At 73.4% G+C, this 55,811-nt stretch carries 48 protein-coding genes and 1 pseudogene (1 of these 49 running past the window's edge); 14 read left to right on the top strand and 35 right to left on the bottom strand.

The genetic code is table 11. The features are described 5' to 3' along the window. Nucleotides 1-372, bottom strand: partial view of an LLM class F420-dependent oxidoreductase gene (locus ACIF8S_RS14800; RefSeq protein ID WP_399999519.1) — the beginning only. Its footprint begins 600 nt before the window's first position; only the first 372 of its 972 coding nucleotides appear in the window; its start codon is at nt 370-372; the stop codon falls past the left edge of the window. A gap of 72 nt (nt 373-444) precedes the next feature. Between ACIF8S_RS14800 and ACIF8S_RS14795 the strand changes: the two genes are divergently transcribed. Beyond that, nucleotides 445-1,893, top strand: a complete 1,449-nt coding sequence (locus tag ACIF8S_RS14795) for a serine hydrolase domain-containing protein (protein WP_399999517.1) — start codon at nt 445-447, stop codon at nt 1,891-1,893. Here the strand turns inward: ACIF8S_RS14795 and ACIF8S_RS14790 are convergent. The 7 genes from ACIF8S_RS14790 to ACIF8S_RS14760 form a co-directional block, all read right to left on the bottom strand. Then, entirely contained in the window at nt 1,885-3,483 is a 1,599-nt protein-coding gene (locus ACIF8S_RS14790; protein WP_399999515.1) for a serine/threonine protein kinase, read from the bottom strand. The genes ACIF8S_RS14795 and ACIF8S_RS14790 overlap by 9 nt on opposite strands. Nucleotides 3,484-3,606: 123 nt before the next feature. Continuing rightward, complete coding sequence (locus tag ACIF8S_RS14785) at nt 3,607-4,566, bottom strand: threonine/serine dehydratase (RefSeq protein ID WP_399999513.1); 960 nt, start codon at nt 4,564-4,566, stop codon at nt 3,607-3,609. A gap of 81 nt (nt 4,567-4,647) precedes the next feature. Then, complete coding sequence (locus tag ACIF8S_RS14780) at nt 4,648-5,325, bottom strand: AIM24 family protein (protein WP_399999811.1); 678 nt, start codon at nt 5,323-5,325, stop codon at nt 4,648-4,650. An 85-nt stretch (nt 5,326-5,410) separates the two neighbouring features. Beyond that, nucleotides 5,411-6,787 carry a CAP domain-containing protein gene (locus tag ACIF8S_RS14775; RefSeq protein ID WP_399999511.1) on the bottom strand — a complete coding sequence of 459 codons (1,377 nt, stop codon included), beginning with the start codon at nt 6,785-6,787 and terminating at the stop codon, nt 5,411-5,413. A gap of 120 nt (nt 6,788-6,907) precedes the next feature. Then, complete coding sequence (locus ACIF8S_RS14770) at nt 6,908-7,261, bottom strand: UBP-type zinc finger domain-containing protein (protein WP_024885943.1); 354 nt, start codon at nt 7,259-7,261, stop codon at nt 6,908-6,910. Next, nucleotides 7,258-8,712, bottom strand: coding sequence for an ATP-binding protein (locus ACIF8S_RS14765; protein WP_399999810.1), 1,455 nt, complete (start codon nt 8,710-8,712; stop codon nt 7,258-7,260). The genes ACIF8S_RS14770 and ACIF8S_RS14765 overlap by 4 nt, the downstream gene beginning before the upstream one ends. 11 nt (nt 8,713-8,723) lie before the next feature. Then, nucleotides 8,724-10,400: an FAD-dependent oxidoreductase gene (locus ACIF8S_RS14760; protein ID WP_399999510.1), complete on the bottom strand. Its 1,677-nt coding sequence runs from the start codon at nt 10,398-10,400 to the stop codon at nt 8,724-8,726. Between the two features lie 219 nt (nt 10,401-10,619). Between ACIF8S_RS14760 and ACIF8S_RS14755 the strand changes: the two genes are divergently transcribed. Beyond that, nucleotides 10,620-11,492: a universal stress protein gene (locus ACIF8S_RS14755; protein ID WP_399999508.1), complete on the top strand. Its 873-nt coding sequence runs from the start codon at nt 10,620-10,622 to the stop codon at nt 11,490-11,492. A 19-nt stretch (nt 11,493-11,511) separates the two neighbouring features. Here the strand turns inward: ACIF8S_RS14755 and ACIF8S_RS14750 are convergent, their stop codons facing one another. The 3 genes from ACIF8S_RS14750 to ACIF8S_RS14740 all read right to left on the bottom strand — a co-directional run bounded on the left by ACIF8S_RS14750 (nt 11,512) and on the right by ACIF8S_RS14740 (nt 14,261). Beyond that, complete coding sequence (locus tag ACIF8S_RS14750; protein ID WP_399999507.1) at nt 11,512-12,744, bottom strand: DUF4032 domain-containing protein; 1,233 nt, start codon at nt 12,742-12,744, stop codon at nt 11,512-11,514. 41 nt (nt 12,745-12,785) lie between these two features. Then, a complete protein-coding gene (locus ACIF8S_RS14745) occupies nt 12,786-13,538 on the bottom strand; it encodes an MBL fold metallo-hydrolase (RefSeq protein WP_399999505.1) in 753 nt (250 codons plus the stop codon). 84 nt (nt 13,539-13,622) lie between these two features. Beyond that, nucleotides 13,623-14,261, bottom strand: a complete 639-nt coding sequence (locus ACIF8S_RS14740) for an alpha-ketoglutarate-dependent dioxygenase AlkB (protein WP_399999504.1) — start codon at nt 14,259-14,261, stop codon at nt 13,623-13,625. A gap of 152 nt (nt 14,262-14,413) precedes the next feature. On the opposite strand from ACIF8S_RS14740, the gene ACIF8S_RS14735 reads away from it, so the two are divergent. After that, nucleotides 14,414-15,019: a TetR/AcrR family transcriptional regulator gene (locus ACIF8S_RS14735; protein ID WP_399999503.1), complete on the top strand. Its 606-nt coding sequence runs from the start codon at nt 14,414-14,416 to the stop codon at nt 15,017-15,019. Between the two features lie 75 nt (nt 15,020-15,094). Continuing rightward, entirely contained in the window at nt 15,095-16,768 is a 1,674-nt protein-coding gene (locus ACIF8S_RS14730; protein WP_399999502.1) for an FAD-binding dehydrogenase, read from the top strand. A gap of 38 nt (nt 16,769-16,806) precedes the next feature. Here ACIF8S_RS14730 and ACIF8S_RS14725 read toward each other — a convergent pair whose 3' ends face one another. Beyond that, nucleotides 16,807-17,157: a DUF488 domain-containing protein gene (locus tag ACIF8S_RS14725; protein ID WP_399999501.1), complete on the bottom strand. Its 351-nt coding sequence runs from the start codon at nt 17,155-17,157 to the stop codon at nt 16,807-16,809. A gap of 136 nt (nt 17,158-17,293) precedes the next feature. Here ACIF8S_RS14725 and ACIF8S_RS14720 point away from each other — a divergent pair, with 136 nt between their 5' ends. Then, a complete protein-coding gene (locus ACIF8S_RS14720; protein WP_349796840.1) occupies nt 17,294-17,743 on the top strand; it encodes a DUF6098 family protein in 450 nt (149 codons plus the stop codon). Between the two features lie 78 nt (nt 17,744-17,821). Here ACIF8S_RS14720 and ACIF8S_RS14715 read toward each other — a convergent pair whose 3' ends face one another. Together ACIF8S_RS14715 and ACIF8S_RS14710 are read right to left on the bottom strand one after the other, a co-directional pair. Beyond that, nucleotides 17,822-18,079, bottom strand: a complete 258-nt coding sequence (locus ACIF8S_RS14715; protein ID WP_024885931.1) for a WhiB family transcriptional regulator — start codon at nt 18,077-18,079, stop codon at nt 17,822-17,824. A gap of 107 nt (nt 18,080-18,186) precedes the next feature. Continuing rightward, nucleotides 18,187-19,407: a saccharopine dehydrogenase family protein gene (locus ACIF8S_RS14710; protein ID WP_399999500.1), complete on the bottom strand. Its 1,221-nt coding sequence runs from the start codon at nt 19,405-19,407 to the stop codon at nt 18,187-18,189. A gap of 138 nt (nt 19,408-19,545) precedes the next feature. Between ACIF8S_RS14710 and ACIF8S_RS14705 the strand changes: the two genes are divergently transcribed. Next, nucleotides 19,546-20,283: a TetR/AcrR family transcriptional regulator gene (locus tag ACIF8S_RS14705; RefSeq protein ID WP_399999499.1), complete on the top strand. Its 738-nt coding sequence runs from the start codon at nt 19,546-19,548 to the stop codon at nt 20,281-20,283. On the opposite strand, the gene ACIF8S_RS14700 is transcribed toward ACIF8S_RS14705, so the two are convergent. Then, complete coding sequence (locus ACIF8S_RS14700; RefSeq protein WP_399999809.1) at nt 20,249-21,145, bottom strand: LysR family transcriptional regulator ArgP; 897 nt, start codon at nt 21,143-21,145, stop codon at nt 20,249-20,251. The genes ACIF8S_RS14705 and ACIF8S_RS14700 overlap by 35 nt on opposite strands. Before the next feature lie 70 nt (nt 21,146-21,215). Between ACIF8S_RS14700 and ACIF8S_RS14695 the strand changes: the two genes are divergently transcribed. Together ACIF8S_RS14695 and ACIF8S_RS14690 are read left to right on the top strand one after the other, a co-directional pair. Continuing rightward, nucleotides 21,216-21,836: a LysE/ArgO family amino acid transporter gene (locus tag ACIF8S_RS14695; RefSeq protein ID WP_399999498.1), complete on the top strand. Its 621-nt coding sequence runs from the start codon at nt 21,216-21,218 to the stop codon at nt 21,834-21,836. Nucleotides 21,837-21,906: 70 nt separating this feature from the next. Continuing rightward, complete coding sequence (locus ACIF8S_RS14690; RefSeq protein WP_399999497.1) at nt 21,907-23,205, top strand: MFS transporter; 1,299 nt, start codon at nt 21,907-21,909, stop codon at nt 23,203-23,205. Nucleotides 23,206-23,384: 179 nt separating this feature from the next. Here ACIF8S_RS14690 and ACIF8S_RS14685 read toward each other — a convergent pair whose 3' ends face one another. The 3 genes from ACIF8S_RS14685 to ACIF8S_RS14675 all read right to left on the bottom strand — a co-directional run bounded on the left by ACIF8S_RS14685 (nt 23,385) and on the right by ACIF8S_RS14675 (nt 25,949). After that, nucleotides 23,385-23,837 (bottom strand): cyclic nucleotide-binding domain-containing protein, encoded by a 453-nt coding sequence (locus ACIF8S_RS14685; RefSeq protein ID WP_399999495.1) that lies wholly within the window; start codon nt 23,835-23,837, stop codon nt 23,385-23,387. A gap of 314 nt (nt 23,838-24,151) precedes the next feature. Next, a complete protein-coding gene (locus ACIF8S_RS14680; RefSeq protein ID WP_399999493.1) occupies nt 24,152-25,642 on the bottom strand; it encodes an aminotransferase class I/II-fold pyridoxal phosphate-dependent enzyme in 1,491 nt (496 codons plus the stop codon). Between the two features lie 73 nt (nt 25,643-25,715). Further along, nucleotides 25,716-25,949, bottom strand: a complete 234-nt coding sequence (locus tag ACIF8S_RS14675) for a hypothetical protein (RefSeq protein ID WP_399999492.1) — start codon at nt 25,947-25,949, stop codon at nt 25,716-25,718. Nucleotides 25,950-26,095: 146 nt separating this feature from the next. On the opposite strand from ACIF8S_RS14675, the gene ACIF8S_RS14670 reads away from it, so the two are divergent. The 4 genes from ACIF8S_RS14670 to ACIF8S_RS14655 all read left to right on the top strand — a co-directional run bounded on the left by ACIF8S_RS14670 (nt 26,096) and on the right by ACIF8S_RS14655 (nt 28,353). Next, nucleotides 26,096-26,539: an ATP-binding protein gene (locus ACIF8S_RS14670; RefSeq protein WP_399999491.1), complete on the top strand. Its 444-nt coding sequence runs from the start codon at nt 26,096-26,098 to the stop codon at nt 26,537-26,539. A 208-nt stretch (nt 26,540-26,747) separates the two neighbouring features. After that, on the top strand, nt 26,748-27,602 hold the full coding sequence (locus tag ACIF8S_RS14665) for a SigB/SigF/SigG family RNA polymerase sigma factor (protein WP_349796821.1): 855 nt from the start codon (nt 26,748-26,750) through the stop codon (nt 27,600-27,602). Between the two features lie 51 nt (nt 27,603-27,653). Beyond that, nucleotides 27,654-27,896: a DUF5133 domain-containing protein gene (locus tag ACIF8S_RS14660; RefSeq protein ID WP_399999489.1), complete on the top strand. Its 243-nt coding sequence runs from the start codon at nt 27,654-27,656 to the stop codon at nt 27,894-27,896. A gap of 28 nt (nt 27,897-27,924) precedes the next feature. Continuing rightward, complete coding sequence (locus ACIF8S_RS14655; protein ID WP_399999488.1) at nt 27,925-28,353, top strand: hypothetical protein; 429 nt, start codon at nt 27,925-27,927, stop codon at nt 28,351-28,353. 622 nt (nt 28,354-28,975) lie between these two features. Here ACIF8S_RS14655 and ACIF8S_RS14650 read toward each other — a convergent pair. From ACIF8S_RS14650 to ACIF8S_RS14605, 10 genes are all read right to left on the bottom strand, one after another. Next, entirely contained in the window at nt 28,976-31,210 is a 2,235-nt protein-coding gene (locus ACIF8S_RS14650; RefSeq protein ID WP_399999487.1) for an FUSC family protein, read from the bottom strand. A gap of 61 nt (nt 31,211-31,271) precedes the next feature. Continuing rightward, nucleotides 31,272-32,645, bottom strand: coding sequence for an NAD(P)/FAD-dependent oxidoreductase (locus tag ACIF8S_RS14645; protein ID WP_399999808.1), 1,374 nt, complete (start codon nt 32,643-32,645; stop codon nt 31,272-31,274). Between the two features lie 260 nt (nt 32,646-32,905). Next, nucleotides 32,906-34,624: a PP2C family protein-serine/threonine phosphatase gene (locus ACIF8S_RS14640; protein ID WP_399999485.1), complete on the bottom strand. Its 1,719-nt coding sequence runs from the start codon at nt 34,622-34,624 to the stop codon at nt 32,906-32,908. After that, nucleotides 34,621-35,688 (bottom strand): SpoIIE family protein phosphatase, encoded by a 1,068-nt coding sequence (locus ACIF8S_RS14635; RefSeq protein ID WP_399999484.1) that lies wholly within the window; start codon nt 35,686-35,688, stop codon nt 34,621-34,623. The genes ACIF8S_RS14640 and ACIF8S_RS14635 overlap by 4 nt, the downstream gene beginning before the upstream one ends. After that, nucleotides 35,688-36,131, bottom strand: a complete 444-nt coding sequence (locus ACIF8S_RS14630) for an anti-sigma regulatory factor (protein ID WP_399999482.1) — start codon at nt 36,129-36,131, stop codon at nt 35,688-35,690. Before ACIF8S_RS14630 ends, ACIF8S_RS14635 begins: the two co-directional genes overlap by 1 nt. After that, nucleotides 36,131-36,544: an STAS domain-containing protein gene (locus ACIF8S_RS14625; RefSeq protein ID WP_399999481.1), complete on the bottom strand. Its 414-nt coding sequence runs from the start codon at nt 36,542-36,544 to the stop codon at nt 36,131-36,133. The genes ACIF8S_RS14630 and ACIF8S_RS14625 overlap by 1 nt, the downstream gene beginning before the upstream one ends. After that, complete coding sequence (locus ACIF8S_RS14620; RefSeq protein WP_399999479.1) at nt 36,541-37,440, bottom strand: STAS domain-containing protein; 900 nt, start codon at nt 37,438-37,440, stop codon at nt 36,541-36,543. Before ACIF8S_RS14620 ends, ACIF8S_RS14625 begins: the two co-directional genes overlap by 4 nt. 69 nt (nt 37,441-37,509) lie before the next feature. Next, a complete protein-coding gene (locus ACIF8S_RS14615) occupies nt 37,510-37,899 on the bottom strand; it encodes an STAS domain-containing protein (RefSeq protein WP_399999477.1) in 390 nt (129 codons plus the stop codon). Between the two features lie 102 nt (nt 37,900-38,001). Continuing rightward, on the bottom strand, nt 38,002-40,365 hold the full coding sequence (locus ACIF8S_RS14610; protein ID WP_399999807.1) for a SpoIIE family protein phosphatase: 2,364 nt from the start codon (nt 40,363-40,365) through the stop codon (nt 38,002-38,004). A gap of 88 nt (nt 40,366-40,453) precedes the next feature. Then, nucleotides 40,454-44,458, bottom strand: a complete 4,005-nt coding sequence (locus ACIF8S_RS14605) for a HAMP domain-containing protein (protein WP_399999475.1) — start codon at nt 44,456-44,458, stop codon at nt 40,454-40,456. A gap of 359 nt (nt 44,459-44,817) precedes the next feature. On the opposite strand from ACIF8S_RS14605, the gene ACIF8S_RS14600 reads away from it, so the two are divergent. Then, on the top strand, nt 44,818-45,189 hold the full coding sequence (locus ACIF8S_RS14600) for a PRC-barrel domain-containing protein (protein WP_349796803.1): 372 nt from the start codon (nt 44,818-44,820) through the stop codon (nt 45,187-45,189). Between the two features lie 22 nt (nt 45,190-45,211). Here the strand turns inward: ACIF8S_RS14600 and ACIF8S_RS14595 are convergent, their stop codons facing one another. Together ACIF8S_RS14595 and ACIF8S_RS14590 are read right to left on the bottom strand one after the other, a co-directional pair. Then, entirely contained in the window at nt 45,212-45,646 is a 435-nt protein-coding gene (locus tag ACIF8S_RS14595; RefSeq protein ID WP_024885907.1) for an ATP-binding protein, read from the bottom strand. Nucleotides 45,647-45,790: 144 nt separating this feature from the next. Then, nucleotides 45,791-47,692, bottom strand: coding sequence for an AMP-dependent synthetase/ligase (locus ACIF8S_RS14590; RefSeq protein WP_399999474.1), 1,902 nt, complete (start codon nt 47,690-47,692; stop codon nt 45,791-45,793). Nucleotides 47,693-47,821: 129 nt separating this feature from the next. Here ACIF8S_RS14590 and ACIF8S_RS14585 point away from each other — a divergent pair, with 129 nt between their 5' ends. Then, the gene (locus ACIF8S_RS14585; protein ID WP_349796799.1) at nt 47,822-48,055 is read left to right on the top strand and encodes a DUF6480 family protein; all 234 of its coding nucleotides are present in this window, start codon (nt 47,822-47,824) and stop codon (nt 48,053-48,055) included. A 135-nt stretch (nt 48,056-48,190) separates the two neighbouring features. On the opposite strand, the gene ACIF8S_RS14580 is transcribed toward ACIF8S_RS14585, so the two are convergent. The 5 genes and pseudogenes from ACIF8S_RS14580 to ACIF8S_RS14560 all read right to left on the bottom strand — a co-directional run. Beyond that, nucleotides 48,191-49,279: a glutamate--cysteine ligase gene (locus ACIF8S_RS14580; RefSeq protein ID WP_399999472.1), complete on the bottom strand. Its 1,089-nt coding sequence runs from the start codon at nt 49,277-49,279 to the stop codon at nt 48,191-48,193. 160 nt (nt 49,280-49,439) lie between these two features. Beyond that, complete coding sequence (glgB, locus tag ACIF8S_RS14575) at nt 49,440-51,665, bottom strand: 1,4-alpha-glucan branching enzyme (protein ID WP_399999470.1); 2,226 nt, start codon at nt 51,663-51,665, stop codon at nt 49,440-49,442. A gap of 3 nt (nt 51,666-51,668) precedes the next feature. Then, a complete protein-coding gene (locus ACIF8S_RS14570) occupies nt 51,669-53,027 on the bottom strand; it encodes a hypothetical protein (protein ID WP_024885902.1) in 1,359 nt (452 codons plus the stop codon). Between the two features lie 28 nt (nt 53,028-53,055). Further along, on the bottom strand, nt 53,056-54,774 hold the full coding sequence (gene treS, locus ACIF8S_RS14565) for a maltose alpha-D-glucosyltransferase (protein WP_399999468.1): 1,719 nt from the start codon (nt 54,772-54,774) through the stop codon (nt 53,056-53,058). After that, nucleotides 54,771-55,811: pseudogene (locus ACIF8S_RS14560) on the bottom strand (alpha-1,4-glucan--maltose-1-phosphate maltosyltransferase); the annotation flags it as partial. The pseudogene ACIF8S_RS14560 and the gene treS, both read right to left, overlap by 4 nt.

The raw sequence follows: 55,811 nt of genomic DNA, 5'->3' as shown, positions 1-55,811 counted from the left end.
GCGCACGTCCACCGGCGGCCAGCCGCCGCCCACCACATGCTCGTTGAGGTTCTCTCCGGAGCCCAGTCCCAGCCGGAACCGGCCCCCGGACAGCAGTTGCATCGTCGCCGCCTTCTGCGCCACGACCGCCGGGTGGTAGCGCTTCGTCGGACACGTCACGTACGTCATCAGCGGGATCCGCGAGGTGGCCTGCGCCGCCGCGCCCAGGACGCTCCACGCGTACGGCGAGTGCCCCTGCTCGGCCAGCCACGGGAAGTAGTGGTCCGAGGTCACCGAGAAGTCGAAGCCGGCCTCCTCGGCGCGCACCACGTGCTCCACGAGTTCACGCGGCCCGGCCTGCTCGGTCATCATCGTGTATCCGATTCGCACCATGGTGTCCGGGTCCCCCACCGCGACCGGCGAAAACGGTGGATCACCCGGCGGTGACCCGGGCAGGATGCCCCCATGACCCACCGAGCCCTCCCCACCGCCGCCCCCGCGACCCAGGGCGTCGACGCCTCCGGTGTCCACGCCTTCCTCGACGCCGTCGAGGCCGACCCGGACATCGAGCCGCACGGACTGATGATCCTGCGGCACGGGAAGGTCGTGGCCTCCGGCTGGTGGGCGCCCTACACCGCCGAGCGGCCGCACCTGCTGTACTCGCTCAGCAAGAGCTTCACCTCGACCGCCGCCGGGCTCGCCGAGGCGGAAGGGCTGATCGACTTCGACGCCCCGGTGCTGTCGTACTTCCCGGAGTTCGAGGCGGACATCACCGACCCGCGCAGCCGGGCCATGCTGGTGCGCCACGTGGCCTCCATGGCCAGCGGGCACGACCACGAGACCGTCGACGAGGCGTTCGGCACCGACCCGGCCGAACCGGTGCGCGGCTTCCTGCTCCAGCCGCCGCAGCGCGACCCCGGCACCCTCTTCACCTACAACCAGCCCTGCACCTACACCCTCGGCGCGATCGTGCAGCGGGTCACCGGGCAGACGATGGCGGACTACCTGCGGCCCCGGCTGTTCGACCCGCTCGGCATCGGCGAGGCGCTGTGGTCGCGGGACCGCACCGGACGCGACATCGGCTTCGCCGGACTGCACACCACCACCGACGCGATAGCCCGCCTCGGCCTGCTCTACCTGAACGACGGCGTCTGGGAGGGCGAGCGGCTGCTGCCCGAGGGATGGGTCGCCCGCGCGACGCGCCCGCACATCGACACCGCCGGTGCCATGGGCGGGGACGACCGCCCGGACTGGGACCAGGGCTACGGCTACCAGTTCTGGCGGGGCCGCCACGGCTTCCGCGGCGACGGCGCCTACGGCCAGTACTGCCTGGTGCTGCCCGAGCACGACGTGGTGATCGCCGCGACGACGGCCACCGAGCGGATGCAGCGCTACCTGGAACTGGTGTGGGAACACCTGCTGCCCGCCTTCGGCCCGGCCCCGCTCACCGGGCGGGAGGCCGCCGACGCCGCGCTGCGCGAGCGCCTGGACGGGCTCGCCCTGCCGCCGGCGCCGGGCGCCCCCGCGCCGGCCGCGCCGGCCGAGGGCTGGTCCGGCGCCGAGTTCACCCCGGACGGCGGGCTCTGCGCCGAGCAGCCGAAGCTGACCGCCGCCGGGCTCACGGCCGGCGCCGACGGCGGCTGGACGCTGACCCTCACCGAGGACGGCCACCGGTTCGAGGCGCGCCTGGCCGGTCCTGGCTGGACCGTCACCGAGGGGCCCCAGCCGGCCGCCGTGAGCGGCGGCTGGACCGACCCGGACACCCTCACCGTGGACGTCTCCTTCCTGGAGACGCCGCACCGGCTGCGCGTCACCTGCTCCCTCGCCGACCGCACGTTCCGGGCGCACTGGCTCACCCGCCCTCTGGTGCCCTGGCCGCTGCGCGCGCTGCGCGCACCGCGCGGCTCACGCTGAGCCGGTCCGGAAGGTCCGCAGGACCGTCCGCAGCGCCTCCCGGCTGTCGGGCCGGGTCCAGTCGGCGGCCGGGGTGGTCCAGCGCAGCGAGAAACCCCGGCCGTCGCCCAGCAGGAGCCCCCGGCCGAAGGTGCGCACCCGGGTACCGCCTTCCGCCGCCAGCCACTCCATGTCGGCGGCCTCGCGCCCTAGGTACGTCGTCGGCCGGATGCCGCCGATCCGCCGGTAGGAGCCGGTCCCGACGAGCCCCGGCTCCACGGTGTCCCGCCAGACGGCGACCGGGTCCGGACCCACCCGCTCGCTGTAGGTGACGGCCAGGGTGCGCGGGTCGTCGTCGGCGCCGAAGGTGACGCGGTAGGACAACCGGGTGGCGCGCGAGGTGTGCTGCCGCTCCCAGCCCGCGGGCAGCGCCAGGGAGAAGCCCTCAGGCGCCCGGTAGGTCCGGTAGCCGGCGGGGAGGGCGCCCGTGCCCGACGGGGACGGCGCGGCGGTGCGGGACGGGCCCGGGGAGACGGCACCGGAGGGCGCGGGTGAGAGGGCGCCGGTCGGGGCCGGTGCGGGGGAGGCGGCACCGGTGGCCGCGGTCGCCGGGGACGTCGGGGTGCCGGCGGCGCGGTCGTCGCCGGGCAGCCCTCGCGCCATGGCGACCGCGGCGGCCGTCACCGCCACCACGGCCAGGGCGGTACCGGTGAGCACGGCACCGCGCCCCCGTCCCCGTCCCGTACGGCGCCACGCGGCCCCGAACGCCGTCCGCGCGCACGGCGCGCGCACACCGCCGGGGCCGTCGCGCAGCACCCGGGTGAGCGCCTCCCGGACCACCTGCCGGTTCGGCCGCTCCCGGGCCTCCTTGCGGAGCAGTCCTGTGACGACCGGGGTGAGCGGCCCACAGCGCATCGGCGGGCGTAGCGGCAGCCGGTCCACCCCCTTCAGCGTGGCCGCGACCCTGCCCCGGTCCCGGAACGGGGGGCGGCCCTCCAGCATCGTGTAGAGGATGGCGCCCAGCGCCCACAGGTCCGCGGCGGGACCGAGCCGCTCGTCGCGGGCCTGCTCCGGCGCCGCGTACGACGGTGCCGTGAGCCGGGGGGCCGACGTCGTGCCGGCCAGGCCGTAGCCGCCGACCACCACCGGACCGGACTCGGGCAGGAACAGCTGGCCGGGGCTGAGCTCGCCGTGCGTGACGGCCTGCGCGTGCGCGGCGTCCAGCACGTCCAGCAGGTCCAGCGCGACGCCCGCCGCCCGCACCGGGGCGAACGTGCCCTGCTGGAGCAGCACCTCGTCGAGCGGCGTGCCGTCGACCCAGGCGGTGACGGTCCACAGCCCGCCGCCGTCGGCGACCGCGTCGACGACCTCGGCGATCCGGCCCGGGCACAGCCGGGCCACGTTCTCGTTGGCCCGCAGGATCCGCGCGGGCGCCCGTCGGGCGCCCTCCGCGGCGTCCGCCGGCAGGTCGGTCCGGGTGGCCAGGCACGGCCGGCCGGTCTCCAGGTCGTCGGCGTACCAGCTGACGCGGTTGGTCTCGCGATGCGTGATCTCGACCAGCCGGTAGCGGCCGGCGACCGGCCGATCGGTGGAGGCGTGCGCCCAGCCCATGGTGATCCCTCGTCGAACCGCTGACTCCCGTCCCCACTGATACGCGGGGAGGGGGCCGGTGCGTTCAACGCCGGGACCGGTGCCGGTGCCGGCGCCGAACGCGGGCCGGCAGCGGCGCCGGGCTCAGCGCAGCGAGAAGCGGTCCGTCCAGGCCGTCATGTCGGCCGTGGTGGCGTTGCCGCCGCACACCACGAGCCCCAGTCGGGCCCCCTCGCCGGCCCGCTCCAGGACCTGCCGCGCGGCGGGCAGCAGACAGCCCGCGGCCGGCTCCGCCCACACCTTGGCGTGGTCCGCGAGGTCCAGCGAGCCCCGCACGGCGTCCCGGTCCGGCACCACCAGCACGTCCGTGACCAGCTCCGCGACATGGTCGTACGTCAGCCGCGACACGGACGGCGCGCTGAGGGTGGAGACGATCGACGTCAGCGCGACCGGCACCGGGCCGCCCGCCCTGAGCGCCTCGGACATCGCCTGCGCCCCCTCGGTCTCCACGCCCCACACCCGCACCCCGGGCCGCCGGGCCCGCAGCGCCGCCGCGACCCCCGCGATCAGACCTCCGCCGCCGATGCTGACCAGCACGTCGGTCAGCTCACCGGCGTCCTCGGCGAACTCCAGCCCCACGGTGCCCTGACCGGCGACCACCTCCGGGTCGTCGAAGGGGTGGACCAGGGTCAGGCCGTCGCGCCGCAGCTCGGCGGTGAGGGCGAAGGCACCGTCCATGTCGTCCGTCACCCGCACCGAGGCGCCCGCGGCCTGCGCGATCTCCACCGCCCGCACGGGCGCCGAACGCGGCATCACCACGGTCGCCTTCACGTCGAGGGCGGCGGCCGTCACGGCCAGCGCGATGCCGTGGTTGCCGCCGCTCACCGCGACCACACCGGCGGCCCGCTCCGCCTCGCTCAGCGCCAGCAGCTTGGCCGCCGCACCGCGCACCTTGAACGACCCGGTCCGCTGGAGCAGCTCCAGCTTCGCCGTCACCGGCGCACCGAGCAGCGCCGAGAGCCCGGGGCTCGGCACGGTCGGGGTCCGCACCACGTGCCCGGCGATCCGCTCGGCCGCGGCCTCGATGTCGGCGATCTCGATCACGACTGTCACCTCTCCGGCGCGGGGGGCGTGATCCGCGCCGTGCCCCAGCCTCACCCCGGCGGGCGGCCGAGGTCAACGAGGTCAGCGCTGCTGGGCTTTGTGCGGCGGCGCCTCGCTGGGGCGGACCACGACGTGACCCTGGCCCTGCAGCACCAGCTGGACGGCCTCGCCCGAGCCGCCGCGCAGCATCGAGCCCAGCGACTGCGAGCGGTGCAGCGAGGTGGACAGGCCCGCGGTCCAGCCGACGATCGCGTCCGTGTCCACGTACACCGGGCTCTGCGGCGTCACCGGGATCACCAGCGGGCTGCCCTCGCAGACCAGCCCCAGCCGGCCGTGCCCGGTGAAGACGCTGTTGAACAGGCCGCCGCCGGTGATGCCCGCCCCCTTCACGGTGGAGATGCGGTAGGAGAGCGTGGCGTCGAAGCACAGGACGTTGCGGCCGTTGACGGTGAACTCGTCACCGGGGTCGACCTCGACGACGAAGCAGTTCTGCGCCTCGTGCGCGAACCAGGCCTCGCCCTGCCCGCGCACCGCCATCAGCGGCAGCCCCTCGCCGGTCACCGCGCGCTTGAGCATCCCGCCCACGCCCTGGCCCTTGCGCTCGAACTGCAGGTCGCCGCGGAAGGCGACCATCGCGCCCTGGCGGGCGATCATCTCGCCGTCGACGGTGTAGCGCAGGCACTTGGCGTTCTCCACCGTCATGCCCGGGGCCGTGGCCGGCCGCACCATGTGCTCACTGGAAAAGAGGTCACCCTTCATGAGGGCCATCCTCGCCCGGCTCCCCGCGCCCCGGCCAGAACCGGGACGCGGCGCGTACGACACGGCGCCGGATCCGCCCGCGCGCTCAGCCCCCGAAGAGCTGCGTCCAGTACGTGCCCGCCCGGCCGCCGCCCGCGAAGCCGACGCCGAGGTGCGTGAACTCCGGTTTGAGGATGTTCGCCCGGTGCCCCGGGCTGTTCATCCAGCCGCGCACCACCTCGGCGGCCGACCGCTGCCCGCACGCGATGTTCTCGCCGACGGTGCGGCAGCGGGACCCCGCCGCCGCGGCCCGGTCCCAGGGCCTGCCGCCGTCCGGAGCGGTGTGCGCGTAGAAGTCCCGGGCCACCATGTCGGCGCTGTGCGCCTGCGCGGCCGTGGTGAGCAGCGGGTCACGGGACAGCGGCGGCAGCCCGGCCCGCGTCCGCTCCCGGTTGGTGAGCTCGACGACCTCCGCCGCCGTGCGGTCCAGACCCTCCGGGGTGAGCGGACGGGCCCACAGCGCCGTCCAGTAGGTGTCCCCGGCCCCCTCGCAGGAGGCCACCGCGGCATGGGTGAAGGCCGGGTCGCACACCGTGCGGCGGGCCGCCTCGTGGCGCAGGCAGTGGCCGACGAACCGGTCGACGGACAGCGGCCCGGAGACCAGGTGCTCCCCGACGGTGAGGTACGGGTACCCGGCGGAGACCACGCGCTGGTGCACGGAGACGCCGTCCGGTCCCTCGACCGCGAGGCGCCCGCCGCGCGCCATCGCGCGGGCGTGCTCCCGGGCCGCCGCGGCCAGCCGCCCGTCGTGCGCCACCGGCGGCGAACCCGCGGACCGCCGCGCCGAGTTGACCAGGGCGAGGAAGTCGTCCCCCGCGGACGGCGGGGCGGCGGGACGGGGCGGAGCGACCGGACGCGTCCGCGGGACGGCGGGAGCCGTACCGGGACTGACCGGCGCCCTGCCGGTGACGACCGGGGCGGTACGGGTGGAGACGGCGCCCTCGTCGTCCTCCACGTCCACGCCGAAGTCCCGGGCCAGACCGGCCAGTCCGTCGGCGTACCCCTGCCCGAGGGCGCGCAGCTTCCACCCGTCGCCGCGCCGGTAGATCTCCGCGAGCAGCAGCACCGTCTCCCGCTCGGGACGGGGCGGGCGGAAGCGGGCCAGGGAGCGCCCGCCGGGACCACTGACCTCCAGCACGGGCGCCGACAGGGCGCTCAGCGGGGTGCCGGGCTCCTCGGGGCTCACGGCCACCGTGACCCGGGTGGCGCCGGGACGCAGCGCCGACGGGTCGACGACGAGCGTGTCGCCGCCGAGCCGGGCGCCCGGCGCGGACGGCTGGTTGTAGAAGACGAAGTCCCCGTCGCCGCGGACCTTCCGGCCGTCGTCCGTGATCAGCGCGGACACGTCGAACGGCCCGGGCACCCGGACGGTCACCGCGCCGCCCGGGAGCTGGATGTTGCCGCCGGGGACCAACTCGCTCATCGCACCGCCCTGGTTGTCGTCGTCCGCGGACCGGTGTGGGGGTGTCCGGACAACGACGGGCGGCGCCCGCGGGTTCCCCGCGGGCTTCCCACGGGCAACGGGCGGAGCGGGCCCGGCGGTTCAGCGGTGCAGGGCCCGCGTCCAGTCGGCGGGGACCCGGTCCGCGGGGCCGGGGGCCGGCTGGTCGGCCGGGTGGCTGTCGGGCGGCGCGAGCGCCGGGCCCGACTCGTACAGCTCGTTGGTGGCGTAGTTCCAGAACCAGGTCTCGCCCGGTTCGTAACTGCTCACCACCGGATGCCCGGTGGCCTGGAAGTGCGCGGTGGCGTGCTGCCCCGGCGAGCTGTCGCAGCAGCCGACGTGGCCGCACTCCGCGCAGCGCCGCAGGTGGAACCACCAGCCGCCCGCGGTCTCGCAGTCGGCGCAGCCCGCGCCCGACGGCGGGACGCTGGGATCGATGGCGTGGTCGGTGGTCATACGGACTCCTCCTGGGTCACGTCGGAGGCGGGGGCGGTGAGCGGGAGGAGCACCTGGAAGCGGGTGTCGCCCGGCTCGGAGTCGAACCGGATGCTGCCGTGGTGCTTGTTGACCACGATCCGCCAGGAGATGTCCAGGCCCAGCCCGGTGCCCTCGCCCACGGGCTTGGTGGTGAAGAACGGGTCGAAGACCCGGTCGCGGATCTCCGGCGGGATGCCGGGGCCGGTGTCGCCGAACTCCACCAGCAGCCGGTCGTTCGACCGCGCGGTGCGCACGGTCAGCGTCCCCGTGCCGCCGCCCCCGTCCGCGTGGTTCATCGCCGCGACCGCGTTGTCGATGAGGTTGGTCCACACCTGGTTCAGCTCCGCCGGGTAGGCCGGGACCCGGGGCAGGGTCCGGTCGTAGTCCTTCACCACGCGGATGCCCTTCCCCGTCTTCCCCGACAGCATCAGCAGCGTGCTGTCCAGGAGTTCATGCACGTCGGCGACCTGGAAGGGGGCGCGGTCGAGCTGCGAGTACTGCTTGGCGGCGTCCACGAGGTGCGAGACGCGGCCCGCGGAGTCCTGGATCTCGTCCATCAGCAGCTCGGTCTCGACGGTGTAGCTCAGCCAGCCCACCGCACTGGGCAGCAGCTCCTCGTCCACGGCCGCGGCCACCTGCTCCAGCCAGTCCACGTCCAGTCCGGCCTGCACGAACGTCGGGGCGATCCGCCAGCCGTCGGTGATGCCGTGGTCGTCCAGCCAGTCGGAGAGCGTGTCCTCGCGGTCGGCCGCCTCCAGCGGGCTGAGCACCGGTGCCTTGGCGACCCGCTCGGCGGTGCGCTCCTGGATCTCGATCAGGCCCGCCAGCGTCTGCCGGTCGAAGGTGCCCTCGGAGATGATCCGCAGCTTGCGGCGCATCTTGGCCACCCGTTCGCGCAGCGAGGCCGTGGCCCGCACGGCCGCCGCGGCCGGGTTGTTGAGCTCGTGGGTCAGCCCCGCCGACAGCGATCCGAGGGCCAGCAGCCGCTCCCGCTGACCGACGGCCTGCTGGGTGCTCTTCACCCCGAAGAACAGCCCCTCCAGCAGGTGCACCGCCATCGGGAACCACTCCTGCATGATCTCCGCGAACGTGTCCGCGGGCAGCACGAAGAACCGCGTCGGCTCCGTCACGCGCAGGGAGTTGTTGTAGACCTGCGGCACCCGGTCCCCGAGGTAGGCCTGCATGGCCCCCGCGTACACCCCGCGCTGGGAGGTGCGGGTGACCTCCACCTCGTCGCCGCCGACCCGCCGGGACAGCACGACGCTGCCCTCCACCAGCACGTAGAAGCAGGTGGCGGGGTCGCCCTCGGTGTAGACCGCGCCGGGTTCGTACCGCTCCACCCGGCCCGCGTCGCACAGCCGCCCCAGCTGCTCGGGGGTCAGCTTCTCGAACAGGAACAGGGAGCCGATCTCGTCCGGCAGACACGGCATCGACCGCGCGGTCACGACTGCTCCAGGTACCGGTGGACGAGCATCACGGCCATGGCTCCCTCTCCTACGGCGGAGGCGACGCGCTTGGCGGACTCCGCGCGCGCGTCGCCCGCGACGAACACGCCCGGGACGTTGGTCTCCAGGTGGTACGGCGGCCGGTCCAGCTCCCAGCCGGCCGGCGGGCGTCCGTCGGCGGTGAGGTCGGGCCCGGCCAGGATGAACCCCCGCTCGTCGCGCAGCACGGTGCCGTCCAGCCAGTCGGTCAGCGGGGCGGCGCCGATGAACACGAACAGCCACTGCGCGTCGACGGCCTCGGTGTGCCCGCTCGCGGTGTCCCGCAGCGTCAGCCGCTCCAGGTGCCCGTCGCCGTGCGCCTCCTCGACGACCGTGCCGCACCGCACCGAGATGTTCGGCGCCCGGCCGATCTGCTGGATCAGGTAGTACGACATCGACGCCGACAGGTCCGGCCCGCGCACCAGCAGCGTCACCGACTTGGCGAACCGGGACAGGTACATGGCCGCCTGCCCGGCCGAGTTGGCGCCGCCCACGATGTACACGTCGTGGCCCTGGCAGGCGGACGCCTCGGTCAGCGCGGAACCGTAGTACACGCCGCAGCCGCCCAGCTCCTCGCAGCCCGGCGCCGCCAGCTGCCGGTACGACACCCCGGTCGCCAGGATCACGCTGTGCGCGGCCACAGCGGAGCCGTCGGAGAACCGTACGACCCGGGCGCCGCCGCCCACCTCCAGGCCCGTCACCTCCCGCGCGGTGAGGATCTCCGCGCCGAACCGGGTGGCCTGCCGGCGCGCCCGGTCGGTGAGCTGGGCCCCCGACACCCCGTCGGGGAAACCGAGGTAGTTCTCGATACGGGAGCTCTGCCCGGCCTGCCCGCCGGTCGCCGACCGCTCCACCAGCACCGTCCGCAGCCCCTCCGACGCCCCGTACACGGCCGCGCCGAGGCCCGCCGGACCGCCGCCGATCACCACCAGGTCGTAGAAGTCGGCCGTCGGGGTCGTCGCGAGGCCGACGTGGGCGGCGAGGTCCGCGGGGTCCGGCTCCACCAGCGGCGCCCCGTCCGGGGTGATCACCACCGGCAGCCGCATCCCGTCCTCGTCCGCGGCGGCCAGCAGCCGCCGGCCCTCCGGCTCGTCGGAGGAGTACCAGCGGTAGGGCACCTGGTTGCGGGCCAGGAACTCGCGCACGTCGGAGGAGCGAGCCGACCAGCGGTGGCCGATGACCTTGGTGCTGGGCACCGGCCGGTGGTCGCTGGACCGCCAGGCCTCCAGCAGGTCGTCCACGACCGGGTAGAGCTTCTCCTCCGGCGGGTCCCACGGCTTCAGCAGGTAGTGGTCCAGGTCGACGACGTTGATCGCGTCGATCGCCGCGCCGGTGTCCGCGTACGCGGTCAGCAGCACCCGGCGCGCCCCTGGATGCACGTCCATGGCGCGCTCCAGGAACTCGATGCCGTTCATCCGCGGCATCCGGTAGTCGGCGAGGATCACGGCGACCAGGTCGCCGCGCAGCTTCAGTTCGCGCAGCGCCTCCAGCGCGGACTCCCCGGACTCGGCGCGCACGATCCGGTACGACTCCCCGTAGCGCCGCCTGAGGTCCCGGGCCACGGCACGGGAGACGCCCGGGTCGTCGTCCACGGTCATGATGACGCTCCGGGCGGCATCGGCGGGCTGTGCCATGCGTCCCCCACATCGTGGTCGGATCCCCGGGACGGCGGACCGAGAGCCCCTCGCGGCCACCGCACCGGCCCGTGCCCATCGTATGTTCGGACGCCGCGATGCGCGCGGGCGTACGCGAACCCGCCCCGGACAGGGCCGCCGACCGGTGACCGCGGTGCGGGGGAGGGGAGAGCCGTAGGGAAGACTGGACCGCGAGAACACGACACCGGGAGGAACGGCATGACGCGCCCGATCACGGCAGGGATCGACGGCACCGAGGAGAGTCTCGCCGCGCTGGCCTGGGCGGCCAGGGAGGCGACCCGCCGGCGACTGCCGCTCAGGGTGGTCCACGCCTGGCGGTTCCAGGCGCACGACACGGTCGACACCGGCGACAGGGCCGCCCAGGAGCGGTGGGTGCGCGAGGCGACCGAAGAGGCGGTCCGGGCGGTCCGTGAACGGCACGGCGACCTGCCCGTGACCACCGACGTCCTCGAGGGCGAGGCGGTCGAGACCCTCACCGCCGCAGCCGCGGACGCCGAGATGCTGGTGCTCGGTTCCCGCGGGCACGGGCGGATCATGGGGTTCCTGGTGGGTTCGGTCGGCCAGCAGGTGATCGTCGACGCGGCGCGCCCGGTGGTGTTCGTCCGGGCCGGCGACAAGGCGTCCGACGAGGTGGCCGGGCACGAGATCGTGGTCGGGCAGGAGGGCGACCCGGAGGACGGCGCCGCCGCGCTCGGCTTCGCCTTCGAGACCGCGGCCCGGCGCGGCGCCACCGTGCGCGCGGTCCGGGCCTGGACCCTGCCGCCGGTGTTCGCCTACAGCCCCGGCTCGCTGCAGCTCGCCGACGAGGCCGGCGGTCTCGAGCCGTTCGAGCGGAAGAATCTGGCGGCCGCGCTCGCGCCGTGGCGGGAGCGCTACCCGGACGTGCACGTCGTGGAGCACGTGGAGATGGGCAGCGCCGGCCAGGTCCTGCTGTCGGTGTCGGGCACGGCTCAGCTGATGGTCGTCGGCCGCCGGGCGCGCCGCTCCGCCGTGGGCGCCCGGATCGGCTCCGTGGCGGGAGGCGTGCTGCATCACGCGGACTGCCCGGTCGCGGTCGTGCCGCCCGCCTGATCCCCGCCGTGCGCCCCGGTCAGTCGTCCGTCGGGCGCAGGGTGTCGCGGGCCTTCGGCAGGATGGTGCGGATGTAGTCCTCGACGGCGGTGCCGAGACCGATGTCGTGCTGGGCCCGCTCGGACAGGTACCAGCGGTGCTCCAGCAGCTCGTGGTAGATCTCCGCGGCGTCCATCGAGCCGCGCAGCTCCGGCGGCACGGACCGGACGGTGGGCCGGAACACCTCGCGCACCCAGCGGTGCGCGAGGACCTCCGGACGGGCGCCGAGGGGGTCGCCCGGGGCGTAGTCGTCCTGGGTGGCCATCCAGCTCTCCAGGTCGTTGAGCAGCCGGCGGGCCTGGTTCTCCTCGGTGTCCAGTCCGGTCAGCCGCAGCAGCTGACGCTGGTGGTGCCCGGCGTCGACGACCTTGGGCACGAAGGTCACCGAGTCGCCGTTGGAGGCGTGCTCGATCTGCATCTCCGCCACGTCGAACCCGAGGTCGTTCAGCCGGCGGATACGGCGCTCGATGTAGTGGTGCTTGCCGGCCGGGTAGACCGAGGTGCGCGTCAGCTCCTGCCACAGGCCCTGGTAGCGGGCGCAGATCTCGGTGCCGAACTCGATCGGGTCGACGGAAGGGTGCAGCGCGCCGGAGGCCTCCAGGTCCAGCAGCTCGCCGCTGATGTTGACCCGCGCCAGGTCCAGGTCGTACTCCCGTTGCCCCACGGTGAGTTCGGGGTGCAGGTCACCGGTCTCCGCGTCCACCAGGTAGGCGGCGTAGGCGCCCGCGTCGCGCCGGAACAGCGTGTTGGACAGGGAGCAGTCGCCCCAGGCGAACCCGGCCAGGTGCAGCCGCACCAGCAGCACGGCGAGCGCGTCCATCAGCCGGTGCATGGTGGCCGGGCGCAGCGTCGTCTCGAACATCGACCGGTACGGCATCGAGCCGCCGAGGTGCCGGGTGATGAGCACGCACTCCAGCGGCTCGCCGTCCGGGTCGGTGCGGCCGGTGACCACGGCCAGCGGGTCCACCGCCGGGATGCCGATCCGGTCCAGGTCGCGCAGCAGTTCGTACTCGCGCAGCGCCGGACGCTGGGCCAGTTCCTTCACCGCGACCACCTCGTCGCCGGCGCGCGCGTACCGCACGACGTGCCGGGAGATGCCGCGCGGCAGCGGCACCAGGTACTCCTCCGGCCACTCCTCCAGCGGCAGGTGCCACGGCAGTTCCAACAGGAGCGCGGGGTGCTCCGGGTTGGTGGCGTTGATCTGCAGTGCCATGGCGGCGGTGTCCTCGTCTCGCGGGTGATCGTCACCTCAGCCTATTGCGCGCGTTCCCGGGCGAGGAGGGCGGCGTCCCGCACCGGCCCCCGGTGCGGCGGGCCGTGCCCGGGCAGCAGCAGATCTCCGTCCAGACCGGCCAGGACCTCCAGCGACCGTACGGCGGCGGTGCGCTCGCGGTGGAACATGTCCGGCAGCATCTGCGGCCCTTCGGTGCGCGAGGTGGGATGGCCGCTGACCAGGGCGTCTCCGGACACCACCGCCCCGGCGTGCGGGAGGTGGAACGCGCAGTGCCCGGTGGTGTGGCCAGGGGTGTGCACGGGCACGGGCCGGCCCGGCAGGTCGAGCGGTCCCGTGCCGGGTCCCGGGAACGGCGTGGGCGCGGTGACCGCCACGTGTGCCGTGCCGCCGGCGCGCAGGGCGTGCGCTGCCCACGGCAGCACGCCGGGACGCCAGCCGTTGCTCAGCACCCGTGCCACGCTCACCTGGTGCAGGAAGTCCCGCCGGGCGTGCGGGACTTCGTCCTGGTGGGTGTGGACGGGCGTGCCGTAGCCGGCGGCGAGGAACTCGGCGGACCCCAGGTGGTCGTTGTGCGCGTGGGTGATCAGCACCGCCGTCACCGCCTCGGGCGAGGAGCCCACCTCGGCGAGTGAGCCGAGCAGCCCCTCGCGGTCGCCCGGGTAGCCGGTGTCGATCAGGGTGACGGCGTCGCCCTCGGTGAGGATCACCCAGTTCGTGCTCGTGCCGTGCACCAGGAAGGTGCCGTCCGCGACCTGCCGCACCGTCGCCTTCATGACCGCCTCGCGTGTTTCGCCGCATACCGGTTGGACGAGCACAGGAAAGCAGATCGACGGGCGGGCGCGGGGCCGAGCGTGGGGTCAGTTCACCCCGCGCGGGCGGAACTGGACGCTGATGCGCGGACCCGCCGCCTTCGTGCTCTTCGGCACGCAGTGTTCCCAGGTGCGCTGGCAGGATCCGCCCATCACGACGAGGTCACCGTGCCCGAGCGGACGGCGCACCGTCCCGCCACCGCCGACGGGCCGCAGCAGCAGGTCGCGGGGCGCGCCCACGGACAGGATGGCGACCATGGTGTCCTCGCGGGCACCCCGGCCGATCCGGTCGCCGTGCCAGGCGACGCTGTCCCGGCCGTCGCGGTAGTAGCAGAGGCCGGCCGTGGCGAACGGCTCGCCCAGCTCCTCGGCGTAGTGGGCGCTCAGCGCGTCGCGGGCCTCGGCGAGGACCGGGTGGGGGAGCGAGGTGCCGGCGCCGTAGTACGCGAGGAGCCGTGGCACGGAGACGACCTGGTCGTACATCTGGCGCCGTTCCGCCCGCCAGGGGGCCTCGGCGGCCAGGTGGTCGAAGAGCGCGTCGGATCCGTGCAGCCAGCCCGGGAGCAGGTCGATCCAGGCGCCGCTGCCGAGTTCGGTGCGGCGCACTCCGTCGAGCGGGCCCAGCCGCAGCTCGTCGTCCTGGTCGAACAGGGAGCCCTGGAGCGCCGGTAGGTGGTGCGTGCTCATGGGACCAGCGTACTCCTTAATCGAAAATACGTTCTATGTCGGCCCGGGGTCCCCGTCCCGGCGCGGATCGGCCCCGTGATTCCGGGCTCCGAGGGCTGTTCGATACATCGGTGTATCGGATACGTTCCCGTATCGGACGGGGAGGGGATCACATGGCGGAGCGCGAGACGGGGCGCGTCACCGGACGCCGGCTGCGCACCCGCGCCAGGCTGCTGGACGCCGCCTTCACGGTTCTCGCCGCCAAGGGCTTCGGACACGTCTCCATCGAGGAGATCTGCGAGGCCGCCGGCTACACCCGGGGGGCCTTCTACTCCAACTTCGCCGGCCTCGACGAGCTGTTCTTCGCCCTCTACGCGGAGCGCGCCGACCTGATCGCCGAGCAGGTCGCCGGCGCCCTCGCCCTGGACGGGCCGGACCTCGACGTGGCCGCGGCCGTCGACCGGGTCTCCGAGGTCCTGCTGCTGGACCGCGACTGGCTGCTGGTCAAGACCGACTTCCTGGTGCACGCCGCCCGCGACCCCCGCGTGGCGGACACCCTGCTGGACCACCGGGCGCGCCTGCGGCGGGCCGTCGCCGACCGGCTGGAGCGGGCCCGCGGCCACACCGCGCTGCCCGCCGTGCTCGGCGACAGCGAGGGCGCCGCGCACGCCGTGGTCGCCGCGTACGACGGCGTCACCACCCAACTGCTGCTGGACCGGGACGTCGAGCGCGCCCGGGCCTGGCTGAGACAACTGCTCACCGCACTGCTCACCGGATGAAGTCTCCGGACGACAGCCTCCGGACGACCACCTCCGGACGACAGCCCCCGGACGGACAAGGAAGGGACGGTCGCCATGGACGCCGACGTCATCGTCGTCGGAGCGGGGCTCGCGGGCCTCGTCGCGGCCCACGAACTGACCAGCAAGGGCCGCAGGGTCGCCCTGGTCGACCAGGAGAACGCCGCGAACCTCGGCGGCCAGGCCTACTGGTCGTTCGGCGGGCTGTTCCTGGTCGGGTCACCGGAGCAGCGCCGCCTCGGCGTCAAGGACTCCTTCGAGCTGGCGTGGAACGACTGGCAGGGCAGCGCCGCCTTCGACCGGCTCGACGACGAGGACTCCTGGGCCCGGCGCTGGGCGCGCGCCTACGTCGAGTGGGCGGCCGGGGAGAAGCGGTCCTGGCTGGACGGCCACGGCATCACCTTCCTGCCCACCGTCGGCTGGGCCGAGCGCGGTGACCTGCGCGCCGGCGGCCACGGCAACTCCGTGCCCCGCTTCCACATCGCCTGGGGCACCGGCACCGGCGTCGTCGCCCCGTTCACGCGGTACGCCCGCGAGGCCGCGCGTGACGGACTGCTCACCTTCCACCACCGCCACCGGGTCGACGAGCTGGTCGTCGAGGACGGCGCCGCACGCGGGGTGCGCGGCACGGTGCTGGCCGAGGACGACGCGCCGCGCGGGGTCGCCTCCAGCCGCGAGGTGATCGGCGCGTTCGAACTCACCGCCCAGGCCGTGATCGTCACCAGTGGCGGCATCGGCGCCGACCACGACATCGTCCGGAAGTACTGGCCGGAGCGGCTGGGCACCCCGCCGCGCGAGATGGTCACCGGCGTCCCCGCCTACGTCGACGGGCGGATGCTCGACATCAGCGCCCGCGCGGGCGTGCGCCTGGTCAACCGGGACCGCATGTGGCACTACACCGAGGGCATCCGGAACTGGGACCCGGTCTGGCCGGGGCACGGCATCCGCATCCTGCCCGGACCGTCCTCGATGTGGTTCGACGCGCTCGGCCGCCGGCTGCCCGAGCCGTGCCTGCCCGGCTACGACACCCTGGGCACGCTCAAGCACCTGCGCACCACCGAGGACATCGCCCGGCACGACCACTCCTGGTTCGTCCTCACCCAGAAGATCGTCGAGAAGGAGTTCGCCCTCTCCGGCTCCGAGCAGAACCCCGACATCACCGCCAAGGACCGGGCCCGTTTCCTGCGTGAACGCGTTTTCGGCAAGGGCGCCCCCGGACCGGTGGACGCCTTCCTGCGCAACGGCGCGGACTTCGTCACCGCGGCGACCGTCGAGGAACTGGTCGCGAAGATGAACGGCCTCACCGACGAACCGCTGCTCGACGCGGCCCTGCTGCGGCGCCAGATCGAGGCCCGCGACCTGCAGATCGCCCACTCCTACAGCAAGGACGCCCAGGTCCAGGGCATCCGCAACGCCCGCCGCTACATCGGCGACCGTCTCGGCCGGGTCGCCACGCCGCACCGCATCCTCGACCCGGCGGCCGGCCCGCTGATCGGGGTGAAGCTGCACATCCTCACCCGCAAGACCCTCGGCGGCATCCAGACCGACCTGGACTCCCGCGCGCTGGGCGCCGACGGCAGTCCGGTCGACGGGCTCTACGCGGCCGGCGAGGTGGCGGGCTTCGGCGGTGGCGGCGTCCACGGCTACAACGCCCTGGAGGGCACCTTCCTCGGCGGCTGCCTCTTCTCGGGCCGCGCGGCGGGACGAGCGGCGGCCGCGCAGACGGCGTAGCGGTGGCGGAGGAAGCGGGCCGGCCGGGGACCGGCCCGTCAGTCCGGGAGCAGCCGCGCCAGCACCTCGGCGTGGCTGAGCTCCGGCTGCTTCGACGCGGTCAGCAGGGTCACCGGGCCCTTCCCGGCCAGCTCTCGCACCCGCCGCACCGCCTCGGCCGCCTCCGGGCCGGCCAGCTCCGCCTCGTAACGCTCGCGGAACTCCTCGAAGGAGCCCTCACCCGCGTGGTACCAGCGGCGCAGCTCCGTGGAGGGGGTCAGCGCCTTCGGCCACTCGTCCACCCGCGCCGCGTCCTTCGCCAGACCGCGCGGCCACAACCGGTCGACCAGGACCCGTACCCCGTCGCCGGGCTCGGGCGGTTCGTACACACGCCGCACGCGCACACTCATCACGGCCCCTTCCGCCGAAGTCGCCGCGAGCCTACTGCGGCGCACGGGGCGGGGCGCGACGAGTGGGGCGCCGGATTCCCCCCTCGCCGACCGGGTACTACGTCCGCCGGGGTTCGTGACGGTCAGGAGGTGACGGATGGAGGCAACGGACGACATGCCCGTCGTCGGCACCCTCGCCGAGCTCACCGCGCTGGTGGAGCGCGAACGCGGTCTGTACGTCCGCTGGTCCCGGGGGCCGGCGATCGACCTGCACGCCGTGTCCAGCATCGACGACCTGACGGGCGTGGCCATGCCCGGCCTGTCCGCCAACCCGCTCGACGTGGAGGAGTGGTGGCGGGACCGGCCGGCGGCCCTGTGGGTGGCACGGCGGCTGTACGACTACGAGCACCTGCCCCGGGAGAAGGGCGCCGGCATCCGGCCCTGGGTGCTCAGGGGGCGCGAGGCGGGCCGCGGTCCGGACAACGAGCCGCTGGTCACCGATGTGACACCGCTGTGCCGGATCGCGGACGACGTCATCGAGGAGGCACACGCGGAAGTGGCCCGCCAGGAGAATCCCTGGGGGCCACTGCGCCGCGTCAACCGCTGACCGCCGGGCGGGGAGCCCGGGACCGGCGCCGACGGACAACACTCTCGCCGTCACACCCTCACCGCCGGATCCCGCGCCTCACGCCCCGCGCGACGAACGGCGCGCCGCGATACGCCGCTTGAGCGCACGGCGTTCCGTCTCGCTAGTGCCGCCCCACACCCCGATGGACTGCCCGGTCTCCAGGGCCCACTCCAGGCACTGCTCCTGCACGGGGCAGCGCCGGCAGACCGCCTTGGCCTGCTCGGTCTGCATCAGGGCGGGACCGGAGGTGCCGATCGGGAAGAACAGCTCGGGGTCCTCGGTCCGGCAGGCCGCGCTGTGCCGCCAGTTGTCCATCGAAAGTCACCTGCGTCCGGAGTCGGTGCGCACCCTTTCGGATGCCTTGCTTCCTTTCGGGTGACCTGTCAAGTGGCGGTCAAACAGCGCGATCCACGGGGAAACGGTCACTGCTCGCGCTGCCCCCACGGAGATCCGTAGGCGGTGAGCAGGTCGAGGAAGGGACGCGCGGGGAACGCCTCGGGGCCCAGTACGCCCGAGCCGGACCAGGCGCCGGTCGCCAGCAGTTCGAGGGCGATCACCGGGTTGACGGCCGTCTGCCACACCACGGCCTGGCAGCCGTACTCGCTCATCGACCACTGGTTGTCCACCACGTGGTACAGGTACACCTCGCGCGGCGCGCCGTCCTTGGTGCCCCGCACCCAGGTGCCCGCGCAGGTCTTGCCGTGCATCCGGTCGCCGAGCGTCGCCGGGTCCGGCAGGCAGGCCGCGACGACGTCCCGGGGCGAGACCCGCACGGGGCCGTCGGGGCCCGGCACGGTCACCGGCTCGGTGCGGTCCAGGCCCAGCAGGTGCAGCGTGCGGAGCGTGTCCGTGAACTCGCGGCCCAGACCGTACTTGAAGGTGACGCGGCGCGCGTCCACCCAGCGGGGCACCAGCAGCACCTCCTCGTGCTCCACGTTCACGCACTCGACCGGGCCGATGCCCTCGGGGAAGTCGAACACCTCGGGCTCGCTGAAGGGTTCGGTGGTGAACCAGCCGCGGTCCTTCTCGTAGACCACGGGCGGGTTGAGGCACTCCTCGATCGTCGTCCAGATGCTGAAGGACGGCGCGAAGTCGTAGCCGTCCACCGTGAGGTTCGCGCCGTCGCGGACACCGATCTCGTCGATCTCGTCGAAGAGTTCGTCGGCCGCGTGCCGGGCGAACACGTCCGACATCCCGGGCTCCACGCCCATGCCGACCAGCGCCAACTGCCCGGCCCCGGCCCACTCGTCGGCCTGCGCGAACTGCTCGTCGCCCAGCTTGACCCCGCACTCCTCGTAGGGCCGCTCGCCGTGCGGGCGGGACAGGGACATCGCCATGTCGACATAGGTGGCGCCGCCCGTCCGGGCCGCGCGGAACAGCGGCATCACGAACCGGGGGTCCGTCGCGTTCAGCAGCACGTCGCAGTCGTGCCGCTCCAGGAGCGCCGTCACCTGCGCCTCGTCGCCGGCGTCGACCCGCTCGGCGTGGAACCGGCCGCCGTCCGCGCCGAGCGCCGCGACCGCCGCCTCGGCCCGCGCCGGGTCGTAGTCGGCCACCACCATCAGGTCGAAGAACGGCCGCCGGGCCGCGATCCGGGTGACGGCGGTACCCACGCCGCCCGCTCCCACCAGCAGTACACGCATGACGGAGCACTCCCTTCCTTCCTCATGGATCCGCACGGATCCGGAACGTTCTGCGGGGCCCCTGACGTGATGAAACGCCGCACGGCGACGTAAGGTCAATGGCGTTGGCATAAGGCTGGAAGTGCGGCGGGAGCGGCGATGGCCAAGCGTGTGGTCCCCGAGGAGCGGCGGCGGCGCCGCAGGCCCACCAAGGGCGGTGTCGTGCTGTCGGAGCGGCTGATCGTCGAGGCGGCGCTGCGTCTGCTGCGCGAGCACGGCAGCGCGGGCCTGACCGCCCGCCGGCTCGGACTCGCCCTGGACTGCGACCCGAGCACGCTCTACCGCTACTTCCGCGGCATGGACGACCTGACCCTCGCCATCGGCGACGCGCTGATCGGCCAGGCGCTCGACGGCTGGCACCCCACCGGGCGGTGGCGCCACGACCTGCGCGGCCTCGGGCTGCGCATCCACGCCGCGTACGTCTCCCACCCGCAGGCGGCGGTCCTCACCGCGAGCCGGGTCTCCGGCCGGGCCAACGAACTCGCCGCCGACGAGGCGGTCCTGGACGTCCTGCGCACCGCCGGCTTCCCGCCGGACGACACCGTCCGCGTCTACCAGGCCTTCATCGACACCACGCTGGCGTTCGCCGCCCTCGACGCCGCGTCCCTCGCCCTGCCCGACGCCGTGCGGCGGGCCGACGAGGACATGTGGCGCTCGACCTACGCCCGGCTGCCTGCCGCCACCCACCCGCGCATCGCCGAGACGGCCCCGCTGCTCGCCGCCCGCATGGTCACCAGCGCCTACCCCACGGCGCTGGACATGCTGCTGGCGAGCGCGGAGCGGGACCTGGCGGGGCTCGGGGTCAGGGGTGCAGAGCCCGGGCGGCCGTCCGCGTGACCGCGTCGGCGACCGCCGCGAGGGCGGGGGAGTCCAGCTTCCACTGCTGCCAGTACAGGGCCGCGTCGGCCTCCCGGCCCGGGGCGAACACCGTGACCCGCCCGGCCCGCAGCAGCGGCACCGCCTGCGCCTCGGGCACCATGCCCCAGCCGAGACCCGCGGCCACCGCCTCGGCGAACCCCTCCGAGGTCGGCACGTAATGGCGCAGGGCGCTCGCCCCCGTGCGACCGCCGGTGAGCCGGCGTACGAAACCGTCCTGGAAGTCGTCCCGCCGGTCGAACACCACCACCGGCGCCGCCGGCACCGACTCCGCGAGCGGTTCCGTCAGCAGCTCCGCCGCGAACTCCGGGTGCGCCACCGGCAGGTAGTGCATGCGCCCCAGGTACCGCACCGAGCAGCCCGGCACCGGGTCGGGGGAGGACGTCACCGCGGCCATCACCGACCCCTCGCGCAGCAGCGCGGCCGTGTGGGACTCGTCCTCCCGGCGCAGTTCGAAGCAGAGCCGGGACCGCGTCGGCAGCCGGACCAGGGCGTCCAGGAACCAGGTGGCCAGGGAGTCCGCGTTGACCGCGACCGACACCCGGGTCGGCTCCCCGGCGCCGCTCAGCCCCAGCTCCGCGTACGCGTCCCGCTCCAGCCGGGCCACCTGGCGGGCCAGCCGCACCAGCACCTCGCCGGACTCGGTGGGCCGCACCGGCCGGGTCCGCAGCAGCAGCACCCTCCCGGTGCGCTGCTCCAGCGCCTTCACCCGCTGGCTGACCGCCGACGGCGTCACGTGCAGTGCGGCGGCCGCCGCGTCGAACGTCCCCTCGTCCACCACCGCGAGCAGCGTCCGAACCTGGTCCAGCGGAAGGTCTTCCATCACGGCAGCTAAGGGTACGTAAGAATCATCAGCTGTACTGCACCCCGGCGTCCGGCTTAGTTTCGACGCCATGACCAGCGCATTCACCGCCGCCGCCGCCGGTTTCGGCACCGGACTCTCCCTGATCGTCGCCATCGGCGCGCAGAACGCCTTCGTCCTGCGCCAGGGGATCCGCCGGGACGCCGTGCTCGCCGTCGTCGGCATCTGCGCCCTGTCCGACGCCCTCCTCATCGCCCTGGGTGTCGGCGGCGTGGGCGCCGTGGTGGTGGCCTGGCCCGCGGCGCTGACGGTGGTGGGCTGGATCGGCGGCGTCTTCCTCCTCGGCTACGGCGCCCTGGCCGCCCGCAGGGTGTTCCGCCCGGCCGGTGCCGGCCTGGAGGCGGGGGGCGGTGACGCGGCCGGCTCGCGTCGCCGGGCCGTCCTCACCTGCCTCGCCCTGACCTGGCTCAACCCGCACGTCTACCTGGACACCGTGTTCCTGGTCGGCTCGGTCGCCGCCGACCACGGCCCGCTGCGCTGGACCTTCGGCCTCGGGGCCGCGCTGGCCAGCCTCTGCTGGTTCGCCGCGCTGGGCTTCGGCGGCCGGCTGCTCGCCCGCCTCCTGGCCCGTCCGGCCGCCTGGCGGGTGCTCGACGGCCTGGTGGCCGCCACCATGGTCGTCCTCGGTGTGACGCTCCTCCTCGGAGCCTGAGGACGCTCGCGCACCGAGGGGTGCGATAGTGAGTCCCGGCCAATGGATGTATGCACCAACCAGGACGGTCGTGGACACCAGCGAGAGCAGTACCGAATCCCGGGCGGACGACACGGAGACGGGGGCGAGCGGGCCGCGCGGATGGCGCCGCTTCGCCATGGACACCCGCCCGCTGCGCCGCCCCGCCTACCGCCGGCTGTGGGTCTCCACCGTGGTGACCGCCGTCGGCAGCCAGCTCACCGCCGTCGCGGTGCCCAAGCAGATCTACGACATCACCGGCTCCTCCGCCTGGGTCGGCACCGCGAGCCTCGCCGGACTGCTGCCGCTGATCGTGTTCGCGCTGTGGGGCGGTGCGATCGCCGACAGCATGGACCGCCGCAAACTGCTGCTGCTCACCAACAGCGGCATCGCGGTCACCTCGGTGCTGTTCTGGGTGCAGGCCTTCATCGGCCTGGAGTCCGTGTGGACGCTGATGCTGCTGCTCGCCCTCCAGCAGGCCTTCTGGGGGCTGAACGCCCCCGCCCGCAGCGCCTCCATCGCCCGCCTGGTCCCCGCGGACGAGCTGCCCGCCGCCAACGCGCTCGGCTCCACCGTGATGCAGACCGGCCAGATCGCCGGGCCGCTGCTCGCCGGCGCCCTCATCCCCGTGATCGGGCTGGCCGAGCTGTACCTGATCGACGCCCTCGCCCTGTGCGTCACCGTCTGGGCGGTGTACCGGCTGCCCGCCCTGCCGCCGCTCACCGCCGCCAAGGCCGGGAGCGCCGGACTGCGCGGCGTCCTGGAGGGCTTCCGCTACATATCGGGCCACGCGGTCCTGATGCTGTCGTTCCTCGCCGACATCGTCGCCATGGTCCTCGGCATGCCCCGCGCCCTGTTCCCGCAGCTCGCCGCCGAGACGTACGCGCCCTACGGCGAGGGGTTCGCCCTGGGCCTGCTGTTCGCCGCGATCCCGCTCGGCGCGGTGCTGGGCGGCCTGTTCTCGGGCACCTTCTCCCGGGCCCGCCGGCACGGCTGGATGGTCATCGGCTCGGTGGTCGTCTGGGGCCTGGCCGTCGCCGGGTTCGGTCTGAGCGGCAGCCTCTGGATCGCGGTCGCCTTCCTCGCCCTCGCCGGGGTCGCCGACATGGTCTCCATGGTGTTCCGCGGGGCGATCCTGCTGTCCGCCGCGACCGACGAGATGCGCGGCCGCATGCAGGGCGTGTTCACCGTCGTGGTGGCGGGCGGACCCCGTCTGGCGGACGTCCTGCACGGCACCGCCGGCACGGCCTTCGGCCCCCGCGCGGCCGTCACGGGCGGCGGCATCCTGGTCGTCGCCCTGATGCTGACCCTGGCCTTCGCGATGCCGGCGCTGCGCCGCTATCGCGTGTGAGGAGGCGCCTGCGCGCGGCGCGGGGCGAGGGGGAGCGCGTTCCGCACCGTGCGTCGCCGTCGGCGGGGGCGGAGTGTCCTGCGCTCGGGGGTGCGGCGGGCGCTCCTCGGGTTTCGTCCGGTGGCGGCGTGTGGGGTCGGGCTGCGGTACTCCAGGGCGGGGTCGTGTACGGGCCGGGGTTACGGGACTCCGCCGCGGGTCGCGTACTGGTGCATGAGCTGGCCTCGGGTCGACTCCAGCCGGTGTGCCAGCACCTCGGCGACGCAGCGGACCAGGGCCAGCCCCAGCGCCGAGTCCTCATCGCACAGGCGCAGCACGGCAGCGGCGTCGTACTCGTAGGCGCGCACCGGGCTGAACGCCACCGCGCCGAAGTCCCACTCGTAGGGCGGGAAGAGCCAGGACCAGCCCAGCAGGTCGCCCGCGCCGAGGCCGGCGACCGTGACCCGCCGGACATCGCTGAGCTCCAGGTCCAGCGAGACCGCGCCGGAGCGGATCACCCAGAACCGGTCGGCGGTGCCTCCGTAGTCGAAGATGCGGGTGTCCTCCGGGAAGTACACCTCCTCGGCGAGCTCCATGAGGCGCGCGCGCTGGGGAGGGGGGAGGGCGGTCAGGATTTTGATCGGCTTGGTCATGGGGCGGGGCTCCTCGCCGGGATGCGGTCCGGGTGCTTTCCCTAAGTTCATTTCAGCCGCTGCCGCCGTTCGGGGCACGTCGGGGCCGGATCCGGCCCCTGCGGCGGACCGCCCGCCCGTGTCCGGGCATGAAAAAGCCCTGGCTGGACGGGGGAAGCCAGCCAGGGCCGTAAGCGGTGGTGTCCGGGGGATGGGGGTCGACCCCGCCACCACGTATGAGTGAACGATAAACCATTCACCAAAGGTTCGCGTAATCGGGGGGCGTGACGTCGTTCACCCGGAACGCCGGCCCTTCCGTGGAGCCGCGTCCCGGCTCACCCCGCGCCCTGGTGCGCGTCCCGGGCGACGACCCGCACCGTGTTCAGGTCGGGGTCCGCCGGGTCCGGCAGGTACATCCCCGCGGCGAGCCCGGTCCGCAGGTACCGCAGCACCGGCCCGGTGAACCGCTCGCCCGGCAGCACGGCCGGGATCCCCGGCGGATACGGCGTGATCATCTCGGCCGCGACCCGTCCGGCGGCCTCCTCGACCGGCACGTCCTCGGTGGGACCGAAGAACGCGTCCCGTGGCAGCACCGCCTGCTCCATCCGCAGCTCGCCCGGCGCGGGCACCGCCACCTCGGGACCCCCGCGCAGGTCGGGCGCCGCCCGCCCGAGATCCCGCAGCGCCGACAACAGCTCGCCGGTCGTCTCCCGGTCGTCGCCGTGGGTGATCTGCGCCCCGATGCGCCGGTGGTCGACCAGGTGGGCGTCCACCGCCCGGTGCTCGCGCAGCCAGTCCGCGGCCCGGTAGCCCGAGACGCCCAGCTCTTCCAGGTCGATGACGCACGGCAGCGGGTCGAAGTCGTCCGCCAGGCCCGGGCCGCAGAAGTCGTCCCGGTCGTTGACGTGCATGCCGTCGATCTCCTCGATCGCCGCCCGCACCTCGCCCGCGAGCGTCAGGGCCGACCCCATCAGATCCTTGCCACGCAGCGCCATCTGGCGCCGCCAGCCGTCCAGCCCCGCGAAGATCGGCACCGAGGGGCTGGTGGTGCCCAGCAGGTCGGCGCGCATGCCGAGCAGCGCGGGCGGCACCAGATCGCCGCGCAGATGGAACACCGACCCCTGCTCCAGACCGCTGCCCATCTTGTGGATGCTGGTCACGCAGATGTCGGCGCCCGCGTCCATCGCCCAGGACGGCAGATCGGGGTGGAAGGGCAGGTGAGCGCCCCAGGCCTCGTCCACGATCAGTGGACGCGAGCGCCGGTGGCAGACGTCGGCGATGTCCCGCAGCGCGGCGGCGCCGCCGTACGGCGTCGGGCTGGTCACCAGGGCGCCGCGCGCGTCCGGATGCGCCTCGAAGGCCTGCTCGAACTCCTCCGCCGACGGCGGATGCGCCAGATGCCGCCCCGCGTCCCACCGCGGCTCCACCCAGACCGGCACGATGCCGGACAGGATCAGCCCCGACACCACCGACTTGTGCGCGTCCCGCCCGATCAGCAGCTTCTCGTGCGGGCCGGCGACCGACAGCATCGCGGCCTTGACCGACAAGGAGCTGCCGCACGTACTGAAGAAGGTGTGGTCGGCGTGCACGGCGTCGGCCATCAGCTCCTGCGCCGACTGAAGCACGCGGCCCCGGGTGAGGCGGTCGTCCAGACCTCCCGTGGCCAGCACGTCACCCAGGAACACGGAGTCCCCGAGCACCTCGCGCACCGCCGGATCGGCTCCGCGCGCCTGCTTGTGGCCGGGGGGCGTGAACCCGAGCCGTCCGCTGCGGTGGTAGTCCTCCAGGGCTTCGAGCACCGGGGCCCGGTGATGGTCGACAGTCATGGGCCGTCGGGTGCCCGACGCCCGTGGTGTCAATCAGCCGACCCGGGAACCCGCCCCGGTGCCGGCCGGCCAGTCACGGGCGGTCGGTGTGCCGCCCCGGCGTCAGGATCTCGTCCAGCACCCGGAGCACCACTCCGTAGGCCACCGTGCGGACCTCGGCGTCGCGCGCCGCGCCGGGATCCTCCGGACCGCCCTCGCCGCCGAGCTGCTCGCCCCGGGCCCGCCACGCCCGCTCCTCCTGCGCCGCGCAGGCACGGGCCCGCTGGATCCGCCGCAGCAGTTCGTCCGAGTCCACCACATCCGTCATGCGGCCCGGGTACCCCCGGCGGCCCGTTCGCATGACAGGAGGGGCGGGAGGCGTCCGGGAGGTTTGCCGGAACCGGGACAGGTGAGCCGAAAAGGGAGGTCCGAGGCAAAAGACCGTCGACGAACCGACCGACAGGGAGCCGCAGAATGCGCGAGGAGCACCTCACCGAATCCGTTGTGCAGTCGCCCGGCACGCTCCGGGCCGAGCCGCCGTGTCCGTCCCGGCCCGCCGAGGTGCGGGAGGCCGTGGTGCGGGCGGTCGCCGAACGCTGCCTGGCCACCCGTACCCCCTGCGACACCGACGCCCTGGCGGACGCCCTCCTCGTCGCCTCCGAACTGACCACCAACGCCATCCTGCACGGCGGGGGAGTCACCGACTTCCAGGTCGACGTCAGCGGCCCCGGCATCCGCCTGTCCGTCAGCGACCGCAGCGACGCCCTGCCCGTGGCCGTACCGGCCGCCGACGGCGAGAAACGGCGCCGCCCCGGCGGTCACGGGTGGCCCATCGTGTGCCGGCTCGCCCGCGACGTCCGGGTGTCCGACCTGCCCGCCGGCGGCAAGTGCATCACCGCCCTGGTCTCCCTCGTCTGACCCCTTCCCGGCGGGTGCACGAGCCCCTGGCAATTTCCGCGAAGAAGCGGAGTTTGTTCTACCGGACCGGGGGCAATCGGAGGTTCGTGCTTCGGACCGGAGGCGCGCCGGCGGGACGGGTACGACCGCCGCGGGACCCCTCCGGGTGCCCCGCGACGACCGCCCCGCGGTAGATCCCTGAAACCACCGTTCGGGAGCTGAATCCGCAATGCTCATTGACACGTCCGCTTCTCGTCCCGGCTCCTCCGGAACGACCGCCGCCACAACCCGCCGGCGGCACGACGACGCCCCCGACACCACGACCCTCTTCTCCCGGCTGGCGTCCCTCGAGGACGGACCCGAACGGGACGCGGTGCGGGACGAGCTCGTCACCGCCTGGCTGCCCATGGCCCACCGGATCGCCGGCCGCTTCCGTGACCGCGGCGAATCCATCGAGGACCTGCGCCAGGTGGCCGCCCTCGGTCTGGTGAAGGCCATCGACCGGTTCGACCCGGACCGGGGGGCCTTCGAGAGCTACGCCGTCCCCACCATCACCGGCGAGGTCAAGCGCCACTTCCGGGACCGCATGTGGGCGCTGCGCGTGCCCCGCCGGGTCCAGGAACTGCGCAACAAGGTACGCGTGGCGCGCCGCGAGCTCACCCAGAACCCCGGCAGCCCCGAGCCCTCCGTCGCGGACATCGCCGCCCACACCGGGCTGACCGAGGAGGAGGTGTCCGCCGGCATGGAGGCGCTGGAGAGCTTCAGCACCCTGTCGCTGGACGCCGAACTGTCCTCCGACGACGACGGCTACAGCCTCGCCGACACCCTCGGCACCTCCGACGGCTCCTACGACGTCGTGGTCGACCGCGAGTCGGCCAAGGAGGGACTGCGGCGACTGCCGGAGCGCGAGCGGGCCATCCTCTACATGCGCTTCTTCGAGGACATGACCCAGAGCCGGATCGCCGACCGGCTGGGCATCTCCCAGATGCACGTCTCCCGGCTGATCAGCCGCAGCTGCGCCCGGGTCCGCGCCGACGTCCTGGGGCAGCGCCCCGGCCGCCGCGCCGCCCGGCCCACCGACTGAACGATCCTGCTCACCACCCCCCACACCGCCCCGAAAGCGAGTAGCACCCAGATGCTCAAGCCCCACCCCGCCGTGCTGCGCCGCCTCGTCGAGGAGTACGAGGCCCTGACGGCGACGCGTACCGCCCCCGTCGCGGGCACCCCCACGCCGGACGCGCGGCTGGCCGATCTGGCCTACACCCTGTGCGTGTCGACCGGCACGCGGGAGGTACGGCAGGCGCTCGCCACGGCGCGCGCCTGGCTGGCGCCGGACGAGAGGGAATCCACCGCAACGGTCGCGCCGGCCGCAGTATGACCCGGCGCGGGAAGGGAACCCGAGGCCCATGAGCGAATCCGAGTTCACCCCGGACGACCGCCCCGTGGACGTCTACCTGGATCTGCTGCGGGTGCGCATGGACACCGAGGACTACCGGCTTCTGCTCCAGGTGGTGGAGCCGGTCCTCGAGGCCATCGACGAGCACCGCCTGTCGGGCGTCGACCTCGCGCTGGACGGCGGCGACGAGGAGCTCCCGCAGGAGGTCCGCGACGAGGCCGCCCTGGTCATCGCCACGGCGGTCACCGGCCGGCTGGACAACGAGGTGGTCGAGCTCGACGTCGACGACACCGGGCCGGTCCGGGTGGTCACCGACGCGGCGACCGCCGCGGACCCCTCCCGGCTCGGCGAGATCGCCGACTTCATCCGCGACCGCCACCGCCAGAACGAGGAGCTGCGGGGCATCGCCGAGGCGAGCGGCCTCCCCACCGATTTCTGACCCCTCCCTCCTCCCCCCGCGCGACGCCGGGGCCGCGACTCCCTCCGCGGCCCCGGCGCCGTCGTGCGCTGCGGGGCCGAGGGCTCGGGCCTGCGTGGTCGCTGTTCGGGTTTCCCGGCGCCCGCGAGGAGGGGCGAGGGGGGCCGCACCGCCCGTGCCACCCGCGGTCCGGTGGGGGGTTGGTCGCGCAGTTCCTCGCGCCCCTGAGGGGCGACGGTCGGGACGCATCCGCAGGGGTGCGGGGAACTGCGGTCCGGGCTTGTGTGGTCGCTGTTCCGGTTTCCCGGCGCCCGCGAGGAGGGGCGAGGGGGGCCGCACCGCCCGTGCCACCCGCGGTCCGGTGGGGGCTGGTCGCGCAGTTCCTCGCGCCCCTGAGGGGCGACGGTCGGGACGCATCCGCAGGGGCGCGGGAAATTGGCCTCCCGGCCTGCGTGTGCCCGCGCCCGCCGAACGGCGACGGGGGCCGCACCGCCCGTGCCACCCGCGGCCCTCGCGCCCCTGAGGGGCGACGGTCGGGACGCATCCGTAGGGCGCGGGGAACTGCGCGAGCGGCCACGACGGCGGCGCACCCGGTCAGCCACCAGCACCCCCCTGGAGGATGCCGTGCGCGCGGCCCCGTGCGTCAGTGGTCCGGGGCCGTGACGGGGACGTCCAGGGGGCGGGCGAGGCCCACCACCGCCTCGTCCAGGCGTTCCAGGTGGCGCAGCACGCGGCCGGTGATGCGCCCGTAGCGGGCGGCGTCGTCGCCCGCCAGCAGGGACGCGATGCTCGGGCCCGTCTCGACCGGCGCCGTGACCTCGTCGTCGGCGACCCGCGCGGTGATCGTGTCGATGTTCCGCACGGTCCGCCCCGCCGCGCCCCGCAGCCGCGGATCCGCCGCGATCGACGGATGCGTCGGCAGCAGCTCGGCCGTCGCCGCCAGCGCACGCGCGTGGTACGCGCAGGTCTCCAGCAGCGCCACGACGTACCGCGCGTTGGTGCGCCGGGCCCGCAGCGGGGTGACCGGATGCGTCAGCGGCTTGGTCGCCGAACGCAGGTCACCCAGCGCCTGGTCCAGCTCCCGCGCCTTGTCCAGCAGATCGGCCGGCAGGCCGCCGCTCAGCTGCCCCACGGCCGCGTCCGTCACCTCGGACAGCCGCTCCAGCACGGTGACCAGCAGCTCGTTGGTGCGCCGGTCGGTGTGCACCGGCAGCACCAGCGCCGCCGCCACCACCCCGCAGACCGCGCCCAGCGCCGTCTCCTCCACCCGCAGCAGCAGCACCTCCCAGCTGTAGGTGTGCAGCAGGGTGTACAGCATCCCCAGCATCGCCGTGACGAAGAACGACATCAGCGTGTAGGACAGCGGTGCCGTGTAGAACATCGCGAAGATCAGCACCAGCACCAGGGCGAAGGCCGCCGCCGTGTTCCCGCCGACCAGCGCGGCCAGCATGATGCCGGCGACCACGCCGAAGACCGTGCCCAGCAGCCGCCGGTAGCCCTTGACCAGGATCTCCCCGGTGGACGCCGTGTTGATGAAGACGATCCAGCAGGTCAGCACCGCCCAGTACCAGCGGTCCGTGGACAGCAGCTCACCGCCGACGATGGCCAGCGTCGAGCCCACCGCCACCTGCACGGCGGCGCGGGTGGTGGGCCGCTCGAGCCCCTTCGGCTCCTCGCCCTCCTCCTCCGTCTCCTCCGCGTCGATGGCGGCGTCCTCGGCGTCCAGTTCCTCCCGGGAGCGGGCCGTCGCCGGACTGTCGTCCGACTCGTCCTGCGGACCGTCCAGGGCGATGCGCAGCCCCATGACCGCCCGCGCCGTCTCGCCGATCCCGCGGAACACGTCCCGCACGGCCGCCGAGCCGGCGGGCAGGTTCTCCTCGTCCCGGTAGCCGAGCAGACGGTTGCGGACCTGGGCCACGCCGGTGCCGGACGGCCCGGACCGCAGCACCACCGTGCTCAGCGCCAGCAGGTCGCGGCGCAGCAGCGCGGTCGCCTCCTCCGGGCCCGGCATCCGGCCGACCTCCGGCGCCGGGGCGCCGGGCAGGTGCAGCGTCAGCGTGTCCGCCCGTTCGGCGCTGCGGGCGGACAGCAGGAGCAGTCCGAGCCGCTCGGCGGCGATCTCCGCGTCGGCGATGCGGCGCTGCACCAGCCGCGCGGTCGGTTCGTCGGGGGTGCCCGCCTCCAGCCGGCTCTGGATCATCAGGGCCGTCTCGTGCAGCCGCGCGGTGCCGTCCCGCACTTCCTCCAGCGCCTTGTCGACCTCGTCCGGACCGGCGTCGAGCAGCGCCAGCTGCGCCGACACCAGACGGGCCATCCGCGCCCGGAACGCCTCGCGCAGCCGCTCGAGCAGCCCGGTGGGCGTCACCGGTACGACGGCGAAGCGCACGATCGCACTGGACGCGAAGCCGACCGCCATCACCGCCCACAGCCCCGGGAGCTGCCCGGGGGTGGCGCCCACGAACAGCGACACGAAGTACATCTGGAAGCCGATGAGGCCGAGCGACATCCCGCGGTCGCCGAACCGGCGGCCGTAGACGGCGCAGAAGATCAGGGCGACGGCGAAGACGTCACCGATCCACACGCGTTCGCTGAGCAGCGCGCCCGCGGACACCGACGCCAGCGCCACCGGCAGCCCGACGGCCAGCGTGACGGCCTGGGCACGGCGCTGCCGCTCCCGGATCGCGAAGGTGGCGGCCATCGACGTCATCGCGCCCGCCACCATGTGGGTGATGTCGAGGCCGAGCGGGGCGAGCACGGCCAGGGTCAGCGCGATCGCCCCCACCGTCCGCAGCCCGGCCGTCAGCCGCAGCAGCCCCGGGTCGGACGCCGCCAGATGGTCGCGCACCCGTGCGCCCACCGAGCGTCCCGCCGCCTTCACGCCCGCGCACTCTCCCCCGTCGTTCCTGTTCCCTGCGTCCGAGCGGGCCGCCGCGGCCCGGTCACCGAGCCGACCGGCCCGCCTCCGCGACGTGCGCCCGCACCTGCTCCGGTGTCAGGTAGGCGTCCAGGTACTCGAAGTCGCGCAGATTCCCCGGCCGGTGCGCCTGGAAACCGGTGCGCACGAAGTCGTCACCGGCCACCGCGTTCAGCAGCCAGTTGGTCATTACACGGGTCTTGGCGACGCCGGTGCGCAGCGCCGACCAGTGGTAGCCGCGGGCCACCACCTGGGCGGGCAGGCCGTGCAGCTCGTAACCGAGCGGCTTGGACACCGCGTCGGTGCCGCCGAGGTCCACCACCAGCCCGAGGTCCTGGTGCACGTACGGGCGGGTCGGCCGGCCCCGCAGGGTGGCGATGACGTTCTCCGCGACGTGCCGGCCCTGCCGCAGCGCGTGCTGCGCGGTCGGCGGGCACACGGCGTCGTCGCCCTTGGCCAGGTCCGGCACCGCGGCGGAGTCGCCGAGCGCGAAGACCCCGTCGTGGCCGGGCAGCCGCATGTCCGCGTTGACCGCGAGCCGGCCGCGTACGGTCTCCGCGTCGAGCGTGGCGATCAGTGGGCTGGCCACCACCCCGGCGGTCCAGATCAGCGTGCGGGTGGGCACGACCCGGCCGTCGGTGAAGGTGACCTCCTCCGCGCCGGCCTTCGCGATGGACACGCCCAGCGAGATCTCGATGCCGCGCCGGGTGAGGATCTCCTGGGCGCTGCGCCCGAGCTTCTCGCCCAGCTCGGGCATGAGCTTGGGCGCGATGTCGATCAGGTGCCACTTGATCAGGCCCGGGTCCAGACGCGGGTAGCGCTTCACGGCGGCGTGCGTCAGCCGCTGCAGGCAGGCCGCGGTCTCGGTGCCCGCGTAGCCGCCGCCGACGACCACGAACTGCAGCCGCGAGGCGCGCTCCCGGGGGTCCAGGCAGGCGTCGGCCAGGTCGAGCTGGGAGATCACGTGGTCGCGCAGGTAGGCGGCCTCGGCGAGCGACTTCAGCCCGAAGGCGTGGTCGGTCAGGCCGGGGATGTCGAACGTGCGGGTGACGCTGCCGGGCGCGAGCACGATGTAGTCGTACGGTTCGTCGACCATGTCGCCGTTGATGGTCCGGATGACGCACACCTTGGCCTTGAGGTCCACGCCGATCGCGCCGCCCGGGATGATCCGGGTGCGGTACCTCGAGCTGCGCCGCAGGGAGATCGCGACCGAGTGCGGGGTCAGGACCCCGGAGGCGACCTGGGGGAGCAGCGGCAGGTACAGCTGGTAGGACATCGGCGTCACCAGCGTCAGTTCCGCCTCGTCCGGGGTGAGCCTGCGCTCCAGCCGCCGCACGCACTCCACACCGGCGAAACCGGCGCCCACCACGAGGATCCTGGGTCGTGTCACGATGTCCATCCCTTCGTGCGGCTTCAGGCGGTCCGCCTCGAACGTCGATGTCTGACGCGTGCCCCTGTTCAGCTCCACGATGCCCGCCCCCGCGCCGAACCGCACCGGGAAGCCCCCACACAGGGCGACGCCCCCCTCCGCCCGGCGGCGGCCCACCCCGGAGGCATGTCCGCGCGGCTCGGCGGTGTTTCGACCCCGTCGGAAACGAGGGCTCGGGCGCCGTGGGACGGTTGCGGGGACCTGCGGGGTGGTTTCGGACGTCCGCGGCCTCAGCCGCGGAGGTGGCAGAGGAGCAGGCAGACGTCGTCGTCGCGTTCGCTGTCGCTGAGGAGGGGGTGGAGGACGCGGTCCGCCGCCTCCTCCAGGTCCGTGTCCAGCTCCGCGCGGTCGAACGACGCCAGGGCCGCGCCCAGGCGTTCGATGCCCGGGTCTATGCCCTGCGAGCGCCGCTCGACCAGCCCGTCCGTGTAGAGGGCCAGCGTCGAGCCGGGCGTCAGCCGCTCGGTGTGGTCCGCGATGTCCTGGCTCAGCGGGATGCCGAGCATCGCGCCCGGCTTGGCGTCCAGGGTCCGCACCTCACCGTCCGGCAGCCGCAGCACCGGCGGCGGGTGGCCCGCCGCAGCCCATGTCAGCGTCTGGTCGTCCGGGTGGAAGCGGGCGATGACGGCCGTGGCGAACAGGTCCGGCTGGAGCTGGCGCAGGTACCCGTGCAGCCGGGTCAGCAGCCGTCCCGGGCTGTCGCCGTCGACGGCGTAGGCACGCAGCGCGGTGCGCAGCTGGCTCATCATCACCGCCGCGTGCAGCCCGTGCCCGGTGACGTCGCCGATGACGGTGACCAGGCTGCCGTCCCGCTGCTGGAAGGCGTCGTACCAGTCGCCGCCGATGTTCAGGCCGCGCGTGGCGGGCAGGTAGCGCGCGGCCAGGCCCACGCCGGGCGTCGACGGCAGCTCCGTCAGCAGGGCGCGCTGCAGCGTCTCGGCGATGTCCCGGTTGTGCTCGAAGCGGCGGGCGTTGTCCAGGGCGATCCCGGCCCGGCGGGCCAGCTCGATCAGCATGACGGCGTCGTCCGGGTCCCAGCGCTCGCCCTGCGGCGACAGCGTCAGCACCCCCAGCGGCGCGCGGCGCGGCGTCAGCAGTGGCACGCACAGCAGCGGCCGGTCGGGAGCCAGGGCCGACGGCGGCCGGTCCTCCACGCCCGGGAGGTTGCCGGGGTGGTCGGCGGCGTACTGCGGGCGCCCGGTGCGGGCCGCCTGCACGGCTGCGCCCGGATGGTCGGCGGGCAGCGGCCGGCCGTCCTCGTGGTCGAACAACCAGACGTCCACGCCGTCGGCGTACCGCGGCACCAGCAGTTCCGGCAGCCGGCGCAGGATCTCGTCGTGGTTCAGCGACGCGGTCAGCTCGGCGCTGGCGTCCGCGAGGAACGTCAGCCGCCGCCGCGCGTTCTCGGCCTCGTTACGGGCCCGGCGCTCGGCGGCGAACGCCTCCCGCTGCGCCCTCCCGGCCGCGTCCAGCTCGGCGTGCAGTGCCAGGACGCCCTGGTTGGTCTGGTGCAGCTCCTCCCGGTGGAAGGCGACCAGCCCCTCCTGCTCGGCCAGTTCGTCCAGCACCACCGAGGTGTCCTCGTCGGCGCCCAGCAGCCCCTCCGACAGCGCGGCCGGCTCGTCCGGCACCGGGCAGGGGCCGGACGCCCGGCCGGGGTCGGGGCAGGGCACGCCCGTCGTCCACGGAGTGCGCTCCTCGGCGGCCCCGTCCGGGGCCGGTACGACCACGACGTGCAGTTCACCCGGCCCGGCGTCCCCGCCGGTCGTCTCCAGGGTGAGCAGCCAGGTGCCGCCCTTGGTGAGGCACTGGCGCAGCTGTCCGCCGACGGCCGTGGCCAGCCGGGTCCGTTCCACCGTGGGCACGCCGCAGGCCGCGGCCAGCCGCGCCACGGCGATCCGGGCGCGGGCCGCGTCGGTGACGGTCGTGATCCGCCAGGCACGCGTCATGAAGGAGCCTCCGGTACGGGGGCGAGCACGGCGACGGCGGTGTCGTCCCGCACCGGGCGCGCGGCGCTGCCCGCGTCCCGCACGGCCACGGCGGCCGTCACGGCGGGGTCGGCCGGGGGCACACCGGTGTCCGGCGGCGGCGTCCAGCGGCCCGGCAGTCCGTCCGTGTGCAGAATCAGCAGGCTCTGCGGGGTCCAGGCGACCTCGTCCTCGCGCACCGTGCGGGGCCGGTGCGCGCCGACGATGCCGGGCCGGGACAGCAGGGTGCGCCAGCGCCCGCCCTCCCGCAGCCGTGCCGTGACGTTGCCGATGCCGGCGAACCGCAGCCGGCCGGTCCAGGTGTCCAGCTGGGCGACGGCTACGGCCGCTCCCCGGGTGCCGCGGAGCGCGGTGTGCAGCCGCTGCAGGAGTTCGGCGGGCGGGAGCCGGGAGCCGTGCCGCAGTTCCTCGACGGCGGCGGTGGAGGCGCGGGCGGCCTCCGCGCCGTGGCCCAGCCCGTCCGCCAGCAGCAGCGTCACCCGGTCGCCGGAGCGCACCCAGGACCAGGCGTCCCCCGACAGCTCGGCGCCCGCGAAGGGCATGTTGACGCCGCCGGCGTGCACGCCGAGCGACCGCGCGGGGTCCTCCCCGGGGACGAGTCCGGCCGTGGCGGGGCCGATACGGGCCACGGCGACGGTGCCGCGGCCGGGCACGCTGTGCAGTCCGAACGCGTCGGCGAGCCGCCGGCACGTCCCGAGGCCCGCGCCGAGCGAGTCGCTGGTGGTGAAGCCGTCCTTCAGCGCGCCGGGTACGTCGGCGATGCCCGGCCCGTGATCCAGGGCGGTGATCTGCACGGCCTGCCCCGGCCGTCCCTCCGGCAGCACCGCCGGGTCGACCACGTCGACGACGACCTCGCCCGCCTGCGCGTGCTTGAGCAGATTGGTGGCGAGCTCGGTCGCCACCAGCGCGCACGCGGCCCGGCGCTGCTCGTCCAGCCCGGCCCGCGTGGCGGCCTGCTCCGCCGCGACCCGTACGTCACGCACCCGGGTCGCGTCGTGCACCGGCACGTGCCACAGCCGCGGCATCACCCACCTCCGCGCGGACGGACCGGCCGGGTGACCCATGAGGTGACCCGCACGGTGGTTCCCGAGCCCGGGGTGCTGTCGACCTCGAAGTCGTGCACCAGGCGCCGGGACCCGCCCAGTCCCATGCCCAGGCCGTCGCCGGAGGTGTAGCCGTCGCTGAGCGCCCGGTCGAGATCGGGGATCCCGGGGCCCTCGTCGGAGAAGGTCAGCCGCAGCCCGGCCGTCCCGTCGGCGGCGGTGACGCGCGAGGTCTCCAGGACGCCGCCCCCGCCGTGCACCAGGGTGTTGCGGGCCAGCTCGCTCGCGGCTGTGACCAGTTTCGTCTGGTCGACCAGTCCGAAGCCGACCAGGGTGGCGGCCTGCCGTACGTGCTGGCGTACCCACGCGAGGTCCATGTCCGACCGGATGGGCAGCCGCGCCTCGACGTCCGAGGCGGTGTCCATCACGGTCTCCCCTCTCCGCCGGTCCGGTTCGCGACGATCGGCTGCGCCAGCAGCTCCAGCGCCGCCTCGGTGGTCAGCGCGGTGCGCAGCTCCGGGAACGTCAGGCCCAGCTCCACCAGCGTGATGGCCACGGCGGGACGCATGCCCGCCACCACGGTCCGCGCGGCCAGCAGCTCGGTCTGCGCCGCCGTCTCGGCGAGCACCCGACCGAGGAAGGAGTCGACGATCTCCACCCCGGAGATGTCGATCACCACGCCGGTGACCCGGCTGGCGGCGATCGTCTCGGCGAGGTCCTGCTGGAGCTGGGACGCCATGCTGTCGTGCAGGTCGCCCTGGAGGGTGACCAGCAGTACGTCCCCGAGCCGGAGCACCGGCACGTGTCCCGCGACCGGGCGGGCGAAGTGCTCGCTCACCGCCGGACCGCACCCTCGGCCGGGGCGTTCACGATGTTCGCGCCCAGCTCGTGCAGGCAGTACCCGAGCGCGTCGGCGAGGCTCGCCCGGGTCTTGACCGTGCCGAGGTCCAGCCCCAGGTGCACGATGGTCTGCGCGATCGCCGGACGGATGCCGGAGACCACGCACTCCGCGCCCATCAGCCGGGCGGCGGCGACCGTCTTCATCAGGTGCTGGGCGACCAGCGAGTCGACGGTCGGCACCCCGGTGATGTCGAGGATCGCGAACCGGGCGTGCTGGTCGACGACCGCGTTGAGCAGCGTCTCCATCACCACCTGACTGCGGGCGCTGTCCAGCGTCCCGATGAGCGGGACCGCGACGATCCCGTCCCAGAGCTTGATCACCGGTGTCGCCACCTCCAGCAGCTGCAGCCGCTGGCGGTCGATCAGGGCCTGGTTCTCGCTGAGCGCGGTCTGCATCGTCACCAGCCGCAGTGTGCCCATCAGCACGCTCAGGGCGGTCGTGCACTCGCGCCGCCACTCCGGGTCCCGCTGCTCCAGGTCGGCCACCAGCAGGTTCTCCACCGGCGGCAGCAGCGCGGCCAGCTCGCTGGAGACCTGTGTCGTGGACAGCCCCGCGCGGGAGCGGGCCGCCCCCATGCGCGCGAGCTGCTCGCGGACCCCGGTGAAGCCCGCGGCGTCCGGGTCCTCGATCCGCTGCGCGTCGGCCACCTGGGCGAGCGCGTCCACGATCACCCGGCCCGCGTCCACCGCCTCGTCGCGGGAGACGGTGAACACCGTGCGGAACAGGGGCTCGTCCGCCCACCGCTGGGCGATCTGCTCCCGCAGCCGCCGCAGGAAGTCACCGACCTCCCCGGCGGGGGTTCCGTGGGTCGCGTCCGCTTCGTGCTCCGGCACCTGTCTGCTCTCCTCCTCGTCGTACACGGACGCCCGGACCCGTGCCGGGACCGGGCGGGGCGGTCCCGCTCAGGCCTCGGGCCCGGTCGGGGCCTGAGGCGCGTCGACGCGCTCCAGCGCCTCGTCGACGCTCTCCGAGACGGGCACGGTGATGCTGACGCCCGTCAGGTCGAGAATCCGGCGCACGGCCGGGGTGGGGGAGATGATGTGGACGCTCCCCGGAAGGTCCCGCGCCTCCTGGTACACGCGCAGGATGATGTTCATACCGGAGGAGTCCATGAAGGGGACCGCCGACAGATCCAGGAGGAAGTGCCGGCGGCCGTGGTGCAGCTGGTTGGCCAGATGGTGCTGGAACTCGGTCGCCGTGTCGACGTCCAAGTAGCCCTCCACCGTCAGAAGGGCCACATCCTCACGCGGGAGTGTCACCTCTACGGACAACGGTTCCTGGGCAATGGGCACGAGTACCTCCAACAAGGTGATCAAGCTCTTCGTCGCGCAGCCGCGCGTACCCCCGAACCGCCCTCTCATGCCTCCGTCCGTCGGATCGCCCGTCCGGGTGACCTATCCCACCCGGATTCCCACGATGCAGGTGTCGTCGTCGGTGTCCGACCTGCTGTACGTGAGCAGCCGGTCCAGCCGCTGGTCGAGCGAGCCCGGCACCGTCGCCGCGGTGGTGAGGAGGTGCGTCAGCGACTCCTCCACCGAGCGGTCCCGGCGCTCGATCAGCCCGTCCGTGTACATCAGGAGGTTGTCCTCGGCGGCCAGCTGCACCTCCGACTCCTCGTACTGCGCCTCCGGCACCGCGCCCAGCAGCAGGCCCCGCACGACCGGCAGCGGCGCCGCCTCGGAACCGCGCACCAGCACCGGCGGCAGATGACCGGCCCGCGCCCACCGCAGGGTGCGGGTGGCCGGGTCGTACAGACCGCAGACCGCCGTGGCCGTCACTCCGCCGGTCAGATGGTGCGCCACGATGTTCAGCCACGACAACAGCTGCCCCGGGCCCGCGCCGGTGACCGCGAGCCCGCGCAGCGCGTTGCGCAGCACCACCATGCTGGTGGCCGCCTCGATGCCGTGACCGGCGACGTCGCCGACGCACAGCAGTACCAGCCGGGACGGCAGCACCACCGCGTCGTACCAGTCGCCGCCCACCAGCTGTTCCGCCTCCGCCGGCCGGTAGCGCACCGCCACGTCCAGGTCGGGGATCTGCAACGGCGCCTGCGTGGGCGGCATGATCGCGCGCTGCAGCTGCAGCGCCAGCCGGTCGCGCTCGCTCGCGTGCTGCTCGGTGTGGGCGAGCTGGTCGCGGGTCGCCGCCAGCGCCACCTCGGTCCAGTGCTGCGACGAGATGTCCTGGTAGGCGCCCCGTATGGTCAGCAGCCGGCCGTCGGTGTCCAGTACCGGCTCGGCGACCACCCGGATGTGCCGGGTCACCCCGTCCGGACGCTGCAGCCGGAAGGCCGCCGACGCCGGACGCCGGTGGTGCAGCACCGTGCGCAGGAAACGGCCGATGGCGACGGCGTCGTCCGGGTGGGCGTGCGCCGGCAGGTCCTCCAGCGGCACCGGGGGACTGGTCTCCGGACGCCCGTACAGGTCGAACAGCTGGCCGTTCCAGGTGATCTCCCCGGTCAGCAGGTTCTCCTCGAACCCGCCGATCCGGCCGAGCCGCTGCGCGTGCTGCAGCAGGCTCGCCAGCCGGGCCGTCTCGTCCTCGATCCGCCAGATGAACAGGATCCCCGCGCCGTGCCGGCTGACGCTGATGTCCGCCATCGCCGACAGCGGCACCTGGTCGACCAGCGCGGTCAGATGCATGCGCCGGGCCCGGAACGGCTCACCCGTGGCGTACACCCGCTCGATCCGCTGGAACAGCTCGCTCTCCCCGGCGGCCATCGGGTACGCCTCCAGCAGCAGCGCGCCGCTGACCATGCCGCGCGGCCGGCCCGCCGGGTCCAGGAAACGGCTGTTGACGTGCTGGATGCGGAAGTCGAGCAGGTTCCCCGACTCGTCCAGGTACGGCACGAGCACCAGGGCCGGGTCGTACAGACCGTCGGCCAGGTCCATCAGCTCCGCGGCGTCCGGCAGCACCCGCGGCGGCCGGCTGGGGTCGTCCGGCACGGTGAACGTCTCCAGCGTGTGCGCGCACAGCTCGGCCAGCGCCTCCACCTGCCGCACGATCTGCGGCGGCTGCTGCGGCAGCGGCGTGGGCCAGACGATCTCCAGCACCCCGTACACCCGCCCGCCGGTGCCGGCGGGCACGGCGGCCCGGCCGCCGTCCGGGTGGTGGTGCCGCCCCACGCTGGGCAGCCCCCGCTCGGACAGCGACTCGATCCACAGGCCGTCACGCTCGGCCAGGCCGTACCGCGCGACCGTCGCCACGTCCGGCGGCACGTAGTACCAGCGCGCCGCCTCGGCGGGGGAGAACCCGGCACTGCCCGCCAGGGTCAGCGACCCGTCGGCGCCTGCCGCCCAGATCGCCACGGCCACCGCGCCCAGCGGACGCAGCGCCTGCTCCAGCAGCGACTCGGCCACCGCCTGGGTGTCGTCGGCGGCGAGCGCGCCGCTCTCCGCCGCCCGCAGCCGTACGGCCGCCGGGTCCGCCTCACCGGCCGCCCGGGTGGCGGCCAGGAAGGCGTCGGTCACCTCGGACATCCGGTCCCGGGCGGCCTGGTTGATCACCTCGACCGCGAACTCCAGCGGGTTCGTCCCGGCCTGCTCGGTCAGCTCGGCCAGCTGCCGTGCGGCCTGCGCGGGCCCGCACCCCAGGCGTTCGACGAGGATGCCCTTGGCGAGTTCGATCAGCGCCCGCCCCTCGGCCTCCGCCTGCGCGGCCCGCACCTCACGGCTGAGCCGGTCCACGGTGGCCGCCAGCCGGCCCACGGGGGAGTCCGCGGCCACGCCGGCGGGACCGGACGGCCGCCGCAGCTCCATCTCCTTCTCCTCGGGCGGTGGTTCGTTCACGTGCTCCTGGATGCTCACGTCACCCACGCCTTCCGGTCGCAGCTCTGCGTCGCGCGGCTCATGCGGGCAGCCAACGGCGGACGCAGGCGATCAGCTCACGGCTGTCGACCGGCTTGGTGACGTAGTCGCTGGCACCCGAGGCGAGGCTCTTCTCCCGGTCCCCGGGCATCGCCTTCGCGGTGACCGCGATGATCGGCAGGTCCGCGTACCGCGGCATGGAGCGGATCTCGGCCGTGGCGGCGTACCCGTCCAGCTCGGGCATCATCACGTCCATCAGGACCAGGGCCACGTCCGGGTTCTCCACGAGTCTCTCGATGCCCTTGCGGCCGTCCTCGGCGTGCAGCACCCGGAAGCCGTGCAGCTCCAGGATGCCGCTCAGCGCGAACAGGTTGCGCGCGTCGTCGTCGACGACGAGCACCGTGCGGCCGGCGAACGAACCGTCCACCACGGCCTCCGGGGCCGACCGCTGCGCCTCGTCCGGGCGCACCAGCGACAGCACGTCACCGGGCTCCTCCGCCGACAGGTGCAGCGCGATCCGCTCCCGCAGCTCGTCCAGGCTGGACAGGAACTCCAGCGCCGTGCCCGACGCCCGGGTGCGCAGGGTCGCCTCGACCTCGGCGTCGGTCCGGTGCCCGCTGTGCACCAGGACCGGCACGCTCGCCAGGGCGGAGTCCCCGCGCAGCGCCTCCAGGAAGCGGGTCACCTCCGCCTCGGCCATGCCCAGCTCCAGCACCACGCAGTGGCAGGGGTCGGCGGCCAGCGCACCGGCCGCCTCCTGGGCGCCGACGGCCGTGATGATGTCGACCGAGGGGCGCGAGGCACCGCCCGCGTCCGTGACGTCCTGCACCACGCTCTCCGCGACCAGGGTGAGCAGCCCCCGGGGCCGCTCCTCCACCACCAGCAGACGGCGCGGACGCTGTCCCGGCGCGGCCGGTGCGGCCTCGATCGCGGGCGCCTGCCGGGAGGACGCCTCCGGCAGCGGCTCGCCGGCCGTCTCCTGCTCCGCGACCGGGGCGGGCCGCAGCTGCTGCTCGAAGTCCGGCCGGGCCACCGGCAGGAACAGGGTGAACGTGGAGCCCTGGCCCGCGACGCTGTCCACGGTGACCGCGCCGCCGAGCAGGTGCGCGATCTCCCGGGTGATGGACAGACCGAGGCCGGTGCCGCCGTACTTGCGGCTGGTGGTGCCGTCCGCCTGCTGGAAGGCGCCGAAGATCGACTCCAGGTGCTGCTCCGGGATGCCCACCCCGGTGTCCCGCACCCGGAAGGCGACCACGGGACCGCCCCGCAGCACCTCGGTGGGCACCTCGTCGTCCGGAGCCGGCTCGATCCGCAGCTCCACCTGGCCCCGCTCGGTGAACTTCACCGCGTTGGACAGCAGGTTGCGCAGCACCTGACGCAGCCGGGAGTCGTCGGTCAGCAGGTCGGCGGGTGCGCCCGGCGCCGTGGTGACCGTGAAGTCCAGGCTCTTCTGCATGGTCATCGGCCGGAAGGTCGCCTCGACGTACTCGACGAGCCGGCGCAGCTCCACCCGCTCGGGGCTGACGTCCATCTTCCCGGCCTCGACCTTCGACAGGTCGAGGATGTCGTTGATCAGCTGCAGCAGGTCCGAGCCCGCAGAGTGGATGATCTGCGCGTACTCGACCTGCTTGGGGGAGAGGTTGCGGGAAGGGTTCTGGGCGAGCAGCTGGGCCAGGATCAGCAGGCTGTTGAGCGGGGTGCGCAGCTCGTGGCTCATGTTGGCCAGGAACTCCGACTTGTACTTCGAGGCGAGCGACAACTGCTGCGCGCGCGCCTCCAGTTCCTGCCGGGCCTGCTCGATCTGCAGGTTCTTCGCCTCGATGTCCCGGTTCTGCGACGCCAGCAGCGCAGCCTTGTCCTCCAGTTCGGCGTTGGAGCGCTGCAGTTCCTCCTGCTGGGTCTGCAACTCCGCGGACCGCTCCTGCAGTTCGGCGGTCAGCCGCTGCGACTCCACCAGCAGCTCGTCGGTACGGGCGTTCGCCACGATCGTGTTGACGTTGACGCCGATGGTCTCCATCAGCTGCGCCAGGAAGTCCTGGTGGATCTGCGTGAACGGCGTCACCGACGCCAGCTCGATCACACCGAGGACCTGCCCCTCCACCACGATCGGCAGCAGCACGAGCGCGGTCGGCACCACCTCACCGAGCCCGGAGGAGATGGTCACGTAGTCCGGCGGCAGCGCGTCCACCGTGATGGTGCGCCGGCTGCGCGCGGCCTGCCCGACCAGCGTCTTGCCGAAGGCGATCCGGGTGGGCCGGTCGCTGTCCTCGGGGTAGCCGTAGGAGCCGACGAGCCGCAGCTCGGGACCGTCCGCGCCGTCGTCCGCGAGGTAGAAGGCGCCGTACTGGGCGGACACCAGCGGCACCAGCTCGTCCATGATCAGCTCGGCGACCACGGGCAGGTCGCGGTGGCCCTGCATCAGCCCGGACACCCGGGCGAGGTTGGTCTTGAGCCAGTCCTGTTCCTGGTTGGCCCGGGTGGTCTCGCGCAGGGACTCCACCATCGCGTTGATGTTGTCCTTGAGCTCGGCGACCTCACCGGAGGCCTCCACGTTCACCGAGCGGGTCAGGTCGCCCTCGGCGACCGCGCTCGTCACCTCGGCGATCGCGCGGACCTGCCGGGTGAGGTTCCCGGCCAGTTCGTTGACGTTCTCGGTGAGCCGCTTCCAGGTGCCGGAGACACCCTCGACCTCGGCCTGTCCGCCGAGCCGTCCCTCGGTGCCGACCTCGCGGGCGACGCGGGTGACCTCCTGGGCGAAGGCGGAGAGCTGGTCGACCATCGTGTTGATGGTCGTCTTCAGTTCCAGGATCTCGCCGCGCGCGTCGACGTCGATCTTCTTCGACAGGTCGCCCTTCGCGACGGCCGTCGTCACCAGCGCGATGTTGCGCACCTGGCCGGTGAGGTTGTTGGCCATCGAGTTGACGTTGTCGGTGAGGTCCTTCCAGGTGCCGGCGACACCGGGCACATGGGCCTGTCCGCCGAGCCGTCCCTCGGTGCCGACCTCGCGGGCGACGCGGGTGACCTCGTCGGCGAACGCGGACAGCGTGTCCACCATCGTGTTGATGACGTCCGCGAGCGCCGCGACCTCACCGGCCGCCTCGACCCGGATGCGCTGGGACAGGTCGCCCCGGCCCACCGCGGAGGCGACCTGGGCGATGGAGCGCACCTGACCGGTCAGGTTGGACGCCATCACGTTGACGTTGTCCGTGAGGTCCTTCCAGGTGCCCGAGACCCCCCGCACCTGGGCCTGTCCGCCGAGCCGTCCCTCGGTGCCGACCTCGCGGGCGACGCGGGTGACCTCGTCGGCGAAGGCGGAGAGCTGGTCGACCATCGTGTTGATGGTGTTCTTGAGTTCGAGGATCTCGCCGCGGGCGTCGACGGTGATCTTCTGCGACAGGTCGCCCTGTGCGACCGCCGTCGCGACCAGCGCGATGTTGCGGACCTGGCCGGTGAGGTTGCCGGCCATGAAGTTCACCGAGTCTGTCAGGTCGCGCCAGGTGCCCTTGACCCCCTGCACGTCGGCCTGTCCGCCGAGCCGTCCCTCGGTGCCGACCTCGCGGGCGACGCGGGTGACCTCGTCGGCGAAGGCGGAGAGCTGGTCGACCATCGTGTTGATGGTGTTCTTGAGTTCGAGGATCTCGCCGCGGGCGTCGACGGTGATCTTCTGCGACAGGTCGCCCTTCGCCACCGCCGTCGTCACCTGCGCGACGTTGCGGACCTGTGCCGTGAGGTTGCCCGCCATGGCGTTCACCGAGTCGGTGAGGTCCGCCCAGGTGCCCGACACCCCCGGCACCTGCGCCTGACCGCCCAGCGTCCCCTCGGTGCCCACCTCGCGGGCGACGCGGGTCACCTCGGAGGTGAACAGCGAGAGCTGGTCCACCATCCCGTTGAAGACCTTGGCGATGTCCCCCATGAGTCCGTCGGCGTCGCCCGGGAGCCGGGTACCGAAGTCCCCGTCCCGGACGGCCGTCAGTCCCGCGAGGAGCTGCCGCAGCTCCTTGTCCCCCGGCACCGTGTCGGTCCCCTCGGTGCTCCTGCTGGTCATGCGCACCCTCGCTCCGGCCCCATTCAATGCGCATTCCCGCAGATCAGCGGAGTCGCGCGACGAGAAATACGCCGCAGATTAACCCACCTCCGGGGCGTGCGACAAAGCGGTCCGGGTCCTTGCCGGACCCGTTGAGAATCACTGAATCCGGCGGGCATGTTCCCGGCGATCGGGGGTACTTGACCTCTTTTTGCGAGGGCCCCGCGAAGGGGCTCCGCGAGGGACGCGCCCGGCCGGACGCTTTCGGCGGGCGCCGTTCGAATGTGTGAGCGTCAGAGGGGTATCTGCTCGGGTGGAGGGGGCGGAGTGCCGCCCGCTCCGGTCAGGGGAGCAGTCGTTTCACGGGGAGGCCGGCAGCAGTGCCCACCGACAGCATCTGGTCGTACGCGCGGGACCTGGACCACGTCCGCGGGGAGGACCTGACGGGATGGAGCGTCGTCGCGAGCGACGGCACCGTCGGCCATGTCGACCGCCAGGCCGGCCACCACGGCATGGCGCACCTCGTCGTGGACACCGGGGTGTGGGTGTTCGGCCGCAGTCTGCTGGTGCCCGTCGGCGTCGTCGCCGCCGTCGACACCGCCGAGCGGAAGCTGACGGTGTCCTGCACCAGAGGCGAGCTGAAGGCCGCGCCCCGCTTCCGCACCGACAGCGAGACCATGGACGTCACCTACCTCACCGCCGTCGGCGACTACTACCGCGCGCTGCCCGCCCCCCGGCGCCCGGCCGGCTGACCGCCCGGGGAGCCGGGCCCGCTCACCACGGCAGGAAGACGTGGATGTCCTTGCCGCGGTCGTCGGTCACGACGCTCACCTGGTCGCAGAGGGTGTGGATCAGATGCCATCCGATGCCGCCCCCGCCGCTGTGCGGGTGGAACGGCCGCGGGGCCGGCTCGGTGGTGCTGGTGTCGTGCATCACCACGTGCACCCCGTCGAACGTGCGGCGCAGCCGCAGCTGGAACGGCCCGGGGGCGTACTGGACCGCGTTGGCGGCCAGCTCCGTGACCACCAGGAGTATGTCGTCCCAGTGCTCCGGAGCCGTCGGTGCCGACGCCCGGGCCAGGTCGAAGAGGAAGTCCTCCGCGACCAGACGCGCGTCCGTCACATCGTGCAGCTCCCCCGGGAAGCTGGCGATGCGGCTCGTGATCTCCTCGCCGGCCAGTGTTCTGTCCCTACGCGACTCGGGTGCCATGTCGCCTTCCAGGCCCCGGCCGTAACCGGGGCGGTCGTTGCTGCTCCTGTGCGTTCCCCGATCTGTGGGTTCCCGTGCGGGCGGAGCCTACGCGCCCGCATGCCCGACAGCGTGCGGTGACAAACACCGCACGCCCCGGCGCGCTCAGCGGAACACGTTGTCCGCGTCCTCCCAGGCCGACGACTCGTCCGGCGCGGGCGTACGCTCCGGGCGCCTGCGGGACTGGTACATCGCGTCGATCTCCAGCGCGTACCGCCGCACTATCTCGTCCCGGCGCAGTTTCATCGACGGCGTCAGCAGGCCGTTGGTCACGTCGAACGGCTCCGGCAGCACCCGGAACACCCGGATCGACTCCGACGGGGAGACGCTGCTGTTGGCCGCGGCGACCGCCCGCCCGATCTCCTCCCGCAGCGCGTTCTCCTCGCGCGCCTCCCGGGCCGGGGCGTCGCCGGGCAGCGACAGCGCCGCCCGAAAGTCCGCCAGGAAGTCCGGGTCCAGGGTGATCAACGCGCCCACGCACGGCCGGTTGTCGCCCACCACCACGGCCTGGTGGACCAGCGGATGCATCCGCAGCCGCTGCTCCAGCGCCGCCGGGGCCACGCTCTTGCCGCTGGTGGTGATGATGACGTCCTTCTTGCGGCCGGTGATCGTGAGATAGCCCTCCGTGTCCAGCCGGCCCAGGTCCCCGGTGGCCAGCCAGCCGCCCCGCAGGGTGGCCCGGGTGGCGGCCGGATCGCCCACGTACCCCTGGAAGACCGACGGGCCGCGCACCAGGATCTCCCCGTCCTCGGCCACCTGGATCGCGGTACCCGGCAGCGCCTGCCCGACGGTGCCGGACTTCTCCCGGCCGTACGGCTGCATCGTCACCCCGCCGCTGGTCTCGGTGAGGCCGTAGCCGTCGTGCACGTAGATGCCGATGCCCTCGTAGAAGAGCGACAGGTCGCGGCTGAGCGGCGACCCGCCGGAGGTGGCCCGGCGCACCCGGCCGCCGAGCGTCGCCCGCAGCCTGCGGTAGACGGTGCGCTCGTACAGGGCGTGCTGCATGCGCAGATCGAAGCCCGGCCCCGAGCCGCGTCCGAGGCGCTGGCGCTCCGTGGCGGCCGCGAAGTCCCGGGCGGTGGCGGCGGCCCGCTCGAACAGCGCCCCGCGCCCCGACAGCTGCGAGGCGCGCAGGAAGTTCTTGTAGATCTTCTCCAGCAGCGACGGCACCGCGTACAGATAGGTCGGCCGGAACGTGCGCAGCGCCGAGGACAGCGCGTCCGCCCCGAGGTCCGGCTCGTGTCCCATCAGCAGGCCGCCGCGGACGCACAGACTCTGGATCATCAGCCCGTAGACGTGCGAGAACGGCAGGAAGGCCAGCACGGAACCCTGCTCGCCGGGCGGCGCCGCCACATGCCCCCAGCCCTCCAGCAGCGTGTCACAGATGAAAGCCAGCCCGCGGTGGCTGAGGGCACAGCCCATGGCGTGCCCCGAGGTGCCGGAGGTGTACGCCACCACGGCCGTGGCGTCGGGCAGCACGATGCGCCGCATCGAGTCGACCGTGGCCGGCGGGATGGCCTCGCCGCGCGCCGCCAGCTGGTCCAGCGCCCCCGCGTCCAGCTGCCACACGTGCCGCAGGCGCGGCAGCACGGCGCACACCGACCCCACCGTCATCACGCCCTGCTCGTCCTCGACCAGCACGGCGACCGCCCCGGAGTCGCGCAGGATCCACTCGACCTGCTCCCGCGAGGAGGTGGGGTAGATGGGTACGACCTCGGCGCCCACCGTCCACAGGGCGTGGCACAGGACCGTCCACTCGTAGCGGGTGCGCGCCATGATGGCGACCCGGGTGCCCGGCGAGATCCCGGACGCGATCAGGCCCTTGGCGAGGTCGACGACCTCGTCGCGGAACTCGACGGCGGTGACCTCCTCCCAGATGGCGGAGGCCGGACCGGTGCGGCGGGCGAGTACCGGCAGGGTCGGGCTCTCGGCCGCCCTCGCGAACAGGCTGTCGGCGAGGCCGCCGGTCAGGGGCGGGGACGGCGGAGCGAGAGCGGAGTCGCGCATGCACTGCTCCTCACAGGGACGGGGGCGTGGCGGTGCCTGAATCTAGTCGAGCCCGACCGGCCCCGCGCCGGGATCACGTCAAGTGTGTCCGCACTGATGATCTGGGCGCTTTAGGGGGACCCGGTCCCCATGACCTACGTCAATCCCGATCCAGATCCGGAACGCACCACGGGCCTCGAGGCGGGCGGTGGTGTCCCACCGGGCGAGACCCCGCCCGCGGAGAGCAGCATGCCCGAGGCGGGCCCCTACGAGACGCACAACCCGACCAAGGGCTGGGCCAAGGGGCCGATGACAGCGATCCTCGTCGTGGTGGCGTTCATCGCGGCGTTCTTCCTGGCCTACGCCATCATCCTGCTCACCTGACCCAGGGCTCCGCCCCCGGACCCCCGTTCGCGCAGTTTCCCGCGGCCCTACAGGGGACACTCCGACCCGGGCGCCCCGAAGGGGCGCGGGGGACTGCGCGACCAGCCCCCGCCCACCCGCACGAGCCTTGTTCGGCTAGGCCTGGGTGTGGCGGACGCATTCCGTGACGACGTCGCGGAGGCTGTCCGTGCGGTGCAGCAGGTCGCGCTGGATCATGGCGCCGTTGCCGTCGCGGAGCAGGCGTTCGCAGCCCTCGCGGGCGCGGTCCAGGTCGCCGTCGTCGCTGAGGGCGTCCGCGGTGTGGTCGAGGAGGGCGCGGACGACCGCCTCGGCGGGCATGCGCCGCATGGTCTCCGGGTGCAGCAGCTCACCGGTCAGGCCGGAGCGGGCCGCCTGCCAGGCGGCCAGCCGCAGCAGGCTGACCCCCGGGTCGACCGGCTCCCGGCCGTCCCGCCACTCCCGCGCCGCCGTCTCCACCAGTGCCCGGGTGAGCGTGGCGATCAGCCCCGCGGTCTCCGCGTGCAGGGCGACGTCGGAGACGCGCACCTCCACCGTCGGGTACCGCTGCGACAGCCGTGCGTCGAAGTAGATCATCCCCTCGTCGAGGATCGTCCCGGTCGCCACCATCTCGGCGACCCGCCGGTGGTAGCACTCGGGCGAGCCGAACATCTCGGTCGGCCCCGCCGACGGCCAGCGCTGCCAGACCCGGCTGCGGTAACTGGAGTAGCCCGAGTCCTTGCCCTGCCAGAACGGCGAGTTGGCGCTCAGCGCGGTCAGCACCGCCAGCCACGGCCGCAGCCGGTCGAGGACCGCGACCCCCTCCTCGTCGGACTCCACCGACACATGGACGTGGCAGCCCATGACGAGCTGCTCCCGGGTGGCGATGCCGTACTGCTCCTCCATCCACCGGTACCGCTCGTTCACGCCCACCGACGGGCTGACCGGCAGCGGAGACGTGGCGAGCGCGGCGACCGTGCAGCCGATCGACTCGGCGTGGCCCGCGGCCTCCTTGCGGCAGCGGGCGATCTCCTCGTGCAGGCGCTCCATGGACGACTGCGGATGGGTGGCGAACTCCACCATCTGCTCGTGCAGTTCCTTCTCGAAGACGTCCTGCCCGGCGTCGTCCCGCTCGGCGCGGGCGAGGACCGCCGCGGACATCGCCCGCGGTTCACCTGTCTCCGGATCGACCAGGAGGAGTTCCTCCTCCACTCCCACGGTGCGCACGTGATGCTCGCCCTTCCGCTCCCTGCCGCGTCGACGCCGAGCAGCCCTCGGCCGTACGACCCGCATGCCCCGCGCTGGGCGCGGGACACCTGGCGCCGTCAGGCGGGACGCCACCGGGCGCGGAGGCGAGGGCGCCACAGCGGCGCGGACGCGGGGGGCGTCACAGCGGGGCAGGCGCCAGCCACACCGTCGCGAGCGGGGGAAGGGTGAGCCGGACCTGCCCGTCCTCGGGCTTGACCGGGTCCGGGTTGCCCACGCCCGAGCCGCCGTAGCGGGCGGCGTCGGTGTTGAGCACCTCCTCCCAGGCGATCACGTCGTCGCCCACCCCGAGCAGGTAGTCGTCCCGGACCACGGGGGAGAAGTTCGACACCGCGAGCAGCGGGGAGCCGTCGGCGTCGTACCGCAGGAACGCGAAGACGTTGTCGTCGGCGGAGTCCACCGCGACCCAGCGGAAGCCGGACGGGTCGGTGTCGCGCTGCCACAGCGCGGGACGGCCCCGGTAGTGCGCGTTGAGGTCCCGCACCAGGTCCTGCACCCCACGGTGGTCACCTGCCGAGTGGTACCCCTCGTCCAGCAGCCACCACTCCGGGCCCGCCTTCTCCGACCACTCCGCGCCCTGCGCGAACTCCTGACCCATGAACAGCAGTTGCTTGCCGGGGTGGGCCCACATGAAGCCGAGGTAGGCGCGGACGTTCGCCCGCCGCTGCCACCAGTCGCCGGGCATCTTGGACACCAGCGCCTGCTTGCCGTGCACCACCTCGTCGTGCGAGATCGGCAGCACGTAGTTCTCGCTGTAGGCGTACACCATCGCGAACGTCATCTCGTGGTGGTGGTACTTGCGGTGCACCGGCTCGTGGGCGACGTACTCCAGCGAGTCGTGCATCCAGCCCATGTTCCACTTCAGCCCGAACCCGAGCCCGCCGGTGTCGGTGGGCCGGGTCACCCCGCCCCACGCCGTGGACTCCTCGGCGATGGTCACCACACCGGGGCAGCGCCGGTACACGGTGGCGTTCATCTCCTGGAGGAACGCCATCGCGGCCAGGTCCTCACGGCCGCCGTAGGCGTTGGGCTCCCAGCCGCCGTCCTCCCGCGAGTAGTCGAGGTAGAGCATCGAGGCGACGGCGTCGACCCGCAGCCCGTCGATGTGGAACTCCTGGCACCAGTACACGGCGTTCGCGACCAGGAAGTTGCGCACCTCGGTGCGGGCGTAGTCGAAGGTGTACGTCCCCCAGTCGGGGTGCTCCGCGCGCCGCGAGTCACCGGGCTCGTAGAGCGGCTCCCCGTCGAAGCGGGCCAGCGCCCAGTCGTCGCGCGGGAAGTGCGCGGGCACCCAGTCCATGATCACGCCGATGCCGGCCCGGTGCAGCGCGTCGACCAGGTACTTGAAGTCGTCGGGGGTGCCGAGCCGGGCGGTCGGCGCGTAGAACCCGGTGACCTGGTAGCCCCAGGACGGCCCGTACGGGTGCTCGGCGACCGGCATCAGCTCCACGTGCGTGAAGCCCATGTCCCTCACGTACGCCGGCAGCACCTCGGCGAGTTCGCGGTAGGTCAGTCCCGGCCGCCACGACGGCAGGTGCAGCTCGTACACCGAGAACGGCGCCTCGTGCACGGGCGTGTTCCCTCGACGCGCGAGCCACTCGTCGTCGCCCCATTGGTACTGCGAGGCGGTGACCACCGACGCGGTGTTCGGCGGCGCCTCCGTGCGGCGGGCCATCGGGTCCGCCTTGAGGAACCGGTGGCCGTGGCGCGAGTGGATCTCGAACTTGTAGCGGGTGCCCTCGCCGACGCCCGGCAGGAACAGCTCCCACACGCCGGACGAGCCCAGCGAGCGCATGGGGAAGGCCGTGCCGTCCCAGTAGGTGAAGTCCGCGGCCACCCGCACCCCGAGCGCGTTGGGCGCCCACACGGTGAACCGGGTGCCGGTCACGCCCTGGTGGGTCATGGGGTGCGCGCCGAGCGCCGTCCACAGCTCCTCGTGCCGGCCCTCGCTGATCAGGTGCAGGTCGAAGTCGCCGAGCGCGGGCAGGAACCGGTACGGGTCGTGCGTCTCCTCCGGCGCGTCGTCGCCGTAGGCCACCGCCAGGGTGTACGCGGGGACCGCGTCCAGCGGCAGCACGCCGGAGAACAGGCCGTCGCCCTCCGACACCAGCGGGGTGGCCTCGCCGTCGACGACCACGCTCACCTCGCGGGCGAAGGGACGCAGCGCCCGGAAGGCGATGCCGCCGGGCACCGGGTGGGCGCCCAGCAGCGCGTGCGGGTCGTGGTGGGCGCCCGCCAGCAGGCGGCCCCGGTCGTGCGGGTCGAGGGCGGGGGCGGTCGTCCCGGTCTCGGGGGCGGACGGGGCGGGCCCGCCCGATCCGGGCAGCGGGGTCTCGTGCAGGGCCACGGCTCAGTCTCCTCTCACGGCGAGGCGCTCGATCGCCGCCATCGGTACGGGCAGCCAGTCGGGTCGGTGCCGGGCCTCGTACAGCACCTCGTACACGGCACGGTCCGTCTCGTAGGCGCGGAGCAGACCGTGCTTCTTGCGCGGGTCCCAGCCGGCGCGGGCCGCGTAGCCCGCGCAGTAGGCCTCGCGGCAGCGCCGCGCCCATTCCGGACGCCAGGGGCGGCGCTGCCGGGCGGCGTAGTCGAAGGAGCGCAGCATCCCGGCGATGTCCCGCACGGGGGAGTGGGCGCTGCGCCGTTCGGAGAGCGGCCGCGACGGCTCGCCCTCGAAGTCGATGACGAACCACTCGCGCCCCGCCCGCAGCACCTGGCCGAGGTGCAGGTCACCGTGGATGCGCTGGGCGGGCGGCCCCGCGTCGCAGGTGGTGAGCGCGGCGAAGGCGCTCCGCAGCCCCGGCACGTACGGCTGGAGCGCGGGGACGGCGTGCGCGGCGGCGGTCAGCCGCTCGGTCATCGCCGCCGCGGTGTGCCCGTTCTCCCCGGGCGCCCCGACCGGGAAGGCCGAGGAGAGCGCCAGGTGCACGTCCGCCGTGGCGCGGCCGAGGGCGTGCGCCTGCGCGGTGAAGTCGTCCCCGGCGGCGAGCGCGTCGAGGGCCAGCGTCCAGCCGTCGGCGGCGTTGCGCAGATACGGCTGGAGCACGCCGAGCGTCGCCTTGAACGGATGGGTGGTGCGCAGCCACGCCACCGGCGCCGGCACCCGGTGGCAGCCCTGGCGGGCCAGCGCCCCGGGCACCTCCAGGTCCGGGTTGACGCCGGGCTGGATGCGCCGGAAGACCTTCAGGATGTACTCGTCGCCGTACACCAGCGAGGAGTTGGACTGCTCGGCGTTCAGCACCCGCGGCACCAGACCGGCCGGCACCTGCTGGGCCGGGTCGCCCTCGAAGTGCAGCGGGCCCGCCGTGCCCGGCCGGCGCAGCCGCTCCAGCAGCAGCTGCGCGGCGCGCGGGTCCTGGAGGGCGTCGTAGACCGTGAGACCGGCCAGCCGCCCGTCCCGGACGGTGCCGATGAGGGCCTTGCCCAGACGGGGCGAGGGGCGCTCCCGCACCCCGAGCAGGAGCTGGTAGCAGTCACCGGCGGGCGTGGTGCCCCCGGGGGCGGGCACTCCGCCGTGCGCCGCGTGCACCAGTACGTGCAGACAGCCCGGGAACAGCTCGGTCATGGACAGCACACCGAGATCGGTGACGGGGCGGTCCTTGCCTGCGAACCAGCGCTGCAGCGGTAGCCACTCGCGCAGCAGCCCGGCGAGCGAATCCATGGACTCGGCGGGCGCGCTCCGCGGGCGCAGGAATGCGGTCTTCGTCATGGTGACGCCTCCTCTCGCCGGCACACGCTCACAGTCGTCGGCCGATGCGGGATGCGACTCGGGTGAGCCGGAACCAGTAGAAGCCGTGGCCCCCGAGGGTCAGCAGATACGGCAGTTCGCCGATGGCCGGGAAGCGCACCCCGCCGAACAGCTCCACCGGGTGCCGTCCGTCGAACTCGCGCAGGTCGAGCTCGGTGGGCTGGGAGAAGCGGGAGAAGTTGTTGACACAGAGCACCAGGTCGTCCTCGTACTCGCGGAGGAAGGCGAGGACGGCGGGGTTGGAGGAGGGCAGCTCGGTGTAGGAGCCGAGGCCGAAGGCGGGGTTCTGCTTGCGGATCTCGATCATGCGCCGGGTCCAGTGGAGCAGCGACGAGGGTGAGGCCATGGAGGCTTCGACGTTGGTGACCTGGTAGCCGTAGACCGGGTCCATGATCGTGGGCAGGTAGAGGCGGCCGGGGTCGGAGGAGGAGAAGCCGGCGTTGCGGTCGGGGGTCCACTGCATGGGGGTGCGCACCGCGTCGCGGTCGCCGAGCCAGATGTTGTCGCCCATGCCGATCTCGTCGCCGTAGTAGATGATCGGCGAGCCGGGCAGGGACAGCAGCAGGGCGTTGAACAGTTCGATCTGGTTGCGGTCGTTGTCGAGGAGGGGGGCGAGGCGGCGGCGGATGCCGATGTTGGCGCGCATGCGGGGGTCTTTGGCGTACTCGGCCCACATGTAGTCGCGTTCCTCGTCGGTGACCATTTCCAGGGTCAGCTCGTCGTGGTTGCGCAGGAAGATGCCCCACTGGCAGCCCGAGGGGATGGCGGGGGTCTTGGCGAGGATCTCGGAGACGGGGTAGCGGGACTCGCGGCGGACGGCCATGAAGATGCGGGGCATGACGGGGAAGTGGAAGGCCATGTGGCATTCGTCGCCGCCGGCGGCGTAGTCGCCGAAGTAGTCGACGACGTCCTCCGGCCACTGGTTGGCCTCCGCGAGGAGCACCGTGTCCGGGTACTGCGTGTCGATCTCCTTGCGGACCCGCTTGAGGAACGCGTGCGTCGCCGGGAGGTTCTCGCAGTTCGTCCCCTCCTCGGCGTAGAGATAGGGGACCGCGTCCAGCCGGAAGCCGTCGATGCCCAGGTCGAGCCAGAAGCGCAGGGCCGCCAGGATCTCCTCCTGCACCCGCGGGTTCTCGTAGTTCAGGTCCGGCTGGTGCGAGAAGAACCGGTGGAAGTAGTACTGCTTGCGCACCGGGTCGTACGTCCAGTTCGACGCCTCGGTGTCGACGAAGATGATCCGCGCGTCCGCGTAGCCCTTGTCGTCGTCGGCCCAGACGTAGAAGTCGCCGTAAGGGCCGTCCGGGTCCTTCCGGGACTCCTGGAACCACGGGTGCTCGTCACTGGTGTGGTTCATGACGAAGTCGATGATCACGCGCATGCCCCGCTGGTGCGCCGCGTCCGCGAACTCGACGAAGTCGGCGAGGTCACCGAACTCCGGCAGGACGGCGGTGTAGTCGGCCACGTCGTAACCGCCGTCGCGCAGCGGTGACTTGAAGAAGGGCGGCAGCCACAGGCAGTCGACGCCCAGCCACTGCAGGTAGTCCAGCTTGGCGGTCAGACCCTTGAGGTCGCCGACGCCGTCACCGTTGCTGTCCTGGAACGAGCGGACGAGGACCTCGTAGAAGACGGCGCGTTTGAACCAGTCGGGGTCCCGGTCCCTGACCGGGGTGTCCTCGAACGTGTCCGGCACTGGCTCGTTCACGGTCATGGCGTTCCTGGCCCTCCGTTTCGCTGTGCGGCGGGCGGTCGCTGGACGTGCAGGACATGCGCGGGAGCCCGCCCCGGCTCCAGCCGCACGTAATTGGTGCTGCCCCAGTGGTAGGTCTCGCCGGTGAGCTCGTCGCGCACCGGCACCGACTCGTGCCACTCCAGGCCGAGTTGCGGCATGTCCAGCGAGACCGTGGCCTCCTGGACGTGATGGGGGTCGAGGTTGACGACCACGAGCACGACGTCGGCGCCGCTGCGCTTGCTGTACGCCATGACGGAGTCGTTGTCGGTCCCGTGGAAACGGAGATTCCGCAGCCGGTGGAGTGCGGGGTGTTTCCGTCGGAGGGTGTTGAGCCGGGTGAGGAGGGGGGCGATGGTGCGGCCCTCGCGGGCGGCCGCGTCCCAGTCGCGGGGTTTGAGCTGGTACTTCTCGCTGTCGAGGTACTCCTCGCTGCCCTCGCGCAGCGGGGTGTTCTCGCACAGTTCGTAGCCGCTGTAGACGCCCCAGGTGGGGGAGAGGGTGGCGGCCAGGACGGCGCGCACCTCAAAGGCGGGCCGGCCGCCGTGCTGGAGGTGGGCGGGCAGGATGTCGGGGGTGTTGGCGAAGAAGTTGGGCCGCATGTAGGAGGCGGCCTCCCCCGACAGTTCGGTCAGGTACTCCGTCAGCTCCTGCTTGGTGGTGCGCCAGGTGAAGTACGTGTACGACTGCTGGAAGCCGGTCTGGGCCAGGGTGTGCATCATCGCGGGACGGGTGAAGGCCTCCGCCAGGAAGATGACGTCGGGGTCGGTGCGGTTGATCTCCCCGATCACCCGCTCCCAGAACACCACCGGCTTGGTGTGCGGGTTGTCCACCCGGAAGATCCGCACCCCGGCGTCCATCCAGTGCCGCAGCACCCGGCAGGTCTCCGCGACCAGGCCGTCCATGTCCGCGTCGAAGGCGATCGGGTAGATGTCCTGGTACTTCTTCGGCGGGTTCTCGGCGTAGGCGATGGAGCCGTCGGGGCGGTGGTGGAACCACTCGGGGTGCTTGTGCACCCA

It is taken from the genome of Streptomyces sp. NPDC085937, assembly GCF_044540535.1.
GTDB lineage: Bacteria > Actinomycetota > Actinomycetes > Streptomycetales > Streptomycetaceae > Streptomyces.
This window is presented reverse-complemented; position numbering and strand designations above follow the sequence as displayed.

Bases quoted from the DNA above. Each gene is read 5' to 3' on its own strand.
- ACIF8S_RS14795 (WP_399999517.1), top strand. From the start codon at position 445: ATGACCCACCGAGCCCTCCCCACCGCCGCCCCCGCGACCCAGGGCGTC.
- ACIF8S_RS14790 (WP_399999515.1), bottom strand. From the start codon at position 3,483: ATGGGCTGGGCGCACGCCTCCACCGATCGGCCGGTCGCCGGCCGCTAC.
- ACIF8S_RS14780 (WP_399999811.1), bottom strand. From the start codon at position 5,325: ATGAAGGGTGACCTCTTTTCCAGTGAGCACATGGTGCGGCCGGCCACG.
- ACIF8S_RS14775 (WP_399999511.1), bottom strand. From the start codon at position 6,787: ATGAGCGAGTTGGTCCCCGGCGGCAACATCCAGCTCCCGGGCGGCGCG.
- ACIF8S_RS14770 (WP_024885943.1), bottom strand. From the start codon at position 7,261: ATGACCACCGACCACGCCATCGATCCCAGCGTCCCGCCGTCGGGCGCG.
- ACIF8S_RS14765 (WP_399999810.1), bottom strand. From the start codon at position 8,712: ATGCCGTGTCTGCCGGACGAGATCGGCTCCCTGTTCCTGTTCGAGAAG.
- ACIF8S_RS14760 (WP_399999510.1), bottom strand. From the start codon at position 10,400: ATGGCACAGCCCGCCGATGCCGCCCGGAGCGTCATCATGACCGTGGAC.
- ACIF8S_RS14755 (WP_399999508.1), top strand. From the start codon at position 10,620: ATGACGCGCCCGATCACGGCAGGGATCGACGGCACCGAGGAGAGTCTC.
- ACIF8S_RS14750 (WP_399999507.1), bottom strand. From the start codon at position 12,744: ATGGCACTGCAGATCAACGCCACCAACCCGGAGCACCCCGCGCTCCTG.
- ACIF8S_RS14745 (WP_399999505.1), bottom strand. From the start codon at position 13,538: ATGAAGGCGACGGTGCGGCAGGTCGCGGACGGCACCTTCCTGGTGCAC.
- ACIF8S_RS14740 (WP_399999504.1), bottom strand. From the start codon at position 14,261: ATGAGCACGCACCACCTACCGGCGCTCCAGGGCTCCCTGTTCGACCAG.
- ACIF8S_RS14735 (WP_399999503.1), top strand. From the start codon at position 14,414: ATGGCGGAGCGCGAGACGGGGCGCGTCACCGGACGCCGGCTGCGCACC.
- ACIF8S_RS14730 (WP_399999502.1), top strand. From the start codon at position 15,095: ATGGACGCCGACGTCATCGTCGTCGGAGCGGGGCTCGCGGGCCTCGTC.
- ACIF8S_RS14725 (WP_399999501.1), bottom strand. From the start codon at position 17,157: ATGAGTGTGCGCGTGCGGCGTGTGTACGAACCGCCCGAGCCCGGCGAC.
- ACIF8S_RS14720 (WP_349796840.1), top strand. From the start codon at position 17,294: ATGGAGGCAACGGACGACATGCCCGTCGTCGGCACCCTCGCCGAGCTC.
- ACIF8S_RS14715 (WP_024885931.1), bottom strand. From the start codon at position 18,079: ATGGACAACTGGCGGCACAGCGCGGCCTGCCGGACCGAGGACCCCGAG.
- ACIF8S_RS14710 (WP_399999500.1), bottom strand. From the start codon at position 19,407: ATGCGTGTACTGCTGGTGGGAGCGGGCGGCGTGGGTACCGCCGTCACC.
- ACIF8S_RS14705 (WP_399999499.1), top strand. From the start codon at position 19,546: ATGGCCAAGCGTGTGGTCCCCGAGGAGCGGCGGCGGCGCCGCAGGCCC.
- ACIF8S_RS14700 (WP_399999809.1), bottom strand. From the start codon at position 21,145: ATGGAAGACCTTCCGCTGGACCAGGTTCGGACGCTGCTCGCGGTGGTG.
- ACIF8S_RS14695 (WP_399999498.1), top strand. From the start codon at position 21,216: ATGACCAGCGCATTCACCGCCGCCGCCGCCGGTTTCGGCACCGGACTC.
- ACIF8S_RS14685 (WP_399999495.1), bottom strand. From the start codon at position 23,837: ATGACCAAGCCGATCAAAATCCTGACCGCCCTCCCCCCTCCCCAGCGC.
- ACIF8S_RS14680 (WP_399999493.1), bottom strand. From the start codon at position 25,642: ATGACTGTCGACCATCACCGGGCCCCGGTGCTCGAAGCCCTGGAGGAC.
- ACIF8S_RS14675 (WP_399999492.1), bottom strand. From the start codon at position 25,949: ATGACGGATGTGGTGGACTCGGACGAACTGCTGCGGCGGATCCAGCGG.
- ACIF8S_RS14670 (WP_399999491.1), top strand. From the start codon at position 26,096: ATGCGCGAGGAGCACCTCACCGAATCCGTTGTGCAGTCGCCCGGCACG.
- ACIF8S_RS14665 (WP_349796821.1), top strand. From the start codon at position 26,748: ATGCTCATTGACACGTCCGCTTCTCGTCCCGGCTCCTCCGGAACGACC.
- ACIF8S_RS14660 (WP_399999489.1), top strand. From the start codon at position 27,654: ATGCTCAAGCCCCACCCCGCCGTGCTGCGCCGCCTCGTCGAGGAGTAC.
- ACIF8S_RS14655 (WP_399999488.1), top strand. From the start codon at position 27,925: ATGAGCGAATCCGAGTTCACCCCGGACGACCGCCCCGTGGACGTCTAC.
- ACIF8S_RS14645 (WP_399999808.1), bottom strand. From the start codon at position 32,645: ATGGACATCGTGACACGACCCAGGATCCTCGTGGTGGGCGCCGGTTTC.
- ACIF8S_RS14640 (WP_399999485.1), bottom strand. From the start codon at position 34,624: ATGACGCGTGCCTGGCGGATCACGACCGTCACCGACGCGGCCCGCGCC.
- ACIF8S_RS14635 (WP_399999484.1), bottom strand. From the start codon at position 35,688: ATGCCGCGGCTGTGGCACGTGCCGGTGCACGACGCGACCCGGGTGCGT.
- ACIF8S_RS14630 (WP_399999482.1), bottom strand. From the start codon at position 36,131: ATGGACACCGCCTCGGACGTCGAGGCGCGGCTGCCCATCCGGTCGGAC.
- ACIF8S_RS14610 (WP_399999807.1), bottom strand. From the start codon at position 40,365: ATGGAGCTGCGGCGGCCGTCCGGTCCCGCCGGCGTGGCCGCGGACTCC.
- ACIF8S_RS14605 (WP_399999475.1), bottom strand. From the start codon at position 44,458: ATGACCAGCAGGAGCACCGAGGGGACCGACACGGTGCCGGGGGACAAG.
- ACIF8S_RS14595 (WP_024885907.1), bottom strand. From the start codon at position 45,646: ATGGCACCCGAGTCGCGTAGGGACAGAACACTGGCCGGCGAGGAGATC.
- ACIF8S_RS14590 (WP_399999474.1), bottom strand. From the start codon at position 47,692: ATGCGCGACTCCGCTCTCGCTCCGCCGTCCCCGCCCCTGACCGGCGGC.
- ACIF8S_RS14585 (WP_349796799.1), top strand. From the start codon at position 47,822: ATGACCTACGTCAATCCCGATCCAGATCCGGAACGCACCACGGGCCTC.
- ACIF8S_RS14570 (WP_024885902.1), bottom strand. From the start codon at position 53,027: ATGACGAAGACCGCATTCCTGCGCCCGCGGAGCGCGCCCGCCGAGTCC.
- treS (WP_399999468.1), bottom strand. From the start codon at position 54,774: ATGACCGTGAACGAGCCAGTGCCGGACACGTTCGAGGACACCCCGGTC.